58 protein-coding genes and 1 tRNA gene (2 of these 59 cut by a window edge) are annotated in these 54,759 nt (G+C 69.4%); 33 read left to right on the top strand and 26 right to left on the bottom strand.

Annotated elements, in window-relative coordinates:
- The 5 genes from J2W45_RS07935 to J2W45_RS07915 form a co-directional block, all read left to right on the top strand.
- On the top strand, positions 1–533 hold the 3' portion of the coding sequence (locus J2W45_RS07935; protein WP_310130552.1) for a TIR domain-containing protein. 469 nt of this gene lie to the left of the window's left edge; only the last 533 of its 1,002 coding nucleotides appear in the window; its start codon lies beyond the left edge, outside the window; its stop codon occupies positions 531–533.
- 554 nt (positions 534–1,087) lie between these two features.
- Entirely contained in the window at positions 1,088–1,462 is a 375-nt protein-coding gene (locus tag J2W45_RS07930; RefSeq protein WP_310130549.1) for a TIR domain-containing protein, read from the top strand.
- Positions 1,463–1,469: 7 nt separating this feature from the next.
- Positions 1,470–2,429, top strand: coding sequence for a caspase family protein (locus tag J2W45_RS07925; protein ID WP_310130547.1), 960 nt, complete (start codon positions 1,470–1,472; stop codon positions 2,427–2,429).
- Positions 2,430–3,485: 1,056 nt separating this feature from the next.
- Positions 3,486–4,709, top strand: a complete 1,224-nt coding sequence (locus J2W45_RS07920; protein WP_463675611.1) for an integrase core domain-containing protein — start codon at positions 3,486–3,488, stop codon at positions 4,707–4,709.
- A gap of 452 nt (positions 4,710–5,161) precedes the next feature.
- Positions 5,162–5,656: a peptidoglycan-binding domain-containing protein gene (locus J2W45_RS07915; RefSeq protein WP_310130544.1), complete on the top strand. Its 495-nt coding sequence runs from the start codon at positions 5,162–5,164 to the stop codon at positions 5,654–5,656.
- A 19-nt stretch (positions 5,657–5,675) separates the two neighbouring features.
- Here J2W45_RS07915 and J2W45_RS07910 read toward each other — a convergent pair whose 3' ends face one another.
- Positions 5,676–6,356 carry a response regulator transcription factor gene (locus tag J2W45_RS07910; RefSeq protein ID WP_310130543.1) on the bottom strand — a complete coding sequence of 227 codons (681 nt, stop codon included), beginning with the start codon at positions 6,354–6,356 and terminating at the stop codon, positions 5,676–5,678.
- 91 nt (positions 6,357–6,447) lie between these two features.
- On the opposite strand from J2W45_RS07910, the gene J2W45_RS07905 reads away from it, so the two are divergent.
- The gene (locus J2W45_RS07905; protein WP_310130541.1) at positions 6,448–6,612 is read left to right on the top strand and encodes a hypothetical protein; all 165 of its coding nucleotides are present in this window, start codon (positions 6,448–6,450) and stop codon (positions 6,610–6,612) included.
- A gap of 45 nt (positions 6,613–6,657) precedes the next feature.
- Here J2W45_RS07905 and J2W45_RS07900 read toward each other — a convergent pair whose 3' ends face one another.
- Positions 6,658–6,855, bottom strand: coding sequence for a cytochrome c-type biogenesis protein (locus J2W45_RS07900; RefSeq protein WP_310134967.1), 198 nt, complete (start codon positions 6,853–6,855; stop codon positions 6,658–6,660).
- Between the two features lie 69 nt (positions 6,856–6,924).
- A complete protein-coding gene (gene arfB / locus J2W45_RS07895; RefSeq protein ID WP_310130539.1) occupies positions 6,925–7,362 on the bottom strand; it encodes an alternative ribosome rescue aminoacyl-tRNA hydrolase ArfB in 438 nt (145 codons plus the stop codon).
- Between the two features lie 53 nt (positions 7,363–7,415).
- On the opposite strand from arfB, the gene J2W45_RS07890 reads away from it, so the two are divergent.
- Positions 7,416–7,643: an RNA-binding S4 domain-containing protein gene (locus tag J2W45_RS07890; RefSeq protein WP_310130536.1), complete on the top strand. Its 228-nt coding sequence runs from the start codon at positions 7,416–7,418 to the stop codon at positions 7,641–7,643.
- A 24-nt stretch (positions 7,644–7,667) separates the two neighbouring features.
- Here J2W45_RS07890 and J2W45_RS07885 read toward each other — a convergent pair whose 3' ends face one another.
- Positions 7,668–8,246, bottom strand: coding sequence for a TetR/AcrR family transcriptional regulator (locus J2W45_RS07885; protein WP_310130533.1), 579 nt, complete (start codon positions 8,244–8,246; stop codon positions 7,668–7,670).
- Positions 8,247–8,322: 76 nt separating this feature from the next.
- Between J2W45_RS07885 and J2W45_RS07880 the strand changes: the two genes are divergently transcribed.
- A complete protein-coding gene (locus J2W45_RS07880; RefSeq protein ID WP_310130530.1) occupies positions 8,323–8,619 on the top strand; it encodes a hypothetical protein in 297 nt (98 codons plus the stop codon).
- A 120-nt stretch (positions 8,620–8,739) separates the two neighbouring features.
- Here the strand turns inward: J2W45_RS07880 and dinB are convergent, their stop codons facing one another.
- Positions 8,740–9,936 carry a DNA polymerase IV gene (gene dinB / locus J2W45_RS07875; RefSeq protein WP_310130529.1) on the bottom strand — a complete coding sequence of 399 codons (1,197 nt, stop codon included), beginning with the start codon at positions 9,934–9,936 and terminating at the stop codon, positions 8,740–8,742.
- 65 nt (positions 9,937–10,001) lie between these two features.
- Complete coding sequence (locus tag J2W45_RS07870; RefSeq protein ID WP_310130528.1) at positions 10,002–10,643, bottom strand: class I SAM-dependent methyltransferase; 642 nt, start codon at positions 10,641–10,643, stop codon at positions 10,002–10,004.
- 360 nt (positions 10,644–11,003) lie between these two features.
- Between J2W45_RS07870 and J2W45_RS07865 the strand changes: the two genes are divergently transcribed.
- Complete coding sequence (locus J2W45_RS07865; RefSeq protein WP_310130527.1) at positions 11,004–12,170, top strand: RtcB family protein; 1,167 nt, start codon at positions 11,004–11,006, stop codon at positions 12,168–12,170.
- A gap of 37 nt (positions 12,171–12,207) precedes the next feature.
- Here the strand turns inward: J2W45_RS07865 and J2W45_RS07860 are convergent, their stop codons facing one another.
- Entirely contained in the window at positions 12,208–12,555 is a 348-nt protein-coding gene (locus J2W45_RS07860; RefSeq protein WP_310130526.1) for a hypothetical protein, read from the bottom strand.
- A gap of 74 nt (positions 12,556–12,629) precedes the next feature.
- Between J2W45_RS07860 and J2W45_RS07855 the strand changes: the two genes are divergently transcribed.
- Together J2W45_RS07855 and J2W45_RS07850 are read left to right on the top strand one after the other, a co-directional pair.
- The gene (locus tag J2W45_RS07855) at positions 12,630–13,733 is read left to right on the top strand and encodes a nuclease-related domain-containing protein (RefSeq protein WP_310130524.1); all 1,104 of its coding nucleotides are present in this window, start codon (positions 12,630–12,632) and stop codon (positions 13,731–13,733) included.
- A gap of 94 nt (positions 13,734–13,827) precedes the next feature.
- Complete coding sequence (locus tag J2W45_RS07850; protein WP_310130523.1) at positions 13,828–14,157, top strand: DUF4326 domain-containing protein; 330 nt, start codon at positions 13,828–13,830, stop codon at positions 14,155–14,157.
- A gap of 24 nt (positions 14,158–14,181) precedes the next feature.
- Here the strand turns inward: J2W45_RS07850 and J2W45_RS07845 are convergent, their stop codons facing one another.
- From J2W45_RS07845 to J2W45_RS07835, 3 genes are all read right to left on the bottom strand, one after another.
- A complete protein-coding gene (locus J2W45_RS07845) occupies positions 14,182–14,718 on the bottom strand; it encodes a GNAT family N-acetyltransferase (RefSeq protein ID WP_310130521.1) in 537 nt (178 codons plus the stop codon).
- Between the two features lie 54 nt (positions 14,719–14,772).
- Complete coding sequence (locus tag J2W45_RS07840) at positions 14,773–15,387, bottom strand: class I SAM-dependent methyltransferase (protein ID WP_310130517.1); 615 nt, start codon at positions 15,385–15,387, stop codon at positions 14,773–14,775.
- Between the two features lie 239 nt (positions 15,388–15,626).
- Complete coding sequence (locus J2W45_RS07835; protein WP_310130514.1) at positions 15,627–16,709, bottom strand: epoxide hydrolase family protein; 1,083 nt, start codon at positions 16,707–16,709, stop codon at positions 15,627–15,629.
- A gap of 68 nt (positions 16,710–16,777) precedes the next feature.
- Between J2W45_RS07835 and J2W45_RS07830 the strand changes: the two genes are divergently transcribed.
- Positions 16,778–17,398 (top strand): DnaJ family domain-containing protein, encoded by a 621-nt coding sequence (locus J2W45_RS07830; protein ID WP_310130513.1) that lies wholly within the window; start codon positions 16,778–16,780, stop codon positions 17,396–17,398.
- Between the two features lie 3 nt (positions 17,399–17,401).
- On the opposite strand, the gene J2W45_RS07825 is transcribed toward J2W45_RS07830, so the two are convergent.
- Genes J2W45_RS07825 through J2W45_RS07815 form a run of 3 tightly spaced genes read right to left on the bottom strand, consistent with a single transcriptional unit; the run spans position 17,402 to position 19,133 of the window.
- Entirely contained in the window at positions 17,402–18,112 is a 711-nt protein-coding gene (locus tag J2W45_RS07825) for a hypothetical protein (protein ID WP_310130512.1), read from the bottom strand.
- Complete coding sequence (locus tag J2W45_RS07820; protein WP_310130511.1) at positions 18,109–18,534, bottom strand: DUF6114 domain-containing protein; 426 nt, start codon at positions 18,532–18,534, stop codon at positions 18,109–18,111. Before J2W45_RS07820 ends, J2W45_RS07825 begins: the two co-directional genes overlap by 4 nt.
- 2 nt (positions 18,535–18,536) lie before the next feature.
- The gene (locus tag J2W45_RS07815; protein ID WP_310130510.1) at positions 18,537–19,133 is read right to left on the bottom strand and encodes a DUF6230 family protein; all 597 of its coding nucleotides are present in this window, start codon (positions 19,131–19,133) and stop codon (positions 18,537–18,539) included.
- A gap of 132 nt (positions 19,134–19,265) precedes the next feature.
- On the opposite strand from J2W45_RS07815, the gene J2W45_RS07810 reads away from it, so the two are divergent.
- Positions 19,266–19,880 carry a TetR/AcrR family transcriptional regulator gene (locus J2W45_RS07810; protein WP_310130509.1) on the top strand — a complete coding sequence of 205 codons (615 nt, stop codon included), beginning with the start codon at positions 19,266–19,268 and terminating at the stop codon, positions 19,878–19,880.
- Positions 19,881–19,889: 9 nt separating this feature from the next.
- Here the strand turns inward: J2W45_RS07810 and J2W45_RS07805 are convergent, their stop codons facing one another.
- Both J2W45_RS07805 and J2W45_RS07800 read right to left on the bottom strand, forming a co-directional pair.
- Positions 19,890–20,213 carry a hypothetical protein gene (locus J2W45_RS07805; protein WP_310130508.1) on the bottom strand — a complete coding sequence of 108 codons (324 nt, stop codon included), beginning with the start codon at positions 20,211–20,213 and terminating at the stop codon, positions 19,890–19,892.
- Positions 20,214–20,293: 80 nt separating this feature from the next.
- Complete coding sequence (locus tag J2W45_RS07800) at positions 20,294–21,199, bottom strand: DsbA family protein (RefSeq protein ID WP_310130506.1); 906 nt, start codon at positions 21,197–21,199, stop codon at positions 20,294–20,296.
- A 127-nt stretch (positions 21,200–21,326) separates the two neighbouring features.
- Between J2W45_RS07800 and J2W45_RS07795 the strand changes: the two genes are divergently transcribed.
- Positions 21,327–21,965, top strand: coding sequence for a class I SAM-dependent methyltransferase (locus tag J2W45_RS07795; RefSeq protein ID WP_310130500.1), 639 nt, complete (start codon positions 21,327–21,329; stop codon positions 21,963–21,965).
- A 14-nt stretch (positions 21,966–21,979) separates the two neighbouring features.
- On the opposite strand, the gene J2W45_RS07790 is transcribed toward J2W45_RS07795, so the two are convergent.
- Positions 21,980–23,425 (bottom strand): MDR family MFS transporter, encoded by a 1,446-nt coding sequence (locus tag J2W45_RS07790; protein ID WP_310130498.1) that lies wholly within the window; start codon positions 23,423–23,425, stop codon positions 21,980–21,982.
- Between the two features lie 74 nt (positions 23,426–23,499).
- Between J2W45_RS07790 and J2W45_RS07785 the strand changes: the two genes are divergently transcribed.
- The 5 genes from J2W45_RS07785 (at position 23,500) to J2W45_RS07765 (ending at position 30,209) form a co-directional block, all read left to right on the top strand.
- On the top strand, positions 23,500–24,183 hold the full coding sequence (locus J2W45_RS07785; RefSeq protein WP_310130497.1) for an ArsR/SmtB family transcription factor: 684 nt from the start codon (positions 23,500–23,502) through the stop codon (positions 24,181–24,183).
- The gene (locus J2W45_RS07780; protein WP_310130496.1) at positions 24,180–25,448 is read left to right on the top strand and encodes an MFS transporter; all 1,269 of its coding nucleotides are present in this window, start codon (positions 24,180–24,182) and stop codon (positions 25,446–25,448) included. Before J2W45_RS07785 ends, J2W45_RS07780 begins: the two co-directional genes overlap by 4 nt.
- A gap of 52 nt (positions 25,449–25,500) precedes the next feature.
- Positions 25,501–26,058, top strand: a complete 558-nt coding sequence (locus J2W45_RS07775; protein WP_310130494.1) for a hypothetical protein — start codon at positions 25,501–25,503, stop codon at positions 26,056–26,058.
- Positions 26,059–26,199: 141 nt separating this feature from the next.
- Positions 26,200–29,958: an AAA family ATPase gene (locus J2W45_RS07770; RefSeq protein ID WP_310130493.1), complete on the top strand. Its 3,759-nt coding sequence runs from the start codon at positions 26,200–26,202 to the stop codon at positions 29,956–29,958.
- Positions 29,959–29,999: 41 nt separating this feature from the next.
- Complete coding sequence (locus tag J2W45_RS07765) at positions 30,000–30,209, top strand: hypothetical protein (RefSeq protein WP_310130491.1); 210 nt, start codon at positions 30,000–30,002, stop codon at positions 30,207–30,209.
- 285 nt (positions 30,210–30,494) lie between these two features.
- Here J2W45_RS07765 and mscL read toward each other — a convergent pair whose 3' ends face one another.
- Genes mscL through J2W45_RS07750 form a run of 3 tightly spaced genes read right to left on the bottom strand, consistent with a single transcriptional unit; the run spans position 30,495 to position 31,917 of the window.
- Entirely contained in the window at positions 30,495–30,932 is a 438-nt protein-coding gene (gene mscL / locus J2W45_RS07760) for a large-conductance mechanosensitive channel protein MscL (RefSeq protein ID WP_310130489.1), read from the bottom strand.
- 16 nt (positions 30,933–30,948) lie between these two features.
- Entirely contained in the window at positions 30,949–31,287 is a 339-nt protein-coding gene (locus J2W45_RS07755; RefSeq protein ID WP_310130486.1) for an FmdB family zinc ribbon protein, read from the bottom strand.
- Between the two features lie 45 nt (positions 31,288–31,332).
- The gene (locus tag J2W45_RS07750; protein ID WP_310130483.1) at positions 31,333–31,917 is read right to left on the bottom strand and encodes a 5-formyltetrahydrofolate cyclo-ligase; all 585 of its coding nucleotides are present in this window, start codon (positions 31,915–31,917) and stop codon (positions 31,333–31,335) included.
- A gap of 59 nt (positions 31,918–31,976) precedes the next feature.
- Between J2W45_RS07750 and galU the strand changes: the two genes are divergently transcribed.
- From galU to J2W45_RS07730, 4 genes are all read left to right on the top strand, one after another.
- On the top strand, positions 31,977–32,954 hold the full coding sequence (gene galU / locus J2W45_RS07745; RefSeq protein ID WP_310130482.1) for a UTP--glucose-1-phosphate uridylyltransferase GalU: 978 nt from the start codon (positions 31,977–31,979) through the stop codon (positions 32,952–32,954).
- Positions 32,955–32,976: 22 nt separating this feature from the next.
- Positions 32,977–33,639, top strand: coding sequence for a GNAT family N-acetyltransferase (locus tag J2W45_RS07740; RefSeq protein WP_310130479.1), 663 nt, complete (start codon positions 32,977–32,979; stop codon positions 33,637–33,639).
- 95 nt (positions 33,640–33,734) lie between these two features.
- Complete coding sequence (locus J2W45_RS07735; protein WP_310130477.1) at positions 33,735–34,856, top strand: hypothetical protein; 1,122 nt, start codon at positions 33,735–33,737, stop codon at positions 34,854–34,856.
- Positions 34,857–34,914: 58 nt separating this feature from the next.
- A tRNA-Ala gene (locus J2W45_RS07730) sits at positions 34,915–34,990 on the top strand.
- Positions 34,991–35,073: 83 nt separating this feature from the next.
- On the opposite strand, the gene J2W45_RS07725 is transcribed toward J2W45_RS07730, so the two are convergent.
- Positions 35,074–35,673, bottom strand: a complete 600-nt coding sequence (locus J2W45_RS07725; protein ID WP_310130475.1) for a LysE/ArgO family amino acid transporter — start codon at positions 35,671–35,673, stop codon at positions 35,074–35,076.
- 69 nt (positions 35,674–35,742) lie between these two features.
- On the opposite strand from J2W45_RS07725, the gene J2W45_RS07720 reads away from it, so the two are divergent.
- Complete coding sequence (locus J2W45_RS07720) at positions 35,743–36,690, top strand: LysR family transcriptional regulator ArgP (protein WP_310130472.1); 948 nt, start codon at positions 35,743–35,745, stop codon at positions 36,688–36,690.
- Here J2W45_RS07720 and J2W45_RS07715 read toward each other — a convergent pair.
- A complete protein-coding gene (locus tag J2W45_RS07715; protein ID WP_310130470.1) occupies positions 36,629–39,520 on the bottom strand; it encodes an aminotransferase in 2,892 nt (963 codons plus the stop codon). The two genes, J2W45_RS07720 and J2W45_RS07715, sit on opposite strands and share 62 nt — an antisense overlap.
- A 231-nt stretch (positions 39,521–39,751) precedes the next feature.
- Here J2W45_RS07715 and J2W45_RS07710 point away from each other — a divergent pair, with 231 nt between their 5' ends.
- On the top strand, positions 39,752–40,168 hold the full coding sequence (locus J2W45_RS07710; protein ID WP_310130467.1) for a DUF3054 domain-containing protein: 417 nt from the start codon (positions 39,752–39,754) through the stop codon (positions 40,166–40,168).
- Between the two features lie 39 nt (positions 40,169–40,207).
- Here J2W45_RS07710 and J2W45_RS07705 read toward each other — a convergent pair whose 3' ends face one another.
- The 3 genes from J2W45_RS07705 to J2W45_RS07695 all read right to left on the bottom strand — a co-directional run bounded on the left by J2W45_RS07705 (position 40,208) and on the right by J2W45_RS07695 (position 43,350).
- Positions 40,208–41,320, bottom strand: a complete 1,113-nt coding sequence (locus J2W45_RS07705; RefSeq protein WP_310130465.1) for an aminopeptidase P family protein — start codon at positions 41,318–41,320, stop codon at positions 40,208–40,210.
- Between the two features lie 32 nt (positions 41,321–41,352).
- Complete coding sequence (locus J2W45_RS07700; protein ID WP_310130463.1) at positions 41,353–42,519, bottom strand: acyl-CoA dehydrogenase family protein; 1,167 nt, start codon at positions 42,517–42,519, stop codon at positions 41,353–41,355.
- A 75-nt stretch (positions 42,520–42,594) separates the two neighbouring features.
- Positions 42,595–43,350: an SDR family NAD(P)-dependent oxidoreductase gene (locus J2W45_RS07695; protein ID WP_310130460.1), complete on the bottom strand. Its 756-nt coding sequence runs from the start codon at positions 43,348–43,350 to the stop codon at positions 42,595–42,597.
- A gap of 58 nt (positions 43,351–43,408) precedes the next feature.
- Between J2W45_RS07695 and J2W45_RS07690 the strand changes: the two genes are divergently transcribed.
- Both J2W45_RS07690 and J2W45_RS07685 read left to right on the top strand, forming a co-directional pair.
- Positions 43,409–44,014 (top strand): TetR/AcrR family transcriptional regulator, encoded by a 606-nt coding sequence (locus J2W45_RS07690; protein ID WP_310130457.1) that lies wholly within the window; start codon positions 43,409–43,411, stop codon positions 44,012–44,014.
- Positions 44,015–44,059: 45 nt separating this feature from the next.
- On the top strand, positions 44,060–45,040 hold the full coding sequence (locus J2W45_RS07685; protein WP_310130454.1) for an aldo/keto reductase: 981 nt from the start codon (positions 44,060–44,062) through the stop codon (positions 45,038–45,040).
- A 57-nt stretch (positions 45,041–45,097) separates the two neighbouring features.
- Here J2W45_RS07685 and J2W45_RS07680 read toward each other — a convergent pair whose 3' ends face one another.
- Positions 45,098–45,988: an endonuclease domain-containing protein gene (locus J2W45_RS07680; RefSeq protein ID WP_310130452.1), complete on the bottom strand. Its 891-nt coding sequence runs from the start codon at positions 45,986–45,988 to the stop codon at positions 45,098–45,100.
- A 335-nt stretch (positions 45,989–46,323) separates the two neighbouring features.
- Entirely contained in the window at positions 46,324–47,535 is a 1,212-nt protein-coding gene (locus J2W45_RS07675; RefSeq protein WP_310130449.1) for an MFS transporter, read from the bottom strand.
- A gap of 263 nt (positions 47,536–47,798) precedes the next feature.
- Between J2W45_RS07675 and J2W45_RS07670 the strand changes: the two genes are divergently transcribed.
- The 6 genes from J2W45_RS07670 to J2W45_RS07645 all read left to right on the top strand — a co-directional run.
- Positions 47,799–50,294, top strand: coding sequence for a ribonucleoside-diphosphate reductase subunit alpha (locus tag J2W45_RS07670; protein WP_310130448.1), 2,496 nt, complete (start codon positions 47,799–47,801; stop codon positions 50,292–50,294).
- 111 nt (positions 50,295–50,405) lie between these two features.
- Entirely contained in the window at positions 50,406–51,395 is a 990-nt protein-coding gene (locus tag J2W45_RS07665; RefSeq protein WP_310130447.1) for a ribonucleotide-diphosphate reductase subunit beta, read from the top strand.
- Between the two features lies 1 nt (position 51,396).
- Entirely contained in the window at positions 51,397–52,281 is an 885-nt protein-coding gene (locus J2W45_RS07660; RefSeq protein ID WP_310130446.1) for a sulfurtransferase, read from the top strand.
- 237 nt (positions 52,282–52,518) lie between these two features.
- Positions 52,519–53,418 carry an ABC transporter substrate-binding protein gene (locus J2W45_RS07655; protein ID WP_310130444.1) on the top strand — a complete coding sequence of 300 codons (900 nt, stop codon included), beginning with the start codon at positions 52,519–52,521 and terminating at the stop codon, positions 53,416–53,418.
- Between the two features lie 5 nt (positions 53,419–53,423).
- Positions 53,424–54,407 (top strand): amino acid ABC transporter permease, encoded by a 984-nt coding sequence (locus J2W45_RS07650; RefSeq protein WP_310130443.1) that lies wholly within the window; start codon positions 53,424–53,426, stop codon positions 54,405–54,407.
- Positions 54,404–54,759, top strand: partial view of an amino acid ABC transporter ATP-binding protein gene (locus J2W45_RS07645; RefSeq protein WP_018191676.1) — the 5' end (the start) only. It continues 418 nt past the right edge of the window; 356 of the gene's 774 nt are visible here — the first part of the coding sequence; it begins with the start codon at positions 54,404–54,406; its stop codon lies beyond the right edge, outside the window. The genes J2W45_RS07650 and J2W45_RS07645 overlap by 4 nt, the downstream gene beginning before the upstream one ends.

Here is a 54,759-nt window from a genome sequence, read left to right as displayed (position 1 = left end):
TGATGACACGCGACCCCAAGAAAGTCTTCCTCGTCCGTGGCCGCGACACGCGACCGTTTGTAGCACTTGAACAATTCCTCCACTTCGCCGGATTGACCGTAATCAGTTGGCAGGACGCCGCCCATCTGACGGGAAAGCCTCAACCGCACACCTACGAAATCGTCAAGGCCGGGATCGACTCTGCGGGAGCGACCATCGTCATTTGGTCAGCAGATGATGAGGCGCAACTTAAGGCCGACCTCGGCAAAGGTCCGGGTGACCCCGCAACCCAAGTCATGGGCCAGGCACGACAGAACGTCATCTTCGAGGCCGGAATGGCTTACGCGACGTCGCCGAACAACACCATCTTCGTGTCCTCCGATAGCAGTCTTCGTATGCCATCGGACATCGAGGGATTTAACTGGGTCACACTCGACGGCAGTTGGGGTAGTCGTGAGGACCTAATCAACCGGCTCAAATACACGGAGGCTGAGCCATTGCTTCACGGGACAAACCTAAATGATCGACTCGCCGGCCCGTTCAAGGTTGAATAATGCACGTTTGAGAGCCGGGAAGCGGGCTCTATGAGGTCGGGCCCGTTTTGGAATCCAACTGAATCGCCATCGCGCACGCGCACCTCGGCAGTGAGCATCTGCCTTATGACTTCATGGTCGACTTGGATGGCTCCGAGGTGCCAGTGCTTTCCGCGTTCGGGGTTTCGCCCTCCGCGTTGGTGGCAAAACTGGACGCAGTGTTTGCACGAAGGAGACGGTTCACCCGACCCGGTTCCCTTCACGATTGGGGCGAAGAGGGCTCTATCACTGGGGAAAGGGGAGGCGGAGCAGCTTGGGGGCGCGCAGGTAGGCGCCTAACACTTTTCCGGGGTTTGCTGCGGGAACGAGGCTCAGCCTTCTTGGTGTTGGATCAGCTTGGCATCGAGGCGGCAGATGCTCGCGCAGCACTGAGAAGTGGCGGCGCAGCAACCGGTCGACTAGATCAATCTGCAAGCCCCCCGTTTGAGGACTTGAGAAATTATCGGCTGCGCCGATTGACTCGAAACCAAACCGAGAAGCCGCTGCGGTGTTCGCCGTAGGCAAGAGGGGGAACCATGTCGAAGATCGTGTTCATCGCTTTCGCGAAAGAAGATGAGAGCACGCGAAACCTGTTTACCGGACAACGAGTCCATCCGGGCACCCCCTTCGAATTCACGGACATGTCCGTGAAGGAGCCCTATTCTTCCGAATGGAAGTCGAAGGTTCGCACGCGGATTCGTCGCTCGGATGGAGTGATCGCTCTGATTAGTGGCAACACTCCGAGGGCAACTGGGCAGCTCTGGGAGATCCAATGCGCGGTCGAAGAAGGTAAGCCCGTGCTCGGCATCTGGATTCAGACCGGGTACCGTGTCAAGCCGGCTGCCATGGGCACAGCTCCATGCAAAGACTGGACCTGGGACAACGTCGCCGCATTTATTGACGGGTTGTGAGCCTGCTGTGAAGCGCGCGCTCCTCGTCGGTGTCGATCATTACACGAATTTCAACGACCTCGGCGGGTGTGCCAACGATGCCGAGGCGCTGTACCCACTGCTTGCCAGGAACGAGGACGACAGCCCCAACCTGGAGTGCCGCCTGCTCGTGTCTCGCGATGCCACCGCCCCTATTACAAGGGATCAACTTCTCGAGAGTGTTGACGAGTTGCTGAGGGCGAGTCCAGACTTTGCGCTTCTCTACTTCGCGGGGCACGGAGCCCCCGTGAACGGTGATGTTGCCCTGGTGACCACCGACGGAACTCCGACAACACCTGGGGTTGCGTTCGGCGAACTCCTCACGCGGATAAACTCGAGCGGCGCGAAGGAGGTTGCGGTCGTTCTCGACTGCTGTTTCTCCGGCGGCGCGGCGACGATTGCTGCGCTGGACAGAGATCTCGCCCACCTGCGAAGCGGGCTAGCCATCCTGACCGCCAGTCGCAGCGACCAGGTCTCAATGGAGACCGAACACGGGCGCGGCCAATTCTCCACCTATCTTGAAGCTGGTCTGCAAGCCGGAGCCTGCGACACCCTCGGCCACGTCAACGTCGCAGGACTTTACTCATACTTATCGGAGTCCTTTGGCGCGTGGGAACAGCGCCCAACCTTCAAAGCGAACATCGATCGGCTCCATGACATTAGAATCTGCGATCCGCGAGTGCCCCTGGGCATCCTTAGGCAACTCGATTCATGGTTTCCAACTGCCGATCATGAGTTTCCTCTCGACCCCTCGTACGAACCTGACGCGCAGCCAGAGGACAAAGAACACGAGGCGGTGTTCTCGGGCTTGCAGAAGCTGAGGGCATGTCGACTCGTAGAACCGGTCGGCGAGGAGCACATGTACTATGCGGCCATGAATCGCAAGTCGTGCCGGCTGACAGCGCTCGGCAAGCATTATCGCGAACTCGTGGTCTCAGGGCGGATATGACTAGGGTCGGGTTCACCGGACATCAAAGCCTGAGCGCCTCAGTACACGCGTATGTTGAACGGCACCTTCAGCAGGAACTGAGCGCCGTAACTAGGCCGCTTGTGGGGTATTCCAGCCTTGCTGAGGGCGCCGATCAGATTTTCGCAGAATTGACTCTCCAACTGGGCGGGGCATTGCGAGCAGTAGTCCCGAGCCGAAATTACGAGACAACGTTCGATGATGCCGGGCTAAAGAACTATCGCCGATTGCTAGCAGCGGCAGAAGGCATCGAGCGACTTGACTTCGACGAGCCGAGCGAGGCGGCCTATGAGGCAGCTGGCAAAAGGATCGCCGCCCACTGTGACATCATGTTCGCGGTTTGGGATGGAGAACCAGCGAGAGGTAAGGGAGGCACCGCAGACGCCGTCGCATTCGCCCGGGCTGCTGGCAAGAGGGTGGTCGTGGTTTGGCCAGCGGGCGTCCAAAGACCGTAAATGGTCGTGCAAACTTTGCAGACTCTCGTACTGGGGTTTCGCGCTATCTTCGTCCCGATGTGCTCACCGCGTCTAGCGACGTTGACCGGAAGGTTGGATTTCAGATTTGATGTCATGTCTCAAGACATCGGTGACAGTTCTGTCTCAATAGATCGGTGACTGTTTGAGCTGTCTTGGTGGTGACAGTTCTGCGCGCCGACGCCATCGGTCCTGTGATGGTGTGCTTTAGGGTCGGGGCATGGATGTGTTCTGCCCGCGATGTGGGTCGCTGATGTCCGAGGTGGAGGGTTGGCTGACCTGCACTCGGGAGGGCGTGGGGGTGTCGCCACATCTTCGGGCGAGCTCGAGCGGTTTGTTGCGAGCCCTCCTGAGAAGCCGGCTGCCTCGAGCCTTGGCCGCGGAAGCGAGTGGCATTGTCCGGCGGATGGCGAGCTTCTCGCTTTCGATGACGGATTCCTGGAGTGCCGAAGGTGCCATCGCAATCTCCCCGGCAAACTTATCTATGAGACGGTCGAGTTTAACTGGCCGGCGAAGACCAAGGCATGATCTCTCGTTAGTCGCGGTTGCCCTCGATCTTTGAGGGATGAGCGCTGTTGATCCGGTTGATCCTCGTGTCCGTCTCGCGATTGTCCAGTGGCCTGATGATGCGCCGCGGGGAGCGGTGACGACGTTTTGTATGGAACACGGGATCGCGCGGAAAACGTTCTATGCGATCCGGAAGAGAGCGCTGCTGGAGGGGCAGGCTGCCGCCCTTGAGCCGCGGACTCGTCGACCGGCGGCGAGCCCGAACAGACTGTCAGATGAGGTGAAGGCTCGGGCAGTCGCCGTCCGCGCGGCGTTGGAGGCCTCCGGGCTGGATCACGGTCCGATTAGTGTTCACGAGAAGATGCGGGCGCTGGGGATGGACCCAGTGCCGGCGGTCTCGTCGCTGGCGCGGATCTTCCGCGATGCGGGTGTTGCCCGGCTGGAGCCGAGGAAGAAGCCGCGGGCGGCGTTCCGACGGTTCGTCTATCCGGCGCCAAACGCGTGCTGGCAGCTGGACGCAACCGAATACGTGCTCACCGGAGGCCGCAAATGCGTGATCTTCCAGCTCATCGACGACCACTCCCGGCTCGCCATCGCCTCCCATATCTCCTGGGGCGAGACCTCCGAGGGCGCGATCGCCGTGGTCAGCAAAGGCATCGCAGCTCACGGTGTTCCGCGACGGCTGCTCTCCGACAACGGGTTGGCGTTGAACCCATCCCGGCGGGGGATCCTGGGGCAGCTGGTCGCCTATCTGCGATCGCTCGGGGTCGAGCCGATCACCGGGAAACCCTATAAGCCGACCACGCAGGGCAAAAACGAGCGCTTCCATCAAACGCTGTTCCGATGGCTGGACAAGCAACCGTTAGCTGAGACGCTCGAGCAGCTCCAGGCCCAAGTCGACACATTCGATCTGATCTATAACAGGGAACGCCCGCACCAAGGATTGCCTGGTCGGGTGACTCCGGCGCTGGCGTGGGCGGCGACACCGGTGGTCGAACCTCCTCGTCCGCCTGCTCAACCGGCGGCGCCGATCGGGGAGAAGGAGGGCCCGTGGGAGACGCGGATCCAGGCCAACGGCACCGTCTATGCTCGCGGCACCAAGTTCCAAGTCAGCCGCACCCTCGCCGGCCAGATCGCCTATCGGCTCGAGGAAGACCACCGGCTCCTGATCTTCGACGCCCACGGCACCCTGTTGGCCGAATACGTTTGGCCTGAGCCGGGGACCAAGTACGTCGGCAGCGGCAACCCCCGCGGACCCCGTGGCCCACGCACAATCCGCTAACTGTCACCGATGTCCTGAGACATGAACTGTTACCGATGTCCTGAGACATGAACTGTCACCGATGTCCTGAGGCAGAACTGTCACCGATGACTTGAGACATCACAGGATTTCAGATTTGACCTATGGCCAAATTTGCCCACAATTTGCCCACAATCGAGTGAGTTCCTAGGTGATCGCAGTCATCGCTGGGAGGTCAAAAAGCGCGGAATTTCGCGGATTTACGCATCACGCGACGGCGCTTAAAGGGTGGCCGCAGTTTTCGAGTCCCTGCAGTGGCCTCTCCGCTCCCGCATTGCAGCATCCCGCCGCCCGCTCGCTGCAGCGCGACTTCCCGCACTGCCTGGAGTCATTGCCGCACCCGACCCCGTCTGCGACACTGCCCCTAGAACGCCGGTGCACCGACACTTCGCCCGGACTTTCCGGGGCTGCGCTGGTCGGGAAGGGACGCGATCATGTCGAATCCAGGACAGCCGACGGTGCAGCAGGGGGACACCGGCACCACCGTCAGGCGCGTGCAGCGCGCGCTGCGCCGGACGCCCAACCTGAGCGTCGTCGTGGATGGGATCTTCGGGCCGGCGACGCACGCGGCGGTCGTCGAGTTCCAGCAGGGGGCCGGCCTGGTGCCCGACGGGATCGTCGGGCCGCTGACCTGGGCGGCGCTGCCCGATGGGGGGCCCATGCCGTTGCTGCACGAAGGCACCCACGGGCCCGTCGTGTCGAGCCTGCAGACGGTGCTGACCAACGGTGCCGACCAGTGGGGCGGGGTCACGCCCGGGCCGATCGACGGGATCTTCGGGCCGCGCACGCGGGAAGCGGTGGAGGCGTTCCAGGGCTGGGCGCTCATCACCGTGGATGGTGTGGTGGGGGACCAGACGTGGAGCGTGCCGCTGCATGCGGCGAACGCGACGCTGGAGTCGGCGGTCGGGCTGGAGTACGTGGCGTCCTAGGGCCCGAATCGCTGCCGGCTCAGCGCCCCTCGGTCACCCACCGCTCGATCCGCCGGTGGTCCGGCGTGAACCCGTGCTCCACGCCCCACAGCACCGCCTGCGTCCGGCTGTCGGCGCCGATTTTGCGGTAGACGCTGCGGATGTGCGACTTGACCGTGTTGGGGCTGAGGTAGGTGAGCTCGGCGACCGCCGCATTGCTCTTGCCTTGCGTGATCAGGGCCAGGATCTCGGACTCGCGGTCCGTGATCCCCTCTTGCTTGCCCGGCCAATCGAGCTCCTCGGCGCTGCGGGCGCGCGGCGGCGGTTCGCTCAGCACGATCTCGCCGGCATTCACAGCCTCCAGAGCTGCGACCAGCTCCGGGGCGGAGAGCGTCTTCGACAGGTAGCCGTGGACGCCCTGCGCGCGAGCGCTCTCGATGAGTTCGGGATGGAAGTTCCACGTGTACACGACGACGTGGCGGGCGCGCGGGTTCTTCACGAGCTCGCCGATCTGCGCGTGGCCGGACTCGGGCTGGGCGAAGGCGTCGTAGAGCACCACGTCGATCGACTCGCTCAGCGGGGCGTTCGCGTCGATCTCGACGACCTCCAGGGTGTCGCTGTAGGCGTCGAACATGTGCGCAAGGCCCAAGAGCACGACGTCGTAGTCGTCCACGAGCGCGATCGTGAACGGCTTCTTCGTTGTTGTGGCCGGTGCCGACATGGCGCGAGATTACACCCCTAGGGGTGAGGCGACCCTCCCGCGCCGGTGGTTGCCTGGGACCATCAGCCCAACTACCAGAAAGGGTCCCCTGATGAACATCCTCCTGATCGTCATTGCCGTGATCGCCATCATCCTCCTGCTCACGGGAGGCTTCGTCTCGTCCCTGAACTTCCTGCTCTGGGTCGGGATCGTCCTGCTCGTGCTGGCCGTGATCGTCTGGCTCGTGCGACTGCTCACCGGCAGCCGGCGCGTCTGAGACGTCCGTCGTCGGGCGCCGGCGCGCCGTCGACCATTGCGGTCGTCAGGCGCCCGAGCGCCGGCGGCGGCGCACCAGCGCGACGATGATCAGCACCACGCCCACGATGAGCACGATGGGGCCGATCGTGCCCCACACCGGGGAACCGCTCATGACGGACCCGCCGAGCACGTTCAGCCCCTGGAGCGTCCACAACAGTCCGATGAGGACGAGCACGATCCCGACGACGACCAGCAACCACATGGTTCTCACGGAGTGAGGCTACGTCCGAACGCGCGATCCGTGTGTGCTCCGCTTCAGACCGCTGCCGACTCAGTCGTGGGGAGGGCGTCGCAGCCGCTTGATGTCGGTGCGGCGCTTCTTCGCATCCAGACGCCGCTCCTTCGCGCCGCGGCTCGGCTTCGTCGGTCTGCGCGGTGGCGCCGGCGGGCGGAGGGCGTCGGCCACGAGGCCTGCCAGTCGCTCGCGCGCGGCATCCCGGTTGCGCAGTTGCGCGCGGTGCTCGGACGCCGCGATGGTCAGCTTCCCGTCGACGATGCGGCCGCTCAGGCGATCGAGGATGCGCTCGCGCTGCGCGGGCGAGAGAACAGTGGATGCGGCCACCTCCCACACGAGCTCCACCCGTGAGTCGGCGGTGTTCACACCCTGCCCGCCGGGACCGGACGACCGCGAGAACCGCCACGACAGCTCGGACTCGGGGATGGTGAGTCCGGCGTCGACCTGGAGGCCGGGACGGTGGGCGGTGGGCATGCCTCCATCATCCTCTTGCGCGTCGGCAGCGCCTCGTCGGTTAGCCTGTGGATATGGCCGCATCCGCTCCGATCGAAGACGTCCCCATCGGCAGTGACGGCATCCGCCTCGGCCAGTTCGTCAAGTTCGCGGGGCTCCTCGACTCCGGGGGGAACGTGAAAGAGGCCATCATCGACGGCTACGTCACCGTCAACGGCGAGGTCGACCGCCGGCGCGGACGGCAGCTGCAGATCGGGGATGTCGTCACGTTCGAGGGGCGCAGCGTCCGCGTCAGCCCCTGACGGTCTCGTCTGGCCGGGGGAGCGTCAGCGCGTGACCATGGCCTTCGCCGTCGCCACGACGTGGGCGCGGTAGCGGCGCTTGGCTTCCTCGTCGGAGACGTCGCCGAACACCATCCGGACCAGCTGCGGCGCCGCCACGAACCAGTACGCCATCGAGATGATGGAGAAGAAGATCGCCTCGGCATCGCGGTTGGTGTCGTCACCGAGTGCGGCGCGCACTGCGGCGACGCGTGACTGGAAGTAGTCGGAGCGTTCCTTGAGCGCGGGGACGTCGTCCGCGCCGTAGTGCAGCCCCTCCTGCTCGAAGAGCCAGGCGACGGACGGGTCCGCGGTGAGGAAGTCGAACAGGTCGCCGGCGTACGCGGCGAGATCGTCGGACTGGATGGCGACCGTCTTGGCGAGTTCACCGAGTTTGGATTGCAGGGTCGCCTCGAACAGGTCGTCCTTGTTGCCGATGTACGAGTAGATCGACGCCTTGTTGACCTCGGCCCGATCGGCGATCCGGTCGACCCGCGCGCCGCCGACGCCGTGGCGCGCGAACTCCTCAGCGCTCGCCTCCAGGAGCAGGCGGATGCTCTCGTCCCGGTCGTACCGTCTGGCCATGGTCGCGCCTCCCGCTTTCCTTTTGCTCCGACGTGGTCTAGTATACAACTAAACGTTTAGTTATATTGGAGATGAAATGAACGTCGAACTCACCGCACGCACCATCACCGAGGCTCGGCTCGACGCCGCGCAGGTGGCAGAACTCACCAGCCGCCCGCAGGCGGCCGGCCCGCAGATCGTCCTCCAGGGCGAGGGACTCGGCTCGCCTCGCCAGTGGACCGCCCAGCTCCCGACCGCCGCAGACCGCATCGTCGTCGAGTACGACTCGGCCGCTGGACGCTTCGAGCGCTCGTGGGCACTCTCGGCCGAGACCCGCAGCACCCGGTACTACACGCTGGAGCACGGCACGGACGGCGAATACATCAGCCGCTGATCTCAGCGAAACACGTCGGCCGGACGGTAGTGGCCTGACGAAAAGGGGCGCAGCATCCGCTGCGCCCTTTCGCTGTCCTGGCGCGCTCGACTGTGCCGCGCGGTTCTCGACCGGATCGCGCTATTCGTGCTCGGGCAGCAGCGGCGCCGACCATCCCTGATCGCGGCCGAGCTGCGCGGCACGCGCCACGGAGGTCGCGCCGAAGCGGTCGCGGACAGCGTCGAGGGCGGTGTCGAGTCGCGCACCGTCCCCCCAGTCGATCGGCAGTTCGGGTTGGAAGCTGTCCGACCGCCCCAGGTGCGAGAGCGAGATGCCGATGAGGGTGATGCCCCGCTCCGTGATCTCCGGCTGAACCGCCGCCAACAGGCCGCGGGCCACCGTCAGAAGCACCGAGGTGCGGTCCGACGGGAAGCCGAGCGTGCGCGATCGCGTGGCCCGGGAGAAGTCGCCGAAGCGCAGCCGCAGCACGACCGTGCGGCACGTGCGGTCGCCATCCCGCAGCCGTCGAGCCAGCCGGTCGACGATCTGGGTGAGGATGAGGTCGAGCTCCTCCGCGGTGCGCGGGCGGCTTCCGAGCGCCCGCTGGGATCCGATGGAGCCGCGCCGCTTCGTGCTGTCGACCGGCCGCGGGTCGCGCAGCCGGGCCAATGCGTGAAGGTGGGCGCCGGTCGCCTTTCCGAGCAGCCGCTCGGCGGTCGCCTCTTCGAGCTCGGCGAGCTGGCCGACGGTGCGGATGCCGAGGCGGTGCAGCTTCTCCGCGGTGACGGCGCCGACTCCCCACAGGCGTTCCACCGGCAGGGGGAGCAGGAACTCCTGTTCGCGGTCGGGTTCGACCAGCAGCAGGCCGTCGGGTTTGCTCACGGCGCTGGCGACCTTGGCGAGGAACTTGGTGCGGGCGATCCCGACCGAGATGGCGAGGCCGACCTCCGCGCGCACCCGCTCGCGCAGTCGTGCCGCGATCTGCTCGGGCGTGCCGGCGATGCGCCGGAGTCCGCCGACCTCGAGGAACGCCTCGTCGATCGACAGTCCCTCGACGAGGGGAGTCGTATCGCGGAAGATTGCGAAGACGTCCTTGCTCGCGGCCGAATACGCGTCCATCCGCGGCGGGACGACCACGGCCTCCGGGCACAGCTCGCGTGCCTGCCGGCCGCCCATCGCGGTGCGCACACCGCGCGCCTTCGCCTCGTAGCTCGCCGCGAGCACGACACCGCCGCCGACGATGACCGGTCGACCGCGGAGCCCGGGCGCATCGCGCTGCTCCACCGAGGCGTAGAAGGCGTCGAGGTCCGCGTGCAGCACCGTCGCCTCGCCGCGCATGCCGCCTCCAATCGCTCGAACGTATGTTCGAATCCATGGTCGCAGAGACCCCGGACATCACGCCATCAGGTTGTCGCCTCCCGCACCGCACGAATGCGCTCCACCGAGCCCGAGTGCAGGCGCTCGTCCTCGACGACCGCCAGGCCGGCGGCCTCGACCTCGCCGCGGTGGCGGCGCGTCAGGTGCTCGCCCTGGAGCGGGATGGTGAAACGTTCGAGCATCCACTGGCCGGCGAAGAGGACGGCGCGGTCGCTGCGGACGTGGTCCACGACGACCACCGACCCGCCCGGCGCCACCACTCGTGCCATCTCCGCCACCGCGACGGCGGGACGCGGGATGGAGCACAGCGCCAGCGCGCACACCACCGTGTCGAACGATGCGTCGTCGAAGGGAAGGGCCTCCGCGTTGCCCTCGCGGAGGTCCACCGGCCGGCCGAGCTCGGCGGCCCGTCTCCGCGCGATGGCCAGCATCTCGGGACTGAGGTCGACACCGACAAGCGACACATCCCGCCGGTAGAACGGGAGGCTGCGGCCGCTGCCGATCGCGACCTCCAGCACGCGGCCGGCCGCGCGCTCGCCGACCCATTCGCGCGTCCCGGCGAGCATCGACCGTTCGGCCTTGGCCACCTTCGAGTCGTAGCTCTCCGCATGCCGACCCCAGTGGCGCTGCTGGCGGCGCAGTTCGCGGGACTCGTCCGCATCCTTCATGGGGCCATTCTGGCCGCAATGCGAGGAAGTGGAGACTGATTCCTGGACATCGCGCTCTGCGTGCCGCTATGCTCGCACAGCTGCGCCGATCGGCCAGCGAACGTACGCCCCGTTGATCTGGAGAGAGGACCGAGCCGTGAGCTATCTGCGCCCGCTCAGCCCTCAGCGACCGCTGCCCACCAAGCGCGGCCAGCGCGATCTCCAGCACCTCGTGTAGGCGCGAACCGTCATTTCTCGACGCTCCGTTGCCCTCGAGGGCCCGGGGCGTTCGACGTCTCCCAGCCGTTTCAGGTCGGGATGTGTCGGATCTCTCGGGTGCCATCCATCCACCCACCGAAATCCACACAGACAAGAAAGACGATGAGAGAGATCAACAAGCGCTTGCTCAGCTGGGCGAGCATCCTCGACGCGAAAGCAGAGGAGCAGGCGCGGACCACATCCACGATGCCGTTCGTGTTCCCGCACATGGCACTGATGCCGGACGCCCACCTCGGGCTCGGAGCGACGGTCGGGTCGGTGATCCCGACGCTGCGCGCGGTGATGCCGGCCGCCGTCGGCGTCGACATCGGGTGCGGCATGATCGCGGTCCGGACGCAGTTCCGGCTCGACGAACTGAACGGCGACCTGCGGGTTCTGCGGGAGCAGATCGAGCGGGCCATCCCCGTGTCGGCCGGAGCGCACAACAACAAGATCGTCGCGACCGCGGCACCGAGAGTGGCCGAGCTGGAGGCCATGGCCGAGGCTGCGGGCTTCGACCCGGCGCAGGCGCTCGGCACCTGGCGGGAGCAGCTCGGGACGCTGGGCAGCGGCAACCACTTCATCGAGGTGAGCGTCGACGAGACCGACGGTGTCTGGCTGTTCCTCCACTCCGGGAGCCGGGGAGTCGGCAACAAGATCGCCCAGCGCCACATCAAGGTCGCCCAGCGGCTGATGGAGAACTGGTGGATCACGCTTCCCGACCCGGATCTCGCCTACCTCGTCGAGGGCACGCCCGAATTCGACCGGTACATCGCCGAACTGCGGTGGGCGCAGCACTACGCGCTGCTCAACCGTGAGGAGATGATGGACCGGGTCGTCCGGCAGTTCAGCGAGTGGATGGGGACCGCAGTCACCGAGGCGGAGCGGATCAACTGCCACCACAACTTCACCCAGAAGGAGACGCACTGGGGGAAGAGCGTGTGGCTGTCCCGGAAGGGCGCGATCTCGGCCCGCGCCGGCGAGCCCGGGCTCATCCCCGGGTCGATGGGCACCGCCTCCTACGTGGTGGAGGGCCTCGGGAACGCGGCCGCCCTGCAGTCCAGCCCGCACGGCGCGGGCAGGAACTACTCGCGGAGCGCGGCGCGGAAGACGTTCACCCACGACCAGCTGAGGGAGGCGATGAAGGGCATCGAATACCGGGACACGGATGCGTTCCTGGACGAGATCCCCGCCGCCTACAAGCCGATCGACCAGGTGATGGCGGACGCGTCAGACCTGGTGAAGGTGCGGCACGAGCTGCGGCAGATCGTCAACGTGAAGGGCGACTGAATGGATGGGGCGTCAGCCATGGCGCCCCATCCGTGCCTCAGCGTGGCGCGGCGCCGCCTTCGCGCGTGAACGCGTACGCCTCCTCGGCGAGCGACTCCCACACTCCCGGAGCCGCATCCGTCACCACCAGCCACTGCCGCATCGGGCTCTTCTTGCCCGCGCGGAACGGTTCGCCGGTGGAGGCCGCGATGAGCTCGTCGACGCGCGCCGCAGGCAGCTTCACGACGAAGCGCTCGCCGCTCGACACCATGCAGAAGACGGAGCCGTCGACGCTTAGCGCATCCGACCCGAAGCGCCGCGGGCCGCCGGGGATCGGGGGCGTCACGCCGGGACGGCCGACGAAAGCCGTCACGATGTCGTCGAAGCGGTCGTGGACGGTGGTCATGGTTCACGGTAGCGCAGCAGCGTCCCCAGCTCGGGGGCGAGACCGCCAGCGGCCCGGCGGATACCGTCGTCCTTGTGCCCGATGAACCCTCAGCGCCGACGACGGCGGAACGCGTCGACTTCGCGGGCATCAACGCGCTGTCCTCACGGCCGGCCGGGTATGCGGTCGCGCTCAAGTGCCTGCAGGTGCAGGCGGAGGAACAGGAGCGCGACCCCAACCTGAGGTCCGACGAGCGGGTGGTTCTGCATCCCGACGCGTGGTCCTGGTATCAGGGCGCGGTGGGCGAGATGGCCGTGGGGCAGATGCTCGCTCAGCTGGGGCCCGCGTGGTTCGTCCGGCACTCCGTCCCGATCGGTGCAGGCACCAAGGATGTCGACCACCTGGTGATCGGGCCGGCCGGCGTCTTCGCCATCAACACCAAGCACCACGCGGGAGCTTCGGTGTGGGTCGGTGATCACATTCTGAAGGTGAACAACGTCAACAAGCGCCACCTCCCGTCCGCGGCAGGCGACGCGCAGGATGTGACCCGCAGGCTGGAGGCCAAGACCGGCTTTCCCGTGCCGGTTCGGCCGGTGCTCGCGGTCCTCGGGGCTCGGGCGCTCAAGGACGGTCGCGCACCGCAGAATCGGCCGGTCGCTGTGGTGGATGCGCTGGCGCTCGTGTCGTGGCTGCAGTCGCAGCCCCCGCAGCTGAGCGCGGCAGAGGCCGCCATGCTGAAGCTCGCGGCCGAGGAGCCGCAGACGTGGCACGTCGATCCGCGGGCCGCCGACACGTACCGGGTGATGCAGCGGTTCGAGCGACTGGTCGCCCGCGTCGGGCCGCAGACGCCTCCACTCCAAGTGAGCGCATCTCCGAAGCGGCAACCGACACGACGGCCCGCCGCGGCCGCACCCAAGGCCATTCGCGGGTCTGGGGCGAAAGCGCCGGTGCGCGCGATCGACCTCCTGCGGCCGTGGGGCATGGTGGTCGTGGCGATCGTCGGCATCCTCGTCTTCCGCGCCTTCGCCGGTCAACCGTGCACCTCGCCGACGGGATGCCTGCTCCCGCCGCTCTACCTCGCGATCAAGCCGCTCCTCATTCTGGGGATCGTCGGCCTCGTCGCGTCAGCGCTGCTCCAGAATGTCGCACGGCTGCTTCGGCGGGGCTCTCCGGCTTCACGCAAAGGCCGCCGCCGCTGAGCGCTTCACCGCTCGGACGCATCGGACTCTTCCCACGGAGCACGCGAGTGTTTGATGGGTGCGTGATCCTCGAAATCCTACGCGGGAGCCACCGGTGACCATTCCCGCGTCGCCAGGCGGGCTGCCACGACGCATTCAGTTGAGCCGACGGAAAGGCTGGCGGAAGCCCGAGAACACAGTCGTCGTCGCGAGGCCGTCGAAGTGGGGCAACCCATTCCCGATCGCTGACCTGGGCCGCGCGCAGGCCATCGCAGCGTTCCGGGCGATGCTCGATGACCCGGCGACCCGAGCGGCGTTGGGCTATCCGGAGCCCGAGGAGATCCGGGAGCAGCTCGCCGGCAAGAACCTGGCCTGCTGGTGCCCGCTCGATCAGCCCTGCCACGCCGACATTCTGCTCGAGGTCGCGAATGGACGGCGACGATGACTGCCGAGACGGCCAGCCGGCGCCCTACGACCGCCGCATCCACTCCTCCTGCAGCATGCCCAGCACCACCTCGTCCATGAACTCACCGAGCACCCACGCCGATCGGCGCAGCACGCCCTCGCGGACGAAGCCGTTGCGTTCGGCGGCCCTCAGCATGGCGTGGTTGTCGGCGAGGGTCTCGATCTGGAGGCGGTTGAGGCCGCGGACGACGAAGCCGTAGCGGCAGAGGACGGCGACCACGTCGGTGCCGTAGCCGCTGCCGCGAGCGGAGGGGATGAGGCCGAGGCCGAGGTGGGCGAAGCGGTTGTGGGTGTCGATGCCCCAGAGGTTCGCGGAGCCGATCAGGGCGTCGTCGGCGAGGGAGACGACCGAGAACGCGACCACGTCCTCCTTCGACTCGTCCGTGATGAGGCGCGGGTCCCGGGCGCTGGGGCGGATGGGGCGCCACGGGGAGCCCTCGGCGCGGGAGCCGTTCACCACGTCGTTGTACAGCTCGGCCACCAGGATGGGGATGTCATCCTCGTAGCGCGCCCTCAGACCCACGGTGGTGCCGGTCAGCATCCACCCTTCATAGCCGACGGGTCCCGGCGCCCGCTACGCAGTAACCGCGCCCGCTCAGCCCGCGAGCGTCAGCTCGGCGATCAGAAGCTCGTCTGCGCCATCCGTCCACGTGTCCGTGCGGGCGACGGCGAAGCCGGCCGGCGCGACGGTCTCGGCCAGGTGCTCGACCGAATCGAACGGGCTGTGGTTGAGGTAGCCGGGTGGGGGAGCGGCGCGGTGCCTCGACGGGTCGAACTGCAGGAACGTCGCCGTCAGCGCCCGGCCTCCGGGACGCAGCACGCGCGACCACTCCAGGATGGCGGCGTCAGGATGCGGGAACAGCTGCAGCCCGGTCACGCACGTCACGAGGTCGAAGGTGTCGTCCGGGAGCGGCAGGCTGGTCGCATCCGCCACCAGCAGGTCCGCGTCGGGCAGGTGGCGGCGGGCCTCGTCGATCATGCGCGGGGACAGGTCCACGCCGGTCGCGGCGCCGGTGTAGCCGCGCTCGCGGAGGGCGCGGAGCACCAGGCCGGTGCCGGTCGCGATGTCGAGCACCGCATCCACCCCGTCCAGGTCCGCGAACACGGCGACTGCCGCAGCGAGTCCGCGGTGCATCGGGCTCTCGTCGTAGGTGGGGGCGCGGTCGTCGAAGCGCTCGCGCACCATCCGCAGGTGCTCGTCGTCGGTCACCACGCCAGAGTAGCCAGCGGCCGTGCGGTGCGGGAGGCCCGGGAACGATGCGACGGTCGGCCCACCCGAGCCGACCGTCGCGCACCGGGAATGCAGTACAGCTGCCCGCCCCCTGCGGTCCAGCCTGCCATCCGGTTGCTTAGTGCACACAGTAAAGCGCTTTCGCGGAATGTCAACCGGTCTCACGCGACGTATTCCGGCCGTTCATCGTGCGTTCACATCGGGCGGACCGGCGACGATCAGAGGCGTGCCTCGAGGTCGCGGACGGCCGCTGCGATCGCGTCCGGCGCCTCCCAGGCGGTGAAGTGGCCTCCCCGCTCCAACCGGTTGAACGAGCGGATGTCGGCGTAGCTCTTCTCGGCGAGCGAGCGCGGGTAGGCGGCCTCGTGCCGCTGCACCAGGATCGACGCCGGGACGGTGATGACGGGATGCAGCTCGTCGTCGTCAGGCGACTCCCGGTAGGGGCGGAAGCTCGTGCCGATCGACCGCGTCACCCAGTACAGCGTGACGTTGGTCAGCACGTCGTCGACGTCGAAGCGCTCGAGGGCGTCGCCGTCGCTCCAGGCGGCGACCTTCTCGACGATCCAGGCCAGCAGGCCGCTGGGGGAGTCGATGAGCGCAGCGGCGAGGGTGTCCGGACGGGTGCCCTGCTCGTGCGCATAGCCCGACTCGGCGGGGGAGGCGACGGATGCCAGGAAAGTCCGCTCCTCGTCGGTCAGCTCGACACCGGGGCGCGAGCGCCCGGAGAAGGAGGCATGGCTCGCGACGATGCCCGCGACGGATTCGGGAGAGGAGGCCGCCAGCCAGTCGCTCACGCCGGCGCCGACATCCTCGCCGTAGGTCAGATAGCGGTCGTAGCCGAGCTCACGCGTCATCAGCGCGTGCCAGCGGCGGGCGGTGCCGAATGACGAATACGGCTCGGGCAGCGGGGCCGAGTATCCATAGCCGGGGAGGGACGGGATGACGACGTCCCGCTCCTCGCTGAGCAGGTCGGCGAGGTCGAGCATGGACGCGAACGAGTACGGCCAGCCGTGCGTCAGGACGATCGGCAGCGCACCGCTCGGCGCGCGGGCCGGCGCGCGCACGACGTGCACGGCGCACCCGTCGAGGTCGAGCATCCACTGGTCGTAGCGGTCGAGGCGGCGCTCGAAGGCGCGCCAGTCGTAGCCGTCGCGCCAGCGGTCGACGAGCCCCGCGAGCACGTGCGGGGGGATGCCGTTCGACCAGTCCGGGCCGGGCGTCTGCTCCGGCAGGATGGCGACCTCCAACCGGTGTCGGAGGTCGTCGAGCACAGGCTGGGGGACGTCGATGCGGAACTCCATGAAGCGACGGTAGCGGAGGCCACCGACACGTCGGCAGTGGCGTCGGAGGCCCGGCGTAGAGTGAAAACATGGCCCGCAACCGTGACGAAACCCGTCGCCCGGCTCGCGAGTCCGACCCGCTCGTGGAGGCCGCGCGCTACCGGCTGCGACGTGACGCGGAGGCCCGCGGCGAGCAGGTGGAGGAGGCGAACGCCGGGCAGCCGTCGATGGAGCAGCGCGCGCAGATCGTCGAGACGGCGATCCAGCAGGCGATGCGGCGCGGCGACTTCGACAACCTGCCCGGGGCGGGCAAGCCGCTGCCCGGGCTCACCGGGACGCACGACCCGGACTGGTGGATCCGCCGCAAGATCGAACGCGAGCAGCTCACCGGGCTCGGCCCTCCCGCGCTCCTGCTGCGCACCGAGGACAAGGAGCTCGACGCGAAGCTCGACCGGCTCGCGTCCGAGACCGCGGTGCGCGAGCACCTCGAGACGTTCAACCGGCGCATCGTCGAGGCGCGGCGGCAGCTGCAGGGCGGCCCTCCCGTCGTCACACCGACGCGCGACGTGGATGCGGAAGTGCGGCGCTGGAGGGAGCGGCGCGAGCAGCGCATCCGGGAGGCGGACGCCCGTCGCCGCGCCGAACGCGAGGAGTGGGAGTCGCTCACCTGGCGCGAACGCCGCAGGCGGAAGCGGTCGGAGGGCCGCTGACCGCTATTCGGTCAGGTGCTGGTGCGGTGCCGTGAAGTGGATGCTGTCCGCGGTCACCCCGACGAGCCCGAGCGTGACGCGCAGCAGCTGCGGCGGCAGGCCGTCGGCGGGCGGCGGGGTGGCGGCGCCCAGAGTGATGCTCTTGCCGTCCTGGCCGGTCGCGGTCACCGAATCCACGTAGACGTTCACGTTGCCGCGCAGCGCCATCTGGTCGGCGGTCGTCGCGAGCTTGGGCCCTGTCGCCTTGCGCACGGTCAGGCTGAACCCGTCGACGGTGATGCTGTCGGCGGAGATCTTCAGCACGGGGATGCGGCTGCCGTCGGCGAGCGGGACGGTCACCACGCTGATGCCCTTCAGTCCCGAGAACGACAGGGACCGGCTGCCCAGCTGCGCGGGCGGCTGGGTGAAGACGGGGGCGCCGGCATCCGGCCCGGCGGGCGCCGGGGGAGCGGTCGGGGTGGGCGTCGCGCCGGGAACGGTCGGGGCGTCGGACGTCCCGGGCAGCGGGAGGTTCGGGATGCCGGGCACGCCCGGAGTGGTCGAGCTCGGCGACGGCGTGGGGCTCTGGCTCGGAGAGCTGCACGACATGAAGAGGGGGATGCACAGGGCGGCCGGCGCAGACGACGGCACACGCGCGGCGCCCAGGCCGGCGAGCGCCGCGGCGACGCACGCGATCAGCGCGCCGGCGACGACGCCCGAGCCGCGGCGCCTCATGCGGTCGTGCCTTCGCGGTCGGCGGGTGCATCCACCGCATCCACCGCATCCACCGCATCCTTCTTCGGCATCCACGCCACGGTGAGGATGCCGCCCACCGTGCTCAGCAGCATCCCGATGAAGAAGCCGCCCAGGTTCACGCCGACGAGCGAGTACACCGCGACCGCCAGCGCGATCACGCCGTAGAAGATGCGGTGCGCGGGCATCGCGATGACGAGCACGCCCAGCAGCACCAGCAGGATCGGGATGATCGTCGCCTGCAGCCCCTCGATGCCGAGCTGCACGTGGATCTTGCCGATGTCGAGCTGTCCCGAGAAGAACATCTCGATTCCGCCGAGGGCGGTGAGGACGCCGCCCACGAACGGGCGACGGCGCCGCCAGGCGCGGAAGCGCGCCCAGCGGCCGGTCGCGTGCTCAGCCACGATCAGAAGCATCCCTTCGAGCCGTCGGTGAGCTGCACGTGCATGCCGGTCAGAGTGAAGACGGAGGCCTGCGTGCTCCACGCGGTCTGCTGGAGGTTCGTGATGGTGACGGTGTCGGCGTCCTGCGCGAAGTCGCCGGCGGCGCCCTTGGCCGTCGTGTTCACGGTGGAGGCGTCGACGCCGATGCGGATGTTGTGGAACTCCGAGTCGCCCTTGAGGTCCGTCATCCCGATCTGAAGGTCGGACGCGCTCGCGGGGGAGCCGCCGCCTCCCGCGGTGATGAGCATGCCGACCTTGCCGAGCGGGGTGTCGGTGACGACGGCCTGGCAGAGGTCGGAGAGGGTGGCGGACTTGATGTTCGCGATCGCGACCTGGTGCTCCTTGCCGGCGGTGTCCGGCGCGACGCCCGCGTACTGGGAGAAGCCGGTTCCGTCGAGCTTGGAGGCGCTGATCTGGAACTGGCTGCCGGAGACGGCGAACGAGACGGGCACGGCGCCCTGCGCGACACCGGCCATCAGTACGGTCGACACCACGGCGACGGGGACGGCCGCGAGCACGATCCGTCCGGCGTGCGACCCGGCGAGCTTTCGGAACTTCATCGATCCTCCTGTTCGGGGGACTTGACAGCCACGGCGCGGTCAGGTCCAGGAGCGAGCTTAGGCGTTATTGACCGTGTGTCAATAGTCGAGGTCGCCACTCTCGCGGAGAGGGGCGGCGGATAGGCTCGACGTATGGACACGGACCGGCGGACGCGACTGACGCCGGACGAGCGGCGGGCGCAGCTCGTCGCCCTCGGGGTGGCGTTCCTCGCCGACAACCCGCTGGACCAGCTGACCATCGAGGAGCTGTCGGCGCGGGCGGGGGTCTCCCGCGGGCTGCTGTTCCACTACTTCGGGTCGAAGCAGGGCCTCCACCGGGAGGTCGTCCGCACCGCGCGCGACAGCATGCTGTACGCCACGGAGCCGGTCGCGGGGCTGCCGCCGCTGGAGCGCCTCCACGACACCCTCACCCGGATCGTCGCGTTCGTGCGCGAGCACAGCGGCACGTTCTACTCGCTGGTGCGCGGCGTCGCCTCCGGGGACACGGAGGTGCGCGCGGTGGTCGAGGAGGCGCGCGGCGAGCAGGCCGAACGCGTGCACGCGGTGTTCCTCGAACTGGGCGTGCCGGACACGGAGCTGCTGCGCATCGCGCTGCGATCGTGGATCGCGTTCGCCGAGGAGGCGCTGGTCGAGAGCGCGATCGGCACCGACCTGCCGTCCGAGCGGATCGTCGGCTTCCTCGAGCGCAGCGCGCGCGGGGTGGTGGACGCGCTGGAGCCCGGCCCGGAGGCTGGTGCAGAGGGGTAGCGCGGAGGGCTAGATGCCCTCCTCCTCGACGTCGTCCTCGGTGAGCACGCCCGCATCCACGTCGTCGTCGCTGTGCTCGTCGTACTCCGGCTCGGCCTCGCGGGCCTGACCGCCGGTGGGGCCGTCGTTGCCGTCGCCAGGGCCGGACCAGATGGTCTCGCCGGCGACCGCGTCGTTGGTGACCAGCTCGTCGGCGAAGTCGGCCTCCGCCTCCCGGTCGTTCAGCGCGTAGTCGACGTCGCCGTCAGCCGGGTCTGCCCAGCCGGCCGTGTCGCCCGCATCCCCTTCGCCGATCTCGACGCCCTCGATGCCTTCCTCCGGTACTCGCTCCATGCCCGCACCGTACCACCAACGGTTCCTCACTTAATCCGCGATTTCGAGTCGAAAACCGGGATTAAGTGAGGAACCGATTGCTAGGAGGCGGTGGGGAAGGTGATCGTCTTGCCGGAGCCGGCGTCCTTGACCGCGGCGTCCTTGAAGGCGGCGAACTGGGCCGCGTCGGTGAAGCCGCCCTGGTAGCGCTCGCCGTTCACGAACACGGTCGGGGTGCCGAAGCCGCCCGAGGTCGGGTTCTTCAGCTGCGAGTTGGCGGTCGCGTCCGACGTCATCGTGGTGATGAACGACGCGAAGGTCTGGTTGTTCACGCAGTCGGTGATCGCCTTCGACGAGACGCCCGCGTCCTTGAAGATCGACAGGATCTGCGCGTTGCTCAGGCCGCCGCCGGTCTGCTCGTCCGGCTGCTTGGCGAAGAGCGCGGCGTTGATGTCGAAGAACTTGTCGGGGTCGGAGTTCGCGACACAGGATGCCGCAGCGGCGGACCGCGTGGAGTACTGCTTGTTCGCGCTGCTGTCGAGGATCGCGACCGGGTGGACCTCGAGCGTCGCCGAGCCGTCCTGCAGCCACTGCTTGATCTGCGCGTTGTTCGTGGTCTCGAACTGGTCGCAGTAGGGGCACTGGTAGTCGAGCCAGATCTGGATGTGCGCGGTCTTGCCGTTCAGCTCCATCTTGGTGGGCGTCGGCTTGCCGCCGGCCGGGATGGCGGGCGTGCTCGTGGCCTGCGTGGGCGAGGTCAGCAGGATGCCGCCGCTCGCCATGTTCTTGGGGTTCGCGGCGCTGGCGCCCGGTCCCATGCTGGTGAAGACGACCACGCCGATGATGGCCAGAACCGCGACGATGCCGACGATGACGGAGCTCTGGACGACGATCTTGCGACGGCGCGCCTTCTTGGCGGCCTCCTCGCGCATCCTCCTGGCGGTCTCGCGCGCCTCCTCGCGGCGGTCGCGTTTCGTGGGACCCGTGGTTCCCCTGCCAGTTGCCATTCAGCTCATCCCATCGAACGGTGGACAGTTCCTCCACGATCGTAGGGGTCTTTTGCTTTGAAGGCGCTGTGCCGGGCGGCGTCGTGGCCTAGCGTGGAGGCATGCTGTTCACGGATCGAGCCCGCTGATGTCCGACGATGCCGCCGGCGCCGCGAGCGACGGCCCGAAGGACGGCCGCGACACCGCCGGCGCCGACTACGCGGAGCGGCTGCGCCGCCTGGACACGTCGTGGTGGCGCCGCACCCTCAACGTGCAGGCGCCCTACCGCTGGAACATCCGCCGCCTCCACCTGGGCCGGGTGCTGGATGTGGGGAGCGGCCTGGGCCGCAACCTCGCGCACCTGGGCAATAACGGGGTCGGCGTCGACCACAACCCCGAGTCCGTGGCGATCGCGCGGGCGCGCGGGCTGACGTCGTTCACGAGCGACGAGTTCCCGACCACCGAGTACGCGAAGCCGGGCACGTTCGACTCGATGCTGCTGGCGCACGTGGTCGAGCACGTGGACCCGGACTTCGCGGTGGAGCTGGTGCGGATGTACCTGCCGTACGTGAAGCCCGGCGGTCACGTCCTCTTCATCACGCCGCAGGAGCGCGGCTACGCGAGCGACGCGACGCACGTCGCGTTCACGGACTTCGCCGGGCTGCACCGGCTCGCCGACCGGCTGGGGCTGGCGGTGGAGCGGGAGTACTCGTTCCCGCTGCCGCGGTTCGCCGGCAAGGCGTTCACGTACAACGAGTTCGTGGTGCTCACGCGCATCCCGGGCTGAGCGGGGCGGCCGACTTACTCGGCCGTCGCGGGCGCACGTCCCAGCTCGACGTCCTCGACGCGCGACCGCGGCATCGCCAGGCCCGCCGCGATGGTGAGCACCGTGGCGATCGCCACCGCCACGAACACCGCCGTCGACGCCGACTGGATGGTCTCGGGCGACTTCGCGCCGCCCGCCGAGCCCGCGATGATCGAGTTCGCGATCGCGCCGAACACGGCGACGCCGACCGCGCTGCCGATGGAGCGAGCGAACATGTTGCTGCCGGTGACCACGCCGCGCTCGTTCCAGGCGACGCTCGACTGCGCCGCGATCAGCGTCGGGGTCGCGATCAGGCCCATCCCGAGGCCGACCACGAAGCAGCTGACCGCGACGAACAGCACCGACGGGGTCACTGAGGTGAGCGCGAGCGAGATCGCGCCGACGATGGCGATGCTCATGCCGAGCAGCGCCGTGTTGCGGAAGCCGATGCGCAGGTAGAAGCGTCCGGACAGGCTGGCCGCGATCGGCCAGCCGAGGGTCAGCGCGGCGACGGCGAGACCGGACACGATGGGCGCGACGCCGATCGTGCCCTCCAGATAGGTAGGCACGTACGAGGTGAGGCCGATCAGGATGGCGCCGACGCCCAGCGAGATCAGCGTGGTCGTCACCAGCAGACGGCGGGAGAACACCCACAGCGGCAGCACCGGCTCGGTCGCCCGCCGCTCGACCAGCACGAACGCGACGAGCAGCAGCCCGCCGAGGACGAACGCGCCGATGCTCCAGATCGAGTTCCACGCCCACGCCTGGCCGCCCTCGAGCACGGCGAGGATGAGCAGGGTCGTGCCGCCGGTCAGGAGTACAGCGCCCGCGTAGTCGATGCGGTGCTTGCGGCGCTCGATGCTCTCGTGGAAGCTGCGGATCAGCATCCACGCGGCGAGGATGCACAGAGGCACGTTGACGAAGAAGATCCAGCGCCACGACAGGAACTGCGAGAACACGCCACCGAGCGTCGGTCCGACGACGGAGGAGATCGCCCAGACGCTGGCGAGGTAGCCCTGCGTCTTGGCGCGCTCCGCGACGGTGTAGATGTCGCCCGCGATGGTGATCGACATCGGCTGGATGGCTCCGGCGCCGAGTCCCTGCAGGGCACGGAATGCGATCAGCGCCGGCATGCTCCAGGCGAACCCGCAGAGCACCGAGCCGATCAGGAACAGGGCGATGCCGACGAGCACGATCGGCTTGCGGCCGACGGTGTCGGAGAGCTTCGCATAGACCGGGACGGACACCGCCTGCGCGAGCAGGTACACCGAGAACAGCCACGGGAACTGCGCGAACCCGCCGAGGTCCTGGACGATCGAGGGGACCGCCGTCGCGAGGATCGTCGAGTCGATCGCCACCAGCCCCGTCGTCAGCATGAGGGCGATGAGGATGGGGCCGCGCTCCGATCGGAAGCCGACGCTCGCTCGGGTGGGTTGGTTCATATCGGTCAACAACGTAGACCTGGTCCCTGCATTCCCGCTTGACGTGAAAGAAAGAGCACGCCATGATCTGAAACATGTCTTTCACATCGGGTCGTCCGGAGCGCCGCACCACGGTCACCGACCCCCGCGCGCTGCGGGCGCTCGCGCATCCGCTGCGCCTCGCACTGCTCGACCATCTGATGTCGTTCGGCCCGCGCACCGCCAGTGAGTGCGCCGCAGTCGTCGGCTCCACGGCATCCAACTGCAGCTATCACCTGCGCGCGCTCGCGAAGGTCGGACTGGTCGAGGCGGCGGATGCGGAGGACGGCCGCGAGCGCCCCTGGCGGTCCGCGTCGACCGGCCTGAGCTTCGGGCGGTCGGAAGACCCCGAGTTCGAGATCGGCGCGGACACCGTCGAGCGGGCCCTCGCCGACCGGCAGGTCGACGACGAGGGCGCGCTGGTGCACCGCGCGATCGCGCAGCGCGACGAGCAGCCGGTGGAGTGGCGCGAGGCGAGCATCCTGAGCGGCTACGCGCTGAAGCTGACGGCCGCCGAGTTGCGCGAGCTGGGGGAGCGGCTGGATGCGCTCATCCGCCCGTACATCGCGCTCACCCGCACGGACGCGCCGGATGGGAGCGACGTCGTCGCGCTGCACCTCAACGCGTTCCGCCACCCGGACGCGATCGCGGCGGCGCGGGTCGCGGAGGAGCGGATCGCGGAGAGCCGCATCGCGGAGGAGCGGATCGCGGAGACCCGCGTCGCGGAGGAGGACTCATGACCACCGTCCCCGCGCAGAAGCGCTCGCCGTCCCCGCTGCTCCGCCGCGACTTCGCGCTGGTCTGGTCGGCCGGACTCGTCTCGGACACCGGCGACTGGCTGCTCCGGATCGCCCTGCCGCTGTTCGCCCTCTCGGCGACCGGCTCGGCGCTCGGCGCCTCCACCGTCTTCCTGGTCGAGCTGGTGCCGATGCTGCTGGTCGGCAGCTTCCTCGGGGTGCTCGTCGACCGCTGGGACCACAGGCGCACGATCGTGATCGTCGCCGTGCTGCAGGGGCTGTTCCTGCTCCCGCTGCTGGCGGCGAGCGCCGACCGGATGGGCATCGTCTACGCGGTCGCGGCGGTGGAGGCGGTGCTCGGCGCGGTCATCAACCCGGCCCGCCAGGCGATGACCCCGCAGCTGGTCGGAGCCGACCAGCTCGCCCGCGCCAACGCGCTGATCGCGGTCAGCGACAACCTAGCCCGGCTGATCGGCTCGCCGCTCGGCGGTCTCTCGTTCGCCCTCTGGGGGCTGCCGGGAGTGGTGGTGGCGGATGCGGCGTCGTACGTGATCACCGCGGGGCTCGTGGCGCTGAGCCGGCCGCATCCACTCGGGGTGGACGGTGCGGACGAAACAGGCGCCGACGGCGAGCCCGCGGTGGCGGTCGAGCGGCGCATCCTGCGCGAGTGGGCCGACGGGATCGCGCTGATCGCGCGCTCGGGCACCCTCCGCATCCTCGCCCTCATCGCGGCACTCGGCGGGGTCGCGCAGGGCCTCTTCCTCGTGCTGTTCCTCGTCTACGTCACGCAGAACCTCGGCGCGGGCGACACCGGCGCCGGCGTGATCCGCGGCGTGCAGGCCATCGGCGGGGTGCTCGGCGGACTCGTCACCGGGCTGCTCGCCCGCCGTCTCGGACCGCGCTCGCTGATCGGCGGCGGGTACCTGGTGTTCGGGATGCTCTCCCTCCTCACCTGGAATCTCGCGCCTTTCACCACCGCGCTCTGGGTGTACTGCGGGCTGTTCATCGCGATGGGCCTCCCGGGCGTGACCACGGCGACCGGCGAGATCACGCTCGTGCAGACCGAGGTGCCGCCTCGCGCCCTCGGGCGCGTGATCGCGGCGGTGACCACGCTCGACGGAGCGGCGCAGGCGCTCGGCCTGCTGCTGGGCGGCCTGCTCGCCGACTCGGGCGACATCGTGCCGATCCTGGATGTGCAGGCGTCCCTCTATCTGCTGTGCGGGGTGATCGGGATCGTCGCTCTGCGGGGCGCGAAGCGTCTTCCATAACGGCCCGCCGCGAGGATAGTGTGGCGCCACGCTGGTCTCCCGGAGGTGGATGATGTCGTTCCGATCACCGCAGCTTCGCCGCACGGCGCTCCGCCGCACGATCGCCGCGGGAGCCGTCGCCGCCTGCGCGCTCACCGGCCTCACCGCGTGCGACCTGTGGGCGCCCCAGGACACGCTCTACATCGAGTCGGCCATCGTCGGCGCGAGCGCGACGGTCGGCGAGGTCTACGTCGGCAACGCGGTGCTGGTGACCGGCGAGGACGACAGCGCGAACCTCGTGATGACCCTGATCAACCAGAGCCAGACGGATGCGCAGGAGATCACGATCATCCCGACCGGCGGCCAGACCATCCAGGTGTCGATCCCCGCGCGCGCCACCAAGAAGCTCGGCGATCCGCCCTCGGAGACCACGCTCGTCACCGGGCTCGACGCGAAGCCGGGCTCGCTGACCACGGTGTCGGTCACCAGCGGCGGCAACTCGGTCGGATTGCAGGTGCCCGTCGTCACCCAGGCGCTGCAGCCGTACGGGACGCTGACGCCCGTCCCGGTGCCGACCTCGACCTCCACTTCGACGCCGTCGCCGACTCCGTCACCCACGCCGTCGAAGTGAATGCGCCGCTCCGCGGGGAGAGCCGCTTGCGCTGAGCGCGCCTCCACGCCGGGACTCGCGCTCACGCATCCCGGCGTGATATTGACACGAAACCCGCCCGATTTCCCGGCGATTCCGCGGAAGTGAACGTAGGGTGTCCGTGTGTGGCGACTGGACAGGAAGACCGACGATGACGACGCGACGTCGGACATCGCAGACGACGACGCCCTGAACCCGCGCACGACGACCTCCCCGCACGCCCTCAGCCTCGGCGACCCGGCCCTCGTGGCCGGCAACATCGCCGAGCCGGTGTGGCGGCGCTGGCGGGAGGAGATCGCGGCGATCGGGGGCGACTCCCCGCTGCTCCACTTCGAGGACAGTCCGCGCACCCGCATCGAGCTGAGCACCACGCATCCCGGCGGCCTTCCGCAGTTCATCACCGGCCAGAGCACGCTGCTGTCGAGCCTCATCCGCGACGAGCTCGCGCTGCGCACCGCCCGCGCCGCCGCGAACGCGATCACCCAGAAGGGCATCGAGCTGCGCTCGGTGCGCGGCATCGAGTCGGTGCACCTGGCGATCGGGCTGGCTCAGTGGCGGCACGGCGCCGAGGAGTACTTCGCGCCGATCCTGCTGCGTCCGCTCGCCATCCGCCGCTACGGCCGCGACTTCGAGCTGAAGCTCAAGGGGCAGACGTTCCTCAACCCCGAGCTCGCGCGCGCACTCAACGAGCAGTTCCAGATCACGCTCGACGCCGACGCGTTCGTGGCGCTCGCCGTGTCCAACGGGGTCTTCAAGCCGCAGCCGGTGATCGACCGGCTGCGCGGACTCACCTCGCACCTGCCGTGGTTCAACGTGCAGCCGCGCCTGGTGGCCTCGTCCTTCGCGGATGTCGCCCCCGCGCTGAGCGAGGAGGCCCGCGACCTCGACACCGTGCTGCTGGATGCGCTGGCCGGCAACCCGACCGCGCGCACCACCGTCGAGGGCGCGTTCAACCCGGTGGAGCCCATCCGCCAGGACGAGCGCCCGCCCGCGACCGACACCCTGCTGCTCGACGCCGACGAGACGCAGGAGAACGTGGTCGCCCAGATCGCCGCGGGCAACTCGCTCGTCGTGAAGACCCTCCCGGGCACCGGCGGCACGCAGACGATCGTCAACGCGATCGGCGCCCTGGTGTCGCAGCACAAGCGCGTGCTCGTGGTGAGCCCGCGCCGCTCCAGCCTCGACGACATCGCGCAGCGGCTGACCAAGGCCGGGCTGCCCGGACTCGCGGTCACCCCGCGCACCCTGCGCCGCGACCTCGTGCAGTCGATCGCCCGCAACGAGAAGGCGACGCAGCCCAAGGTCACGGACGTCGACGAGGCGCTGGTGCGGCTCCGCAAGGTGCTCGTCGACTACCGCGCCGCCCTCACCCGCCGCGACCCCGTGCTCCGGGTGTCGGTGCTGGATGCGCTGCGCGAGCTGTCGCGCCTGTCGCTGCTGCCGTCGCCGCCGTCCACCACCGCCCGTCTCGGCCGCCACGCCATCGAGGCGCTCGCACGCGACCGCGACGCGTCCGCCGACGCGCTGATCCGCGCCGCCCGGCTGGGGGAGTTCCGCTACGGCCCCAACGACTCGCCCTGGTACGGCGCCTCCTTCACCACCACGGAGGAGGGCAAGGCGGCCCACGAGCTCGCCAAGAAGCTGAACCGCGCAGAGCTGCCGCGCCTGATCGACCGCGCGCAGGCGCTCATCGGCCAGACCCGGATGCGCCCGTTCGCGTCCATCGCCGAGCTGGGCGTGTACCTGCGGCTGCTGCTCGACATCCGCGAGACGCTCGACAAGTTCACTCCGTCGGTGTTCGACCGGTCGCTCACCGAGCTGATCGCGGCCACCGCATCCCGTCGCGAGTCGCCGTCGATGTCGAGCGCCAACCGTCGCCGCCTGCGCAAGCACGCGCTCGAGTACGTGCGCCCGGGCGTGCACGTGACCGACCTCAACGAGAGCCTGCGGCGCATCCAGCAGCAGCGCATCCTGTGGAACCGCTTCGCCGTCGCCGGCGTCGTCCCGGAGGTGCCGGTCGGCATCGCGGACGTGCAAGTCGCCTACCAGCGCGTCGCCGAAGACCTGGCGCGCCTCGACATCCCGCTGCGCCGCACCGGCACGCCGCAGTCACTCGCCGCACTGCCGGTGGAGGAGCTGACCCGCCAGGTCGCGGGCCTCGCAGCCGAGTCCGAGGTGCTGGCCAACCTGCAGGAGCGCACCGCGCTGCTCACCCAGCTGCGCGATCTGGAGCTGGACCCGCTGATCTCCGACCTCTCCATCCGCCACGTGCCCGAGAGCCAGGTCAGCGCCGAGCTGGAGCTCGCCTGGTGGCAGTCCGTGCTCGAGTCGCTGCTCGCCTCGGACCGCGCTCTGCTCAGCGCCAACACGGGTGTGCTCGACCGGCTGGAGGCGGATTTCCGGCTGGTGGATGAGGCGCACGCCTCCGCGACGGGCAAGCAGCTCGCGTGGATGCTCGCCGAGACCTGGAAGATCGGCATCGTCGACTGGCCCGACGAGGCGGCCGCGCTGAAGCGCCTGCTGAAGTCGAGCATCCCGACCGCCACCACCCTCAACGAGGCGGCGCCGCACCTGGCGCGCCCGCTGGCGCCGGTGTGGCTGATCTCGCCCTACGAGGTCCCGTCGATCGGCCGCGAGGTCGGCTTCGACGCGGTGCTGCTGGTGGACGCGGGAGCGTCGAGCCTCGCCGAGAACGTCCCCGTCATCCGCCGCGCGAAGCAGGTCGTCGCCTTCGGCGACCCGGTGACGCAGACTCCGTCGCGCTTCGACATCGGCGTGCACGAGTACGGCACGACGGTCGAGGACGTCGACGTGGATGCGCTGCACGCGGACTCCGCGCTCAGCCGGCTCTCCGAGCTGCTCCCGGTGTACACGCTCAGCCGCAGCTACCGCGCGGGCGGCGAAGACCTCGCCGAGCTCGTCAACCGCCGCTTCTACGGCGGCATGATCGACTCCCTCCCGTGGGCGGGGACCTATCTCGGTCACGGCAGCCTCGCGCTGCACTACGTGACCGGCGGCCAGGGCATGCCCGACAGCGACACGGGCGCCGTCGAGTCGACGGACGCCGAGGTCGCCAAGGTGGTCGAGCTGGTGCTCGCGCACGCGACCGAGCGGCCGCGCGAATCCCTCATGGTCATCACCGCGAGCGAACGGCACGCGGTGCGCGTCAACCAGGCCGTGCTGGCGGCGTTCGCCAAGCGGACCGAGCTGGCCGACTTCATCCTGGGCGAGCGCGCGGAGCCGTTCACCGTGGTGACCCTCGACCAGTCGGTCGGCCAGAGCCGCGACCGCGTCATCTTCTCCATCGGCTACGGACGCACCCCGCACGGACGCCTGCTCTCCAACTTCGGCGCGCTGGCCGAGCCGGGCGGCGACCGCCTGCTCGCGGTCGGCATGACCCGGGGACGCCGCGGGATGGACATCGTCTCGTGCTTCAAGCCGGAGGACATCGACGAGTCCCGGATGCGCCACGGCATCGCCGCGCTCGCGCAGGTGCTGGGGGAGGCCGACCAGATCCAGGCGGCGGCGCCCGAGTACCTCAGCCCGGACGCGGACCCAATGGTGCTCGACCTCGCCAAGCGGCTCGCCCGCCGCGGCCTCGACGTGCAGCTCGGCTACCGCGGGAAGCTCACCCTGGTCGCCTCGCACCAGGGCCGCGCGGTCGTCGTCGAGACGGACCAGGACGTGTCGAAGGGCAGCCTCCGCGAGTCGCTGCGGCTGCGCCCGGACGTGCTGCGCCGCCTCGGCTGGCACTACCTCCGCGTGCACAGCTTCGAGCTGTTCGCCGACCCCGACGCGGTCGCCGGCCGCGTCGCGGCACTCATCGGCAAGGCGGAGCCCGACGCCGAGACCGCGCCGATCACGCTGCCGACGCTGTCGTAGCGGTTGGCTTGCGCGCGGCCGGCCGTTCTAGGCTGGATGCGATGAGCGAGACACCCGGGAGGCGGCGGAACCGCCGCGTGCAGCGTCCCGGCGTGCCCGGAACCGACCCGGCGCCCCGCGTGGCCCCGAGCGACGAGCCGGCCGCGGCCGGCGCCGCCGGCGCCGCTGGCGCCGCGCCCGACTCCGACGACGCTCCCGCCTGGGGCTCGAACGACGAGCGCCTCCGCCGCGACGTCCCGCCCCACTGGTAGCGCGCGCTCCCTGCCGTTTCGCCGAGGTGCACGTTGTTGCGCACCTGCGCGGCGTGTCGCCCGCACCTACGTGCACCTCAACGGGCGTGGCTCCCGCGGGCGGGATCCCACCCTCGAGGTGCACGTTGTTGTGCTCCCGCGCGGCGTGACGCCCGCATCTACGTGCACTTCGCGGAGGGTGAAGCCCTTGGGAGGGACGGAGCATCCACGAGTGGTGACTTGTTGTCGCTGTTCGCGCGGGATTCGCGCAACAACTCACGACTCATCGGAGGCGCGCGGGAGGCGTCAGGTAAGGGGGTCGGCGTGCTTGCCTGTGGGCTGGGGCGGGGACTGCTGCGCCTGCAGGAGGTCGCGGATCTCGGAGAGGAGGTCGAGCTCCGTGATCGGCTTGTCGGGCTGGACGACGCCCTTCTTGCGCAGGCGCTCGGCGCGCTGCTTGACCTGGTTCAGCGGGTACACGAAGACGAAGTAGACGACGACCGCGACGATCAGGAAGTTGATGATCGCCCCGAGCACCGCGCCGAACTTGATGTCCGACCCGTTCAGGGTCACGACCATCGCGCTGTCCAGGGTGCTCGACTTGAAGAACGCGCCGATGAGGGGATTGATCAGGTTGTTGACGATGGACGTCACGACCGCCGTGAACGCCGCACCGATGACGACCGCGACCGCGAGGTCGATCACATTGCCGCGGAGGATGAACTCCTTGAATCCTTTGAGCATGACCGGACGGACCCTTCTACGCGGCGGAACCCGACGACGACGTCGACGGGCTCGAGGAGGTGGAGGAGCTGGACGAGGACGAAGCGGACGAGCCGGAGCCCGAGGAGGACGAACCGGAGGATGACGAGCCCGAGGAGGACGACGACGACCCCGACCCCGAGTCCGACTTCTTCCCCCCGCTGCGCGAGTCCGTCCGGTAGAACCCGGACCCGTTGAACGTCACGCCGACCGTCCCGAACACCTTCCGCAGCGATCCGCCGCAGTTCGGGCAGACGGTGAGGGCGTCGTCGGTGAAGGCCTGCTGGATGTCGAAGGCGTGGCCGCAGTCGCGGCACGAGTAGGAGTAGGTGGGCATTCTTCTTCCGCTGCGCTTCAGGGTGGAGTCGGGTGGATCGGCGGTTCAGGTGAACTGGACGATCCGGCTCGGGGTGACCGCGCCGTCCACCGGCTGGTCGTGGCGTTCGCGCGGCACCTCGTCGACGAGCTCGCCGTCGAACAGCACCGCGTACACCGGGGGACATTTTTCCATGCTGCCGAGCGTCTTGTCGAAGTACCCGCGGCCCCAGCCCATCCGCATCCCCGTCGCGTCGACGGCGGCGGCCGGGACGACGATGAGGTCGACGTCGTTGATCGCGATCGGTCCGAGCAGCTCGCCGACCGGCTCCGGGAGCCCGTACAGGCCCTCCGTCTCGGTCTCGCCGTCGCCGGTGGTCCAGTCGAGGAGGCCGTCCTCGCGCGAGATCGGCAGCAGCACGCGCATCCCCTGGGTGTGCGCCCAGTTGAGGAACGGTCGCGTGTCGGGCTCGATCGGGGTGGAGAGGTACGCGGCGACGGAGCGGGCGGAGAGGTCCGTCGCGAGGTCGACGAGGTTGCGGGTGATCCCTGCTGTCGCCGTCTGCCGCTCGGTCGTGGTGAGGTTCTGCCGGCGCTCGCGGAGCTCCGCGCGCAGGGCGCGCTTGCGATGAGCGGCAGTGTCCGGATCCATACGGCAATCCTAGGAGATGCCATCCTGTGCTCCGCTGAAATGCGGATACTGTAGGCGGCATGGCTAATCACGACCGCGTTACGAAAGCAGTGATCCCGGCAGCCGGCCTCGGTACCCGGTTCCTCCCGGCGACCAAGGCGATGCCCAAGGAGATGCTTCCCGTCGTGGACAAGCCCGCCATCCAGTACGTGGTGGAGGAGGCGGTGGATGCGGGACTGCACGACGTCCTGATGGTCACCGGCCGCAACAAGAACGCCCTCGAGAACCACTTCGACCGCAACGCCGAGCTCGAGGAGACGCTGACCAAGAAGGGCGACACCGAGCGCCTGCAGAAGGTCTTGTACTCGACGGCCCTCGCCGACATGCACTACGTGCGCCAGGGCGACCCGAAGGGTCTCGGCCACGCGGTGCTGCGCGCCAAGATGCACGTCGGCCGCGAGCCCTTCGCCGTGCTGCTCGGCGACGACATCATCGACGCGCGCGACGACCTCCTCAAGCGGATGCTGACCGTCCAGGCCCAGCGGCACGCGACCGTCGTCGCCCTGCTCGAGGTCGACCCCGACTCCATCCACCTCTACGGCGCCGCTGCCGTCGAGGAGACCGACGAGGACGACGTGGTCCGGATCACCGGCCTGGTCGAGAAGCCGGACAAGGAGCACGCGCCCTCCAACTACGCGATCATCGGCCGCTACATCCTGCGCCCGGAGGTCTTCGACGTGCTGGAGCGCACGGAGCCCGGACGCGGCGGCGAGATCCAGCTGACGGATGCGCTGCAGTCGATGGCCGAGGCCCCGGACTGGACCGGCGGCGTCTACGGCGTCGTCTTCCGCGGCCGCCGCTACGACACCGGCGACCGGCTCGACTACATCAAGGCGATCGTGCAGCTCGCCGTCGACCGCGAGGACCTCGGCCCCGAGCTGCGCCCGTGGCTGCGCGACTTCGCGTCCGGCCTGGAGGACGAGCCCGTGGAGATCGTCGAGGAGATGCCGGCCGACCCGACCGGTCCCATCCAGACGCTCTCCGCCCGGGACCTCTGACAGCCGGCCGAAGGAGGAGTACGTGGCGATCGTGGTCCCCACCCTCACAGAGGGCCGCGTGGGCTTGCGCCCCATCCGCTTGCGGGATGCGCGCGCCCTCGAGCGCTCGCTGCTCGACAACCGCGGCTGGCTGCGCCAGTGGGAGGCGACGAGCCCGTACTCGCCGGGCTCCTTCGACACGCGGGCGAGCATCCGCTCGCTGCTCGGGAACGCGCGCGCCGGCCACGGCCTCCCGTTCATCGTGGAGTGGGACGGCCAGCTCGCCGGCCAGCTGAACGTGTCGTCGATCGCCTACGGCTCCCTGTCGAGCGCGACCATCGGCTACTGGATCGCGGAGGAGTTCGCCGGCCGCAACATCACGCCGACCGCGGTGGCGCTGGCGACCGACTACTGCTTCTACCAGCTGGGCCTGCACCGGATGGAGATCTGCATCCGGCCCGAGAACGGCCCGAGCCTGCGCGTGGTCGAGAAGCTCGGCTTCCGCTACGAGGGGCTGCGGCGCCGCTACATCCACATCAACGGGGACTGGCGCGACCACTTCTGCTTCGGGCTGGTGTCGGAGGAGCTGACCCAGGGCGTGCTGCGCCGCTGGCTCGACGGCAACGTGCCGGCGGATGCCGCGAGCATCCCGGCCGAGGACCGCGCGGCCGCGGCGATCCCGCTGCCGGTGGCACGGCACCGCTGAAGCCTCCCGCCGCGTCTCCTGAAAGAACTCTGGATCGCGTGACACACCCCTCCGCCTGACCGGGCGCGGGCGGCCGCCGCCCCTACCGTAGAGGCATGAACGGGGATGTGATGGGCGGTGGGGTCGTCGTCGCGCTCGCGGCCGCTCTCTGGCTGGCCTATCTCGTCCCGGTGTGGCTGCGCCGCCGCGAGTACATCGCGACGGAGCGCAACGCGGTGCGGCTGCAGCAGACCCTGCGCATCCTCGCCGAGACCAGCGAGCTGCCGGACGAGGTGCGCATGGAGGCGACCGCGCGGACGGTCGCGGAGCAGCAGCGCATCCTGCGCCGGGCCGAGCAGAAGTCCCTCGCTGCGGCACGCGCCGAGGCCGCCGCGCACGCCCGCCGCGAGCAGGCGATCGCGGAGGAGCGGCGCCGCGCGGCCGAGGAGGCCGAACGCGCCGCCGCCGAGGCGATCGCCATGGAGCGCGCCGCCCGGGCGGCAGCGGCCCAGCGGGCCCGAGCGATGGCGAACGCGGCCACCACCATCCCCATGTCTCCCCAGCGCCGGCGACGCGTGCGCCGCGCGCGGGCCATCTGCACCCTCGTGCTCGTCGCCGGGCTGACCGGCTTCGTCAGCGGCGCCGTCGTGCTGTTCGAGACCGGCGCGTGGCTGCTCGCGGTCGCCTCCGCCGGCGCCGTGGTGCTCTCCGGCTGGATGCTCGGTCGCCTGGCGCGCCCGCAGCGTCCCGTCGCCTCCGCTCAGCCGCTCGTGCGCACGTCGCCGATCGCGCCCGAGCTGTACGACGACGCCCAGCACGACCTGCCGGTGCAGGAGCGCCTCAAGCAGAGCTGGACGCCGCGCCCGCTGCCGAAGCCGCTGCACCTGTCGCCGGGAACGGTCGCCGCGGCGGCCATGGCCTCGGTGGATGCGGCGGCCGAGCTGCGGCGGGCCGCGGCCCGTGCGGAGTTCGACCGGAAGGCGGCGGAGGTCGCCCCGCCGGCGCCGCAGCCGGTTCCGTTGCGGGTGGTGGCGGCTGCTCCGGCGGCTGTGGCACCTGTCGGTGTCGCGCCGGTCGCGCCGGTCGCGGTGGCTGGTTCACCGGTCGCCGCCGCGCCCGTCGCGGTCGCGCCGGAGCCCGTCCCGAGCCGGTACGCGAGCATGGGCGTGCTCGACGACGTGGATACCGGGAGCATGGATCTGGACGCCGTCCTGCGCCGTCGCCGGGCCGCCAGCTGAGCCGTGCTCGATTTCGACTCGGCGCGCGTGGGGTGCTATTGTTTCTAAGCAGTTCCCCGGGGCTATGGCGCAGTTGGTAGCGCGCTTCGTTCGCATCGAAGAGGTCAGGAGTTCGAATCTCCTTAGCTCCACCACCACCGGAAAGGCCGCCAGAATCGGGCGGCCTTTTCGTATGTCCGGCTGTTTGGTTGCTTTCGTCGCGGAGGCGCGAGGCGGCTCAGATCACCAGCAGTACGGCCAGCACCAGCATCAGCACGGCGATGCCGCCGTCGAGGATGCGCCACGCGACCGGCTTGGCGAACACCGGCGCCGCGAAGCGCGCGCCGAAGCCGAGCAGCCCGAACCAGAGCAGGCTGGCGGTCGCGGCGCCCGCGCCGAACACCCAGCGGCCCGGATCGCCGTGCGACGCGGACAGCGAGCCCAGCAGCAGCACGGTGTCCAGGTACACGTGCGGATTCAGCCACGTGATCGCGAGGCACGTGCCGATCGCGGCGGCGAGCGACCCGGCGACGGCGCCGGAGGTGTTCAGCGATTCGGGTTTGAGCGCACGTCTCGCTGCGAAGACGGCATAGCCGACGAGGAAGGCGAAGCCCGCCCAGCGCACGATCTGGAGGGCGACGGGCGCGTTCTTCACCAGCACGCCGATGCCCGCGACTCCCGCGGCGATGAGCACGGCGTCGCTGAGCACGCAGATGATCACGACCGGCAGCACGTGCTCGCGCCGCAGCCCCTGGCGCAGCACGAACGCGTTCTGGGCGCCGATGGCGACGATGAGGGAGGCGGCCGAGCCGAGGCCGGTGAGGAACGTGGGGAGCACTCCTCGACGCTACGAGTGCCGCCTCCATAAGTACAGCTCAGGTTGCTTACGCAGGATTAGCATGGCTTCATGGCGGATATCGAGCACCTGCGGACTCTGGCCGCTGTTGTGGACGGCGGCACGTTCGAGGCGGCCGCGGCGTCCCTCCACATCACGCCGTCGGCCGTGAGCCAGCGGATCAAAGCGCTCGAGGAGCGCAGCGGCCGCGTGCTGGTCCGCCGGACCCGGCCGGTCGAGGCGACGGAGCCCGGCCACGCCCTCCTCCGCCTCGCCCGCCAGCTGGTGCTGCTGGAAGCCGAGGCCGAGCGCGCCCTCGCCGCGGAGGATGCGGCGCGTGCGACGGCCGTCCCGCTCGTGGTCAACGCCGATTCGCTCGCTACCTGGGTGCTGCCCGCCCTGGCGCGGCTGGACGGGATCGCCTTCGAGGTCGTGCTCGACGACCAGGAGCACACCCTCGACCGGCTGCGTGACGGCACGGCTCTCGCAGCGATCGGTTCGGACCCGGAGCCGGTGCAGGGCTGCTTCGCGCGGCCGCTGGGGTCGATGGTCTACCGCGCCGCCGCCAGCCCGAGGTTCGCCGCCCGGTGGTGTCCCGACGGGTGGATGCCGCAGGCCGCGGCGGCAGCGCCGATGCTGGTGTTCGACCGCAAGGACGCCCTGCAGCACCGCTACCTGCGCGCGTTCGCCCCGGACGCCCGCCCACCGCAGCACTTCATCCCCGCGTCGACGCAGTTCGTGGAGGCGGCGGTGCTGGGGCTGGGCTGGGGGATGCTGCCGGACCTGCAGGTCGAGGAGCTGGTGCGGGACGGCGCGCTGGTCGTGCTGGATGCGGAGCGCGTGGAGGAGGTGCCGCTGTTCTGGCACCAGTGGTCGCTGCGGTCGGCCACGGTCGACGCGGTCGCGGCGGCGATCGCGGAGGAGGCGGGGCGGGTGCTGCGGCCTGTCGGCGTGCCCGCTACAGCGTCGCGAGCACCAGGTCGAGGGCGTCCACGAAGCGGTCGGCGCTCTCCCGCGTGATGCAGAGCGGCGGCTTGATCTTCAGCACGTTCTTGTAGTCGCCGGTCGGCTGCACGATGCAGCCCTCGGCCAGCATCCGCTCGCACACGACGGCCGCTTCGGCGGTCGCCGGAGCCAGCGTCTCGCGGTCGAGCACCAGCTCCATCCCCAGGTAGAGGCCCATGCCGTGGACCGCACCGACGAGTGGATGCCGCTCGCCCAGCCCGCGCAGACGGTCGGCGAGGTGGTCGCCGACGGTCGCCGCGTTCTGCTGCAGGCCCTCGTCGCGCATCACGTCCAGCACGGTCAGCCCGACCACCGAGGACACGGGACTGCCGCCCGCGGACGAGAAGAAGCTTCCCTCGGCAGCGAACGACTCGGCGATCTCGCGTCGAGTGATGACGGCGCCGAGCGGCTGGCCGTTCCCCATCGCCTTGGCGATCGTGATGACGTCCGGCACCACGCCCTGCTGCTCGGAGCCCCAGAAGTAGTGTCCGAGCCGGCCGTAGCCGACCTGCACCTCGTCCGCGATGCAGACGCCGCCTCGGGCGCGGATGCGCTCGTACACCCCGGCCAGGTAGCCGTCGGGCAGCATCAGGCCCCCGGCGTTCCCGAAGACGGGCTCCGCGATGTAGCCGGCCACCTCGATGCCGGCGGCGTCGAGCGCGGCGAGGTCCGCATCCAGGTCGGCCAGGTACGCAGGCCCCGCGTCGGGACCGGTGTGGATGCCGCGTAGGGAGTTGGGAGCGGCGACGAGCTTCACCCAGTCGGGCCGCGTCTCGAGGGCGCGCGGATTGTCGCCCAAGGAGGAGGAGACGGCGTCCGAGGCCATCGTCCACCCGTGGTACGCCTCCGTCACGGCGAGGATGGTGCGCCGGTCGGTGTGGATCTGCGCGAGCCGCAGCGCGAGGTCGACGGCCTCGCTGCCGCTGTTCACCAGGAAGACGGTGTCGAGCCCCTCCGGCGCGATCTCGGCCAGCCGCTCGGTGAAGCGCGACAGCTCGTCGTAGTGGAACCGCGAGTTGGTGTTGAGGCGCGCCCACTGGTCGCGCACGGCCTCCACGAGCCGCGGGTGCCCGTGCCCGATCTGCGTGACGTTGTTGACCATGTCGATGTAGGTCTGCGCACGCGTGTCGACGAGGTGGTGGCGCCAGCCGCGCTCGACGAGCGGGGGATGCGCGAAGTAGTGCTCCTGCACCGTCGCGAACGTGGCGTCCCGGCGTGCCAGCGACGCGTCCGGATCGGGCGCCTCGACGGTGAGCTCGATCCCGAACAGGGCGGACGGGTCGGGGGAGACCGCGGCCCACTCGGAGAACGGCAGCGTCGGCGTGACGAACGCGGGCGGACGGTGCCCGCTGAGGGTGCTCAGCTGCGCGGTCAGCCGGATGGCCGTCCCGATCGTGTCGCCGGCGCGCACCGTCGCCGTGGTGAGCGGCCGGGTGAGGCCGTCCAGCCACAGCTCCAGCCCGTCGCCGCGGAGCAGCCAGGAGCCGCCGCTCAGCGACAGCTCGCCGTCGAACGGTGCGATCACGTCGACGCCGGTGGGAGCCTCCAGGGTCACGGCGAGCGCGACCGTGCGGCTCGGGAGGGAACGGTCCGTGGATGCGCGGGTCAGCCGCGCCTCGCCGAAACGGGTGATCGCGTGGCCGTGCTCCCGGCAGATGCGGGCCAGGATGGCGTCCTCGGCGTCCGGCCGGAGCCACGCGCCGGCGTCGAGCTCGCGGGAGGTGACGGAGAGGTCGGCGAGGTTGGCCGCGGTCGTGCTCAGCGAGACGAGCGGTGCGATGGCGGGGCGGGCGGGCGCGGCGGGCTGCTGGGCGGCGGTCGAGGCGGCCAGCCGGGCGCGGATCAGCGTCTCGACCTCATCGGCATCGAGCCGCCGGGCGACGTCGAACGCCACCCACTCGTGGGCGCGGTTCTCGGCGGCGTAGATGTTGTCCGCCTCCAGGGCCACCTGCTGTTCGCCGCTCACGACCAGGACGGCGCCGCGCAGCACCACCAGCGGCCACAGGGCGGCGAGGTCGCTGTCGTCGAGCGGCGCCTCCGCGTGGAACGCGTCGATCACATCCAGCACCGCCAGCGGCTCGTCGGGCACATGGTGCAGTGCGCTCGTCACCGTGGCGGCGAGCTCGGCGACCAGCCACCCGTCCGAGACGTCGCCGAAGTCGATGACGCCCGGACCTCCGTCGCCGAGGACGATGTTGTCGTCCGTCACGTCGCCGTGCACCGCCTGGACGCGCAGACGGTCGCGCAACGGCGCCAGGCGCCCAAGCGCGGCGTCCGTGGCGTCGCGCACGACGCGGCGCTTGGCGGGCTGCTCGACGTGCTCGAGGAGGAGGTCGACCACCTCGCCGCCGATCCGCGCGTCCCACTGGGTCGACCGGTCGAGGCCAGGGTGACGCAGCGCGGAGAGCCCGGCGGCGACGCGTCCGGCGAGGGTTCCGAGGGTCCGCAGCTGCTCGGGCGTGGGACGCCCGACGTCGGTGAGCGGGTCGCCGTCGAGGTAGCGGAGGACGCGGGCGAGCAGGGTGACGCCGCGCACGTCGACCTCGACCAGCTCCTGGTCGTCAAGGGTGGCGATCACCTCGGGGATGCGGATGCCGGAGCCGGTCAGCGCCGCGAGCGCCGCGTTCTGCGCCCGCAGTTCGTCGGCGGAGAACACCGGATTGGCGAGCTTGAGCACGTAGCGGGCGTCGCCCGTGTCGACGCGGAAGTTGCGGTCTTGATTGCTGCCCAGCTCGATGATGCGGCCCTGCAATCCGAATCGCTCGGCCGCGATCGCGACGGCGTCGTCGGCCGTCACGTCGGGCCGCGGAAGCGCAGGCTGGGTGAGGAAATCGAAGTTCGGCAAGGGGGCTCCCGGGGGCTGGGCGGCGATCTGACGCCAGTCTATTGACGGGGTTCGACGCCCTGTCGACGAACGTGGGGATCTGTGGACAACCTGCCGCTTGTGGACGGATCGTCCAGGCGATCTGTACGGACGCAGCATCGCGCGATCGCATGCCGCCTGTACGCATAACAGCCAGCATCAGCACGGGTTCCGTCCAGCCAATGCTCGGGCGGCGCCGCGTAGCCTGATGGCGTGAAGCCCTGGAGGACCGCGCTCATCGCCTTCGTCATCGACGTGGCGTTCGTCGTCGTCTTCGTCCTGGTCGGACGCCGGAGCCACGGTGAGGCGAACTCCGCCGCGGGCATCCTCGACACACTCTGGCCGTTCCTCGTCGGGCTGGTCGTCGGCTGGCTCGTCACGTGGGCCTGGCGCCGCCCGCTCGCGATCGTGTGGCCCGGTGTGCCCGTGTGGCTCATGACGGTGGCGGTCGGGATGCTGATCCGCACGTCCGCGGGTCAGGGCGTGCAGCCGACGTTCATCGCGGTGGCCGCCGTCGTGCTCGGCGTCTTCTTCGTGGGCTGGCGACTCCTCGCCCTGCCGTTCGCCCGGCGCCGGTCGGCGCGCCTGGCAGAGCAGGACCGCCGCGCGCACGCGCAGGCGCGGGCCTAGGGGCTGGCGCGGGACGCCCGCGCCTCATCCCGCTCGCCTTCACCCCACGAGGTGCAACGCGTGGCTCGAATTGTTGAGCCGGTGCGCACCGTCCTCCGTGGCCACCACGATGTCCTCGATGCGGACCCCGAACCGTCCCGGCAGGTAGATCCCGGGCTCGATCGAGAAGCACATCCCCGCCTCGATCGGCCGCTCCTCGCCCTCCACCATGTAGGGCGGTTCGTGCGTCGTCACGCCGATGCCGTGACCGACCCGGTGGATGAAGAACTCGCCGTAGCCCGCATCCCGGATCACGGCACGCGCGGCGCGGTCGACCTCCTGGCACGGGACGCCGACGGCGACGGCCTCGAACGCCGCCTGCTGCGCCTGGCGCACGATGTCGAAGACCTCGTGCTCCTCGTCGCTCGGCTCGCCGACGTGGACGGTGCGCGTGGTGTCCGAGCCGTACCCGTCGAGGAGGCCGCCGAAGTCGAGCACCACCATGTCGCCCTCCGCGATGGTGCGCCCATCGGGCTCGTGGTGCGGATCGGCGCCGTTCGGACCCGACGCGACGATCGTGAAGTCGACCTGCTGGTGGCCGTGCTCGCGGAGCAGCCGGTCGAGGTCGGCCGCGACCTGGAGTTCGGTCCGCCCCGCGAACGGCAGCCCCAGCACGTCCTCGAACGTCGCGTCGGCCGCGGCGCCGGCGGCGGCGAGCCGGTCGACCTCGTCCGCGCCCTTGACGGCCCGCAGCATCGGCAGCGCGTGCGAGATGGCCTCGAACCGCGCCTCCGGCAGCTTCTGCTGGAGCGCGAGGAGGTGCATCGCCCACGTGGCGTCGGAGATCGCATAGCGGCCGTCGGCACGGAGGAGTCCGGCCGCGGGAACGTACTCGTCCTCGCCGTCGGACCAGTCCACGATCCGGATCGCCTCAGCGGCACGCGTCTGCGCGGCTCCGCCGTGCTCGAGGGCGGGGACCAGCATGGCCGGCTCGCCTTCGGCGGGGACGACCAGCAGCGTGATGCGCTCGGTCGTCGCGACGGGGAGGTAGTCGGCGAAGTACGCCAGGTCGGGACCTGGCGCGACGATCAGCCCGTCGAACCCCGCCGCGGCTGCCTGCGTCGCTCCGCGTTCGAGCCGCTCGGCGAAGTGCCGGGCCGTGATCTCCTTCATCGTGCCTCCTCGTCTTCGGTGCCCGCTGGGCGTTACTCCTCGATCGGCCCCAGCCAGGCGTTCGCCACCGTGTTGTGCGCCGACTCCGCGTCGGACGGGTGGAACATGCCGGCGAGCACATCCCGGTACAACCGGCCGAGCTCGTTGCCGGAGAAGAAGGTGGACCCTCCGGAGACGCGGATCGCCTGATCCACGACGCGACGCGCGGTCTCCGTGGCGCGGATCTTGAGGCCGACGAGCTTCGGGAACCACAGGCGGCCGTGGTCCGCGAGCTCGTCGACGTCGCGCGCGAGCGCATCCAGCTGGGGGAGGAGCGCATCCTGGTCGATCGCCGCCTCGGCCACCCGCCAGCGGATGTCGGGATCGTTCGCGTAGCTGCGTCCATCGTTCTTCAGGCTCGTCCGCCGGTGCGCCGACGCGACCGCCAGCTCCAGCGCTCGGGCACCGATGCCGGTGTAGACCGCGGCGAGGAGGATCTCGAAGTTCGCGAAGATCGCGAACACGAGCGGATCGGGGTTGGGGCCGGGATCGAGCCGGCGCACGACGCGGTCGGCGGCGGCGGGTGCGCCGTCGAGCACCGTCGTGTTGCTCTGTGTCGCGCGCATCCCGAGCGTGTCCCAGTCCTCGCGGATCTCGAACCCGCCGCCGGTGCGCTCGATGAAGCCGTACACGATCTTGGGCGCATCTGGGCTGGCGGTGTCCAGTCCCATGGTGCCCAGCCGCGTCCACGCCGGGGAGAGGGAGGTGAAGATCTTGCGCCCGTGGAAGCGGTACGAGCCGTCGGGTTGCGGGCGTGCCTCGGTCGTCGAGCCGAACAGCACGAGATCGTTGCCCGCTTCGCTCAGGCCGAAGGCGAAGACCTCGCCGGCGCCGGCCTCGCGGAGCACGAACTCGAGCGAGTCGTCGCCGCGGTCGCGCAGCGTCTTGGCGATGCCGGTCCACACCAGGTGCATGTTCACCGCGAGGGCCGTCGCGGGCGCGGCTCCCGCCAGCCGCACCTGCAGCCGCGCGGTCTGCTCCAGACTCAGCCCGAGGCCGCCGAACTCGACCGGAACGAGCGCGCGCAGGTAGCCGCCGTCGGCGAGCTCGGCGAAGTCCTCCGTGAAGAAACGGTTGTCGCGGTCGTAGCCGTCGGCGCGCTGCCGGATGCGTTCCAGCAGCTCGTCGGTGAGAGGTTCAGGGGTGTCGTGCTCGGTCACGCTCCTCAGAGTAAGGGAGCGTGACCGGGCGCGGCAGGACGCTGCGAAATCTGTGGAGAACGCAGCCGTTGTGGATTACTGAGCGGTGTATCCGCCGTCCACGAGGTGGTAGCTGCCGGTGATGAAGCTGGCAGCGTCGGAGGCGAGGAAGGCGACGAGCGCGGCGACCTCCTCGGGCTCCCCGAGACGACCCAGGGCGTGCTTGCCCTCGAGGAAGGCCAGGGCGTCGGTGTCGAGGTTCGCGGCCACCAGCGGGGTGCGGATGAAGCCGGGGCCGACGGCGACGACGCGGACGTTCTTGCCGGCGTACTCCAGCGCGGCGTTCTGGGTGAGTCCCAGCACCGCGTGCTTGGCGGTGACGTAGGCGGACGAGTTGGCGAAGCCGACGCTCCCGAGGATGGACGCCATGTTGACGATCGCACCGCCGCCGTTGCCGGCGATGGCGTCGAGCTGCGGCTGCATCCCGTAGAAGACGGCGTTGAGGTTGACCTCGATGACCTTGCGCCACGAGTCGATCGGGTAGTCCCTGACCGGCGCCGAGGCGCCGCCGATGCCGGCGTTGTTGACGGCGATGCGCAGCGGGGCCAGCTCGTTCGCGGCGGCGACGCTGGCCGTGGCGAACTCCGGGTCGGTCACGTCGCCCGCGAGGGCCTTCGCGGTGCCGCCCGCCGCTTCGATCTCGGCCACGACGGCCTGCGCGTGCTCCTCATTCAGATCGGTGACGAGGACGGAAGCGCCGCTCGCCGCCAGGGTGAGCGCGATGGCGCGGCCGATGCCCGAGCCGCCTCCGGTCACGATCGCGGACCGGTCGGCGACGTCGTACTGAGCCATGGAAAATCTCCCTTCGTAATCCGACATCTGTCGGATAACTCCATTGTACGATCGTCCGGTGGATGCGCGCCAGCAGAAGACCCTCGCCCGGCTCAGCGCCGCCGTGCTCGACCTGGCGACGCGCGGACCCGTCACCGAGGTGACCGTGTCGGCGCTCGCCGCCGCCGCAGGCGTGCACCGCTCGACGGTGTACGAATACGCCTCGTCGCCGGCCGATCTGCTCGAGAAGGTGCTGCGCAGCGAGCTCGACGACCTGCGGACGGAGTACCTGGTCGGGATCGAGCCCTCCGACGCGGCGGCCGCGGTCACCGACGTGACCCGGGCGGTGCTGCGCCACGTCGACGAGCACGATGCGGTCTATCGGAGAGGCCTCGGCGCGGAGAGCGGCACGGCGAGCCTCCACCGGATGCTGAGCGAGCACTTCCAGGGATCCGTCGAGCTGCTCCTGGAGCAGCACAGCTTCACGGTGCCTGCGGACGACGACACCGACCGCCACGCGATCGCGCGATTCATCGCCGACGGCACGATCGGCGCCATCGACGTCTGGCTGACCCGGCCGCGCCCGCGCGACGTGGATGCGTTCCTCGCGCTGGTCGGACGGCTCACGCCGGCCTGGTGGCCGGGGACCGGAGCGGGCGCCGGGGCGGGCCCGGGAGCTCGCTGAGGGCGGTCCCCTGGTCGCCATCCGGCCAGCGCCTAATGTGGTGGCATGGAACAGCGCATCCTCGGTGGGACCGGACGTGACGTGTCGGTCGTCGGACTCGGAACCTGGCAGCTCGGAGCGGACTGGGGCGACGTCTCCGAAGAAGACGCCCTCGGCGTGCTGGAGGCGGCCGCCGAATCCGGGGTCACCTTCTTCGACACGGCCGACGTCTACGGCGACGGGCGCAGCGAGCAGATCATCGGGCGGTTCGTGACCGCGCATCCCGAGCTCCCGCTCACCGTGGCCACCAAGATGGGGCGCCGCGAGGCACAGGACCCGGCCAACTTCACGCTCGCGAAGTTCCGTGAGTGGACGGACCGCTCCCGCCGCAACCTCGGCGTCGACCGGCTCGACCTGGTGCAGCTGCACTGCCCGCCCACGCCAGTGTTCTCCACGGAGGCGGTCTACGACGCGCTCGACACGCTGGTCGAGGAGGGCGCGATCGAGAACTACGGCGTCAGCGTTGAGACGGTGGATGAGGCGCTCGCCGCGATCGCGCATCCCGGCACGGCGACGGTGCAGATCATCCTGAACGCCTTCCGCCTGAAGCCGCTCGACCGCGTGCTGCCCGCCGCCCGCGAGGCGGGAGTCGGGATCATCGCGCGCGTGCCGCTGGCGTCCGGCCTGCTCAGCGGCCGCTACACGGAGCGGACGACGTTCGCGGCCGACGACCACCGCTCGTACAACCGCCACGGCGAGGCGTTCGATGTGGGCGAGACCTTCTCGGGCGTGGACTTCGAGGAGGGTGTGAAGGCGGCGCGCGAGTTCGCGGAGCTGGTGCCCGACGGGGCGACGCCCGCGCAGGCGGCGATCGCGTGGATCATCGCCCAGGACGGCGTCACGACGGTCATCCCGGGCGCCCGCTCGCCCGAGCAGGCGCGCGCGAACGCGGCCGCCGCGTCCGTCCGCCTGCCCGACGGCTTCGACGCCGCGGTGCACCGCATCTACGACGACCACTTCCGCGCCTCCGTCCACCCCCGCTGGTAGCCCGCCGCGACCGTCGAGTGGCGACTAGATGTCGCAATTCGCCGCGGATTCGCGCATCTAGTCACGAGTCGTCGCCAATGCGTGCATGACGCGAGCGATCAGCGGGCCGGGGGAGGCGAGGTCGGCGGCTGTCACGCGGATGACGCGCCAGCCGAGGTCCTCGAGGCGCCCCTGACGCCGGATGTCCTTGTGCCACTGGTCCGCATCCACGCGGTGGTGATCGCCCTCGTACTCGAGGACGAGACGCTGATCGGGATACGCGAGGTCCACCCGGGCGACGAAGCCGCCATCGCGCGCATGGATCCGGTAGTTGAGCTCGGGAGGGGCGATCCCGGCGTCGTGGAGGAGAACGCGGAGGGCGCTCTCGGCCGGCGACTCCGCCCCCTGCCGTATGAGAGGGAGTGCGAGGCGCGCAGCGGCGATTCCACGGCGACCGTGCGCGGAATCCACAGCCGCCTGCAGTTTCTCCGTCGTGGTGAGTGAGGCGCCGAGGAGGTAGTCGGCCGCTGCGATGAGCCGGTCGCGCGGAAGCGCAGGGGCGAGCTCGAGCCAGGTCTGAGCCGGCGTGGAGAGCGGCAGTCCGCGATAAATGGTCCTCTCGGGCGTCGTCGCGACGTGACCGACGACGCCGGCGATCTGGGGCGCACGCGCGGTGGACGGGACGGTGACGTGGATGCGCTCCTCGCCTTCGAGATGCCGGGGAAGCGGTATCCCCCAGAGCCGGGCGGCCGTGATGTGGCTGAACCACATGTCGGTTCGGCGGTGCAGGAGAAGCGCACGGCACCGCGTCGTCAGGTCGCCGTTCGCCGGCATCCGGACGCCGCGCACCGGTCGCGCGAGGTCCGGCCCGCGGAGACGCCCCGCCCCGACACCGCTTCGTGCGGCATCGACGACGCGGAACGGCGCGCTGGACAGCTCGCGCGGAAGCGGAACGGAATGACGACCCATCCCTCCACCCTGGCGCCCCTGCCGCTTCCGCCCAGAAAGTTATCCACAGCCAGGGATCGAGTCGTGAGTCGATGCGCCAATTCGGGGCGAATGGCGACATCTTGTCACGACTCGTGGCGACCCGCTGGCGCGCGTCGGGCACCGGAACGGAACGAGTCGTGAGTCGATGCGCCAATTCGGGGCCAGTTGCGACATCTTGTCACGACTCGTGGCGCGGCCCGCGCGCGCGGATAAAGCGGAGGAGCGAGTCGTGAGTTGATGCGCGAAATCGGGGCGAGTTGCGACATGTAGTCACGACTTGGCGGGCGCGGAGCGCGGAGCGCGCGGAGCGCGCGCTACGACGGCTGGACGGGGACGGGCTCCGTGTCGGGGATGGGGGACGCGTCGCGGCCGCGGAGGTCGGGGTGCACGCGGTGGGCGAGCGCCGGGACGGCGAAGCCGACCAGCGCGAACGCGCCCGCGATCCAGAACGCGCCGACCGCGCCGACGCCGTCGATGAGGAAGCCGGCGAGGGCGGAGCCGAGGGCCGCCCCGATGAGCTGGCCGGTGCCGACCCAGCCGTAGGCCTCCGCGGTGTCGGAGAATTTCACGCTCGCGGAGACGATCGCGAACAGCACGGCCAGGGCCGGCGCGATGCCGAGTCCGGCGATCAGGAGGGTCAGCGACAGCCCCCACCACGACCACAGCATGAAGGTGGAGAGCACGATTCCGACGAACACGATCAGCATGCGGCGCGCGGTCGCCCACGGGCCGATCGGGACGTGGCCGAAGGCCAGGCCGCCGACCAGCGAGCCGAGCGACCAGATCGCGAGCACGATGCCCGCGAGCGGCGAGCCCTCGCCGAATGTCGCGACGACGCCCGCCTCGACCGCCGAGCACGAGCCGATCAGCAGGAAGCCCACGACGGTCGCGAGGAGCACCGGCGGACGCGCCAGCACCGTCCCGAAGCGCCGCTTGCTGCGCGGGATGCGCACCCGCCCGACCTCGGGGGACGCGATGAACCAGAAGCCGCCCGCGAGCATGATCGCCACCGACATGAGGATGCCCTCGGTGGTCCCGATCTGGGTGGAGACGAAGGTGATCGCGACGGGCCCGGCGATCCAGATGATCTCCTGCGCGGACGCGTCGAGCGAGAAGAGCGGCGTGAGCTGCCGCGAGTTGACCATCTTCGGGTAGATGGTGCGCACCGCGGGCTGGATGGGCGGCATGCTGAGCCCCGCGAAGAACGCCACGGCCATCGTCAGCGGGATCGGCATGACGACGAGGCCGATCACCGCGACCGCCGCCGAGCAGAAGAGGAGCGTCGTCCACAGCACCACGCGCATCCCGAGCACGCCCATCAGGCGGCTGGTCATCGGACCGGCGATCGCCTGCCCGATGCTCATCGCGCCGAGCACCAGGCCGGCGGCGCCGTACGAGTCGTGGATGCGCTCGATGTGGAGCAGGAAGGCGAGCGACAGCATCCCGAACGGGAAGCGCGCGGTGAGCTGAGCCGCGATGATCCGGGCGACGCCGGGCGTCTTCAGAAGGCTCGAGTAGCTGCTCACAATCGTCCACACTATCGGTCCGGATGCGCGTGAACGAGGTGTCCACACGGGCGCCATCCCCCCTTCGCGGGGTGTGGAAACTGTGCATAACTTCTCCCCATCTGTGGACGACACGCCCACTAGATGTGGGGGAGTGGAAATGTCGGACCCCCGCTATATAGTGGTCGAGCACACAGAGCCGGTCAGCCTTCCCGGGATGGGAGAGGGCACGGTTCCGCGGGGATTTCAGCCGCCACAGGCGGCATATCGAAGAGGGAGAGACAGTGGCAATCACAGTCGTCAAGCGCAACGGCGAGCGCGAGCCGTACGACGCCAACAAGATCAACCTGGCCATCGAGAACGCGGCCCAGGGACTGGACGAGAACATCACGTGGGTGACGCAGATCGCGAGCGAGCTCGAACTCACGCTGTTCGACGGCATCACCACGCAGCAGCTCGACGAGGCGGTCATCCAGGTCGCCCTCCAGAACGTCAAGGACGACCCCGCGTTCGACACCGTCGCCGCACGCCTCCTCCTCAAGACGATCTACAAGCGCGTGCTCGGCGACTACCAGAGCCACGACGAGCTGGTGGAGCTGCACGCCTCCCGCTTCCGCTCCTACATCGAGCGCGGCGTGGCCGAGACCCTCCTCGACGGCCGCTTCACCACCGCGTTCGACCTCGACCGCCTCGCCGGCTACCTGGACCCCTCCCGCGACGAGCTGCTCAAGTACATCGGCGTCGTCACGCTCAACAACCGCTACGGCATCAAGGCCCGCAACGGCGACTCGCTCGAGGTGCCCCAGTTCTTCTGGATGCGCATCGCGATGGGCCTCTCCCTCAACGAGGCCGACCCCACCAGCCACGCCATCGCGTTCTACGACAAGATGTCGAAGCTCGAGTACCTCGCGGCCGGCTCCACCCTCGTCAACGCGGGCACCGCGTACCCGCAGCTCTCCAACTGCTTCGTCATGGAGATGCAGGACGACATCGAGCACATCGCAAAGAGCGTGCGCGACGTCATGTGGCTGACCAAGGGCACCGGCGGCATCGGCCTCTCGGTCACCAAGCTGCGCGCCCAGGGCTCGCCCATCCGCTCGAACAACACGACCTCCACCGGTCCGATCCCGTTCATGCACACGATCGACTCGGTGCTGCGCGCGGTCAGCCGCGGCGGCAAGAAGTTCGGCGCCCTCTGCTTCTACATGGAGAACTGGCACATGGACTTCCCGGAGTTCCTGGACCTCCGCCAGAACTCCGGCGACCCCTACCGCCGCACCCGCACCGCCAACACCGCGGTCTGGATCAGCGACGAGTTCATGAAGCGCGTCCAGAACGACGAGGACTGGTACCTCTTCGACCCGCTGGAGGTCGCCGACCTCAACGAGCTGTACGGCAAGGCCTTCTCGGAGCGCTACGCCCACTACGTCGCCGAGGCCGAGGCAGGCAACCTCAAGATGTTCAAGAAGATCAGCGCCCGCGCGCAGTTCAAGGACATCCTGATGAGCCTCCAGACGACCAGCCACCCGTGGCTGACCTGGAAGGACACGATCAACAACCGTGCCCTCAACAACAACACGGGCACCATCCACCTCTCCAACCTGTGCACCGAGATCACGCTGCCGCAGGACCGCGACAACGTCTCGGTCTGCAACCTCGCATCGATCAACCTGTCGCGCCACCTGGTCGACGGGCGGATGGACTGGGAGCGCATCGAGGCCAGCGCCCGCCAGGCGGTGCGCCAGCTCGACAACCTCATCGACATCACGGTGTCGAGCGTTCCGGAGGCGGACTACTCGAACCAGCAGAACCGCGCGATCGGCCTGGGCGTTATGGGCTTCACCGACGTCGTCGAGAAGCTGGGTCTCAGCTACGAGAGCGAAGAGGCGTACGCCCTGATCGACGAGATCATGGAGCACGTCTCGTACGCGGCGATCGACGAGAGCGCCGACCTGGCGCAGGAGCGCGGTGCGTACCCGAACTTCGAGGGATCGCGCTGGTCGCAGGGCCTGGTGCCCTACGACTCGATCGCGCTGACCGAGGCCGACCGCGGCACGCCGATCACGGTGGACCGCACCATCCGCCTCGACTGGGACCGCCTCCGCGAGAAGGTCAAGGGCGGCATGCGCAACGCGACGCTCATGGCCATCGCGCCGACCGCGTCCATCGGCCTCGTCGCCGGCACCACGCCGGGCTTCGACCCGCAGTTCTCGCAGATCTTCAGCCGGTCCACCTCGTCGGGCAAGTTCCTCGAGGTCAACCGCAACCTGGTCGAGACGCTGCAGGAGCGCGGCATCTGGCAGGACGTCCGCGAGGCGATCCTGCGCTCGCAGGGCGACATCCAGAACATCGCGGAGATCCCGGACGAGGTGAAGGCCACGTTCAAGACGAGCTTCCAGCTCTCGCCGTACGCTTTCATCGAGGTCGCGGCCCGCGCCCAGAAGTGGATCGACCAGGCGATCAGCCGCAACATGTACCTCGAGACGCGTGACCTCGGCGACATGATGGACATCTACTACGCCGCATGGGAGAAGGGCGTCAAGACGACGTACTACCTCCACATGAAGCCGCGTCACCAGGCCGAGCAGTCGACGGTCAAGGTCAACAAGGCCGAGGAGATCAGCGGAGGCCGCAAGGGCTTCGCCTCCGTCGGCGCCGGCGCGCCGGCTCCCGCCGCGGCTCCGGCTGTCACCGAGACCGCGCCCGCCGCAGCACCCGCCCGCCGTGGCTTCGGCTTCGGCGGACTGACCTCCTCCACCTCCGCAGGGGGTGACAACTGATGAGCACCACCACCCGCGTCGAGGACTACTACGTGCCGGTCGACCCGATGGACGACCTGCAGTGCGAGTCCTGCCAGTAATCCGGCTGTAAGCAACGAGGAGAGAAACACCATGGGGATTCTGGGCACCGGAATCGAAGAAGGCCTTCTGCTGAAGCCCGTCAAGTACCAGTGGGCGATGGACCTGTATGACCAGGCCGTCGCGAACACCTGGTTCCCGAACGAGATCCAGCTCGGCGAGGACATCGCCGACTTCAAGCGGATGACGGACGAGGAGCGCCACGCGGTCACGTTCCTGATGAGCTACTTCAACCCGAACGAGCTGCTCGTCAATAAGGCGCTGGCCTTCGGCGTCTACCCCTACATCAACGCGGCCGAGGCGCACCTCTACCTCGCCAAGCAGATGTGGGAGGAGGCGAACCACTGCATGTCGTTCGAGTACGTCCTCGAGACGTTCCCGATCGACCGCGAGCAGGCCTACAACTCCCACGTCGACGTCCCGTCGATGGCGAAGAAGGAGGAGTTCGAGGTCCGCTTCATCAAGCGGATGACCGAGCAGGCCCTCGACATCACCACGACCGAGGGCAAGCAGGACTTCATCCGCAACCTGGTGGCGTACAACGTCATCCTCGAGGGGATCTGGTTCTACTCGGGCTTCATGGTGGCGCTGTCGTTCCGCCAGCGGAACCTGCTGCGCAACTTCGGCTCGCTGATCGACTGGGTGGTGCGCGACGAGTCGCTGCACCTCAAGTTCGGCATCAACCTCATCCTCACGGTGCTGGAGGAGAACCCCGACCTGCAGACGCCGGAGTTCGCCAACGAGATCCGCCAGATGATCCTCGACGCCGTCGAGATGGAGGAGCAGTACAACCGCGACCTCCTGCCGGGCGGCATCCTGGGCCTGAACGCGAACTACATCAACCAGTACGTGCGGTACCTGGCCGACCGCCGTCTGGAGGAGCTGGGCTTCGAGGCCGAGTACAAGGTCTCCAACCCGGCGAAGTGGATGGCGACGGCCAACGACACGCTCGAGCTCGTGAACTTCTTCGAGTCCACGAACACCTCGTACGAGTCGAACGCCAAGGCGTCCACCGGACGCTGACATGCCGACGGAGCCCTCTCCGCTGATCACCGCCGCCGCGCTGGACGTCGCTCTCGGGGCCGAATCCCTGTGGAGCGGCGCAGGCCGGCGGCGTTCGGCGTGGCGCGTCCTCGACGTGCGCTGGAAGCTGGGCGGTCCGCCCGGGCGTGAAGAGTACGAGCGCGGACACATCCCCGGTGCCGTCTACGTGGACCTCGACACTGAACTGGCCGGCCACGGCGCTCCCACCGACGGACGCCACCCGCTGCCGGCCGAGGAGGACTTCCAGGCGGCCGCCCGGCGCTGGGGGCTCGACGACTGCGACGCGGTCGTCGTCTACGACGACGCCTCCGGCACCTCGGCCGCCCGCGCCTGGTGGCTGCTCCGCCACGCCGGCGTGCGCGACGTGCGCGTGCTCGACGGCGGGATCGCCGCGTGGCGCGACGCGGGCTACGCCGTGCAGACCGGGATGCTGGTCCCTCCCCGTCCCGGTGGGATTACCCTGCGCTACGGAGAGCTCCCGACGCTGGATGCGGACGAATCCGCCGCCCTCGTCGCCCGCGCCGACGGCATCCTGCTCGACGCCCGCGCCGCCGAGCGGTTCCGCGGCGAGGTCGAGCCGGTCGACCCTCGGCCCGGCCACATCCCGGGAGCGGTCAGCGCCCCGACGACGGACAACGTCGACTCGAGTGGCCGGATGCTGCCCGCAGAGGCCCTGCGCGAGCGATTCTCCGCGCTCGGCGTCGACGAGCGCACCGCGGTCGGCGTGTACTGCGGATCCGGCGTGACCGCTGCCCACGAGGCGCTCGCCCTCGTCGTCGCGGGGCTCTCGATGCCCGCCCTGTACGCCGGGTCGTACTCCGCCTGGTCGAACGACCCGGACCGCCCGGTGGTTACGGGAGCGTAATCTCGGCGCGGGACGCGCCCGGCCGGGGGCGTCCCGCGCGGGTTTCGCAGCGGCTCCGTGCAGGAATCCACGGATTCCGCTGCGAGAATCGGCGAAACGTGCCGGAAACGTCCGTGAAAAACGCTGTTCCCTGCGCGAATTAGTGTTGAAGTGCGGCAACGCCGCTGGGGTATCCTCCCCTTACCCGTGCAATACGCATCGACACATTCCTGTACCAGGAAGAAGGACAACGACAACATGCGCATCCGTTCCGCGGCACCCATCGCCGCAGTCGCCGCCGTTGCAGCGCTCGCGCTCACCGGCTGCGTCGACAACAGCACCCCGTCCGGCAGCTCAACGTCGAGCTCGGTCTCGGACGTGAAGAAGGACGACACCCTCGCCGGGCAGCTGCCCCAGAAGATCAAGGACGCCGGCAAGCTCGTCGTCGGCATGGACAACACGTACCCGCCGAACGAGTTCAAGGACGACAACGCCCAGCCGGTCGGCTGGGAGGTCGACCTCGCCAAGGCGATCGGCGACAAGCTCGGTGTGAAGACGGAGTTCGCGATCGCGAAGTTCGACAACATCATCCCGAGCATCAGCGGCGGCAAGGACGATTACGGCATGTCGTCGTTCACCGACACCACCGAGCGCGAGCAGCAGGTCGACTTCGTCAACTACTACTCGGCCGGAATCCTCTGGGCCTCCCAGAAGGGCAAGGACATCGACCCGGACAACGCGTGCGGCCTGAAGGTCGCCGTGCAGTCGACCACGTACGAGGACACCGACGAGGTCCCCGCCAAGTCGAAGAAGTGCACGGATGAGGGCAAGCCCGCCATCCAGGCGCTCCGCTACGACACGCAGGACGACGCGACCAACGCGGTCATCCTCGGCAAGGCCGACGCCCTCAGCGCCGACTCGCCCGTCACGCTGTACGCGATCTCGAAGTCGGACGGCAAGCTGCAGGAGGCCGGGAAGACCTTCGACGAGGCGCCGTACGGCCTCCCGGTCAAGAAGGACTCGGAGCTCACCCCCGTGCTCCAGAAGGCCGTTCAGGCTCTGATCGACGACGGCACGTACAAGAAGATCCTCGACAAGTGGGGCGTCGCCGACGGCGCCGTCCAGTCCGCCGAGGTCAACGCCGCCTCGAAGGGCTGACCTTCATGTCCCAAAGCAACGCCGCCCGCCCGGCGACGGGATCCGTCCCGTCGCCGGGGGGCACCCGCTCCGAGCCGATCAAGGCGATCAAGCTCAAGCACCCGTGGCGGATCGTCTTCGCCGCCGTCCTCATCCTGCTGCTCGTCTGGTTCATCATCGACGCTTCACAGCGCGACGCCTACGGCTGGCAGTACGTGGGCAAGTACGTCTTCGACAAGCGCATCAGCGCCGCTGCGCTCGTGACCCTCCAGCTGACGATCTACTCGATGATCATCGGCGTCATCCTGGGCCTGGTGCTCGCCGTGATGCGGCTCTCGCCCAACCCGGTCGTGAAATCGGTGGCCTGGCTCTACCTGTGGATCTTCCGCGGCACCCCGGTCTACGTGCAGCTGGTGTTCTGGGGCCTGTTCTCGCTGATCTACCCGCAGATCTTCCTCGGCGTGCCATGGACGAACATCGGCGTGGATCTGAACCTCGGGTTCATGCAGAACGCGTTCATCATCGCCGTCATCGGCCTCGCGCTGAACGAGGCCGCGTACATGGCGGAGATCGTGCGCGCCGGCCTGCTCTCGGTCGACGAGGGCCAGGAGGAGGCGGCGACCGCGCTCGGCATGTCGTGGTGGCAGACCATGACCCGGATCGTCATCCCGCAGGCCATGCGCGTCATCATCCCGCCGACCGGCAACGAGGTCATCTCGATGCTGAAGACGACGTCGCTGGTGGCGGCCATCCCGCTCACCACCGACCTGTACGGCGTCGCCCGTGACATCTCGGCGGTCACGTACACGCCCATCCCGCTGCTCATCGTGGCGTCGCTGTGGTACCTGCTCTTCACGTCGCTGCTGATGATCGGGCAGTACTTCCTCGAGAAGCGGTTCTCGCGCGGCGTCAACGCGCGGCGCCCGGACCGCAACGACCCGGCACTCGCGACGGGCGCGCTGCCCGCCGCGGGCGCACCCGACGGAAACGACCTCGGAGGCAAGGGATGACCGACACGAAGACCCCCATGGTCCTGGCGGAGGGCGTCTCGAAGAGCTTCGGCTCGAACGAGGTGCTCAAGAGCATCGACCTCAAGGTGAACCCCGGCGAGGTGCTCTGCATCATCGGCCCCTCAGGTTCCGGCAAGTCCACCTTCCTGCGCTGCATCAACCACCTGGAGCGCGTGGATGCGGGCCGGCTGTCCGTCGACGGCGAGGTCGTCGGCTACCGCCAGCACGGCGACAAGCTGTACGAGCTGAAGCCGAAGGAGGCCGCACGCCAGCGCCGCGAGATCGGCATGGTGTTCCAGCGATTCAACCTGTTCCCGCACATGACGGCGCTGGAGAACATCATCGAGGCGCC

The sequence above is a fragment of the Leifsonia shinshuensis genome, from assembly GCF_031456835.1.
Lineage (GTDB): Bacteria > Actinomycetota > Actinomycetes > Actinomycetales > Microbacteriaceae > Leifsonia > Leifsonia shinshuensis_C.
Note: the sequence above shows the minus strand (reverse complement) of the source record. Positions and strands in the feature narration are given on the sequence as shown.

What these genes read in the sequence shown, in the direction of transcription:
- J2W45_RS07800 (WP_310130506.1), bottom strand. Translation starts at nt 21,199, where the DNA reads ATGGCAACTGGCAGGGGAACCACGGGTCCCACGAAACGCGACCGCCGC.
- J2W45_RS07660 (WP_310130446.1), top strand. Translation starts at nt 51,397, where the DNA reads ATGCCGACGGAGCCCTCTCCGCTGATCACCGCCGCCGCGCTGGACGTC.
- J2W45_RS07785 (WP_310130497.1), top strand. Translation starts at nt 23,500, where the DNA reads ATGTCTTTCACATCGGGTCGTCCGGAGCGCCGCACCACGGTCACCGAC.
- J2W45_RS07835 (WP_310130514.1), bottom strand. Translation starts at nt 16,709, where the DNA reads ATGGAGTTCCGCATCGACGTCCCCCAGCCTGTGCTCGACGACCTCCGA.
- J2W45_RS07755 (WP_310130486.1), bottom strand. Translation starts at nt 31,287, where the DNA reads ATGCCCACCTACTCCTACTCGTGCCGCGACTGCGGCCACGCCTTCGAC.
- J2W45_RS07845 (WP_310130521.1), bottom strand. Translation starts at nt 14,718, where the DNA reads ATGCTGACCGGCACCACCGTGGGTCTGAGGGCGCGCTACGAGGATGAC.
- J2W45_RS07830 (WP_310130513.1), top strand. Translation starts at nt 16,778, where the DNA reads ATGGCCCGCAACCGTGACGAAACCCGTCGCCCGGCTCGCGAGTCCGAC.
- J2W45_RS07765 (WP_310130491.1), top strand. Translation starts at nt 30,000, where the DNA reads ATGAGCGAGACACCCGGGAGGCGGCGGAACCGCCGCGTGCAGCGTCCC.
- J2W45_RS07665 (WP_310130447.1), top strand. Translation starts at nt 50,406, where the DNA reads ATGGGGATTCTGGGCACCGGAATCGAAGAAGGCCTTCTGCTGAAGCCC.
- J2W45_RS07915 (WP_310130544.1), top strand. Translation starts at nt 5,162, where the DNA reads ATGTCGAATCCAGGACAGCCGACGGTGCAGCAGGGGGACACCGGCACC.
- J2W45_RS07890 (WP_310130536.1), top strand. Translation starts at nt 7,416, where the DNA reads ATGGCCGCATCCGCTCCGATCGAAGACGTCCCCATCGGCAGTGACGGC.
- arfB (WP_310130539.1), bottom strand. Translation starts at nt 7,362, where the DNA reads ATGCCCACCGCCCACCGTCCCGGCCTCCAGGTCGACGCCGGACTCACC.
- J2W45_RS07805 (WP_310130508.1), bottom strand. Translation starts at nt 20,213, where the DNA reads ATGGAGCGAGTACCGGAGGAAGGCATCGAGGGCGTCGAGATCGGCGAA.
- J2W45_RS07790 (WP_310130498.1), bottom strand. Translation starts at nt 23,425, where the DNA reads ATGAACCAACCCACCCGAGCGAGCGTCGGCTTCCGATCGGAGCGCGGC.
- J2W45_RS07930 (WP_310130549.1), top strand. Translation starts at nt 1,088, where the DNA reads ATGTCGAAGATCGTGTTCATCGCTTTCGCGAAAGAAGATGAGAGCACG.
- J2W45_RS07865 (WP_310130527.1), top strand. Translation starts at nt 11,004, where the DNA reads ATGAGAGAGATCAACAAGCGCTTGCTCAGCTGGGCGAGCATCCTCGAC.
- J2W45_RS07735 (WP_310130477.1), top strand. Translation starts at nt 33,735, where the DNA reads ATGAACGGGGATGTGATGGGCGGTGGGGTCGTCGTCGCGCTCGCGGCC.
- J2W45_RS07705 (WP_310130465.1), bottom strand. Translation starts at nt 41,320, where the DNA reads ATGAAGGAGATCACGGCCCGGCACTTCGCCGAGCGGCTCGAACGCGGA.
- J2W45_RS07815 (WP_310130510.1), bottom strand. Translation starts at nt 19,133, where the DNA reads ATGAAGTTCCGAAAGCTCGCCGGGTCGCACGCCGGACGGATCGTGCTC.
- J2W45_RS07905 (WP_310130541.1), top strand. Translation starts at nt 6,448, where the DNA reads ATGAACATCCTCCTGATCGTCATTGCCGTGATCGCCATCATCCTCCTG.
- J2W45_RS07750 (WP_310130483.1), bottom strand. Translation starts at nt 31,917, where the DNA reads ATGGATCCGGACACTGCCGCTCATCGCAAGCGCGCCCTGCGCGCGGAG.
- J2W45_RS07810 (WP_310130509.1), top strand. Translation starts at nt 19,266, where the DNA reads ATGGACACGGACCGGCGGACGCGACTGACGCCGGACGAGCGGCGGGCG.
- J2W45_RS07860 (WP_310130526.1), bottom strand. Translation starts at nt 12,555, where the DNA reads ATGACCACCGTCCACGACCGCTTCGACGACATCGTGACGGCTTTCGTC.
- galU (WP_310130482.1), top strand. Translation starts at nt 31,977, where the DNA reads ATGGCTAATCACGACCGCGTTACGAAAGCAGTGATCCCGGCAGCCGGC.
- J2W45_RS07900 (WP_310134967.1), bottom strand. Translation starts at nt 6,855, where the DNA reads ATGTGGTTGCTGGTCGTCGTCGGGATCGTGCTCGTCCTCATCGGACTG.
- dinB (WP_310130529.1), bottom strand. Translation starts at nt 9,936, where the DNA reads ATGCGCGGCGAGGCGACGGTGCTGCACGCGGACCTCGACGCCTTCTAC.
- J2W45_RS07655 (WP_310130444.1), top strand. Translation starts at nt 52,519, where the DNA reads ATGCGCATCCGTTCCGCGGCACCCATCGCCGCAGTCGCCGCCGTTGCA.
- J2W45_RS07695 (WP_310130460.1), bottom strand. Translation starts at nt 43,350, where the DNA reads ATGGCTCAGTACGACGTCGCCGACCGGTCCGCGATCGTGACCGGAGGC.
- J2W45_RS07685 (WP_310130454.1), top strand. Translation starts at nt 44,060, where the DNA reads ATGGAACAGCGCATCCTCGGTGGGACCGGACGTGACGTGTCGGTCGTC.
- J2W45_RS07680 (WP_310130452.1), bottom strand. Translation starts at nt 45,988, where the DNA reads ATGGGTCGTCATTCCGTTCCGCTTCCGCGCGAGCTGTCCAGCGCGCCG.
- J2W45_RS07920 (WP_463675611.1), top strand. Translation starts at nt 3,486, where the DNA reads ATGAGCGCTGTTGATCCGGTTGATCCTCGTGTCCGTCTCGCGATTGTC.
- J2W45_RS07885 (WP_310130533.1), bottom strand. Translation starts at nt 8,246, where the DNA reads ATGGCCAGACGGTACGACCGGGACGAGAGCATCCGCCTGCTCCTGGAG.
- J2W45_RS07720 (WP_310130472.1), top strand. Translation starts at nt 35,743, where the DNA reads ATGGCGGATATCGAGCACCTGCGGACTCTGGCCGCTGTTGTGGACGGC.
- J2W45_RS07910 (WP_310130543.1), bottom strand. Translation starts at nt 6,356, where the DNA reads ATGTCGGCACCGGCCACAACAACGAAGAAGCCGTTCACGATCGCGCTC.
- J2W45_RS07880 (WP_310130530.1), top strand. Translation starts at nt 8,323, where the DNA reads ATGAACGTCGAACTCACCGCACGCACCATCACCGAGGCTCGGCTCGAC.
- J2W45_RS07870 (WP_310130528.1), bottom strand. Translation starts at nt 10,643, where the DNA reads ATGAAGGATGCGGACGAGTCCCGCGAACTGCGCCGCCAGCAGCGCCAC.
- J2W45_RS07780 (WP_310130496.1), top strand. Translation starts at nt 24,180, where the DNA reads ATGACCACCGTCCCCGCGCAGAAGCGCTCGCCGTCCCCGCTGCTCCGC.
- J2W45_RS07775 (WP_310130494.1), top strand. Translation starts at nt 25,501, where the DNA reads ATGTCGTTCCGATCACCGCAGCTTCGCCGCACGGCGCTCCGCCGCACG.
- J2W45_RS07650 (WP_310130443.1), top strand. Translation starts at nt 53,424, where the DNA reads ATGTCCCAAAGCAACGCCGCCCGCCCGGCGACGGGATCCGTCCCGTCG.
- J2W45_RS07825 (WP_310130512.1), bottom strand. Translation starts at nt 18,112, where the DNA reads ATGAGGCGCCGCGGCTCGGGCGTCGTCGCCGGCGCGCTGATCGCGTGC.
- J2W45_RS07795 (WP_310130500.1), top strand. Translation starts at nt 21,327, where the DNA reads ATGTCCGACGATGCCGCCGGCGCCGCGAGCGACGGCCCGAAGGACGGC.
- mscL (WP_310130489.1), bottom strand. Translation starts at nt 30,932, where the DNA reads ATGCTCAAAGGATTCAAGGAGTTCATCCTCCGCGGCAATGTGATCGAC.